The organism is Kitasatospora sp. MMS16-BH015 (assembly GCF_002943525.1).
In the GTDB taxonomy this organism is placed as follows: domain Bacteria; phylum Actinomycetota; class Actinomycetes; order Streptomycetales; family Streptomycetaceae; genus Kitasatospora.
On sequence record NZ_CP025394.1, the window covers coordinates 6,127,533 to 6,185,203 of the forward strand.

Annotated in this window: 43 protein-coding genes and 2 pseudogenes (2 of these 45 cut by a window edge); 35 read left to right on the forward strand and 10 right to left on the reverse strand. The window is 73.2% G+C overall.

Annotation, left to right across the window (positions count from 1 at the left end; translation table 11 throughout):
- On the forward strand, window positions 1–1,130 hold the 3' portion of the coding sequence (locus CFP65_RS26400; protein WP_104818527.1) for an ATP-dependent DNA helicase. Its footprint begins 949 nt before the window's first position; 1,130 of the gene's 2,079 nt are visible here — the last part of the coding sequence; the start codon falls outside the window, past its left edge; it ends in the stop codon at window positions 1,128–1,130.
- Between the two features lie 175 nt (window positions 1,131–1,305).
- On the opposite strand, the gene lexA is transcribed toward CFP65_RS26400, so the two are convergent.
- A complete protein-coding gene (gene lexA, locus CFP65_RS26405) occupies window positions 1,306–2,121 on the reverse strand; it encodes a transcriptional repressor LexA (protein ID WP_104821137.1) in 816 nt (271 codons plus the stop codon).
- A 407-nt stretch (window positions 2,122–2,528) separates the two neighbouring features.
- Between lexA and nrdR the strand changes: the two genes are divergently transcribed.
- From nrdR to CFP65_RS42600, 15 genes and pseudogenes are all read left to right on the forward strand, one after another.
- Window positions 2,529–3,020 (forward strand): transcriptional regulator NrdR, encoded by a 492-nt coding sequence (gene nrdR / locus CFP65_RS26410; RefSeq protein WP_104818528.1) that lies wholly within the window; start codon window positions 2,529–2,531, stop codon window positions 3,018–3,020.
- 222 nt (window positions 3,021–3,242) lie between these two features.
- On the forward strand, window positions 3,243–6,119 hold the full coding sequence (locus CFP65_RS26415) for a vitamin B12-dependent ribonucleotide reductase (RefSeq protein WP_104818529.1): 2,877 nt from the start codon (window positions 3,243–3,245) through the stop codon (window positions 6,117–6,119).
- Window positions 6,120–6,254: 135 nt separating this feature from the next.
- A complete protein-coding gene (locus CFP65_RS26420) occupies window positions 6,255–6,515 on the forward strand; it encodes a helix-turn-helix domain-containing protein (protein ID WP_104818530.1) in 261 nt (86 codons plus the stop codon).
- 2 nt (window positions 6,516–6,517) lie between these two features.
- On the forward strand, window positions 6,518–7,075 hold the full coding sequence (locus tag CFP65_RS26425; RefSeq protein WP_104818531.1) for a Clp protease N-terminal domain-containing protein: 558 nt from the start codon (window positions 6,518–6,520) through the stop codon (window positions 7,073–7,075).
- 375 nt (window positions 7,076–7,450) lie between these two features.
- Window positions 7,451–9,451 (forward strand): ATP-binding protein, encoded by a 2,001-nt coding sequence (locus tag CFP65_RS26430; RefSeq protein ID WP_254552575.1) that lies wholly within the window; start codon window positions 7,451–7,453, stop codon window positions 9,449–9,451.
- Window positions 9,451–9,846: pseudogene (locus tag CFP65_RS26435) on the forward strand (roadblock/LC7 domain-containing protein); the annotation flags it as partial. The gene CFP65_RS26430 and the pseudogene CFP65_RS26435, both read left to right, overlap by 1 nt.
- 110 nt (window positions 9,847–9,956) lie before the next feature.
- A complete protein-coding gene (locus CFP65_RS26440) occupies window positions 9,957–10,325 on the forward strand; it encodes a DUF742 domain-containing protein (RefSeq protein ID WP_217368187.1) in 369 nt (122 codons plus the stop codon).
- Entirely contained in the window at window positions 10,306–11,040 is a 735-nt protein-coding gene (locus CFP65_RS26445) for an ATP/GTP-binding protein (RefSeq protein ID WP_174805573.1), read from the forward strand. The genes CFP65_RS26440 and CFP65_RS26445 overlap by 20 nt, the downstream gene beginning before the upstream one ends.
- Window positions 11,037–12,275, forward strand: coding sequence for a cytochrome P450 (locus tag CFP65_RS26450; RefSeq protein ID WP_104818534.1), 1,239 nt, complete (start codon window positions 11,037–11,039; stop codon window positions 12,273–12,275). The genes CFP65_RS26445 and CFP65_RS26450 overlap by 4 nt, the downstream gene beginning before the upstream one ends.
- Before the next feature lie 76 nt (window positions 12,276–12,351).
- Complete coding sequence (locus tag CFP65_RS26455; RefSeq protein ID WP_104818535.1) at window positions 12,352–13,551, forward strand: cytochrome P450; 1,200 nt, start codon at window positions 12,352–12,354, stop codon at window positions 13,549–13,551.
- 265 nt (window positions 13,552–13,816) lie between these two features.
- Window positions 13,817–15,157, forward strand: a complete 1,341-nt coding sequence (locus tag CFP65_RS26460) for an ABC transporter substrate-binding protein (RefSeq protein ID WP_254552576.1) — start codon at window positions 13,817–13,819, stop codon at window positions 15,155–15,157.
- An 87-nt stretch (window positions 15,158–15,244) separates the two neighbouring features.
- The gene (locus tag CFP65_RS26465; protein ID WP_254552577.1) at window positions 15,245–16,273 is read left to right on the forward strand and encodes a carbohydrate ABC transporter permease; all 1,029 of its coding nucleotides are present in this window, start codon (window positions 15,245–15,247) and stop codon (window positions 16,271–16,273) included.
- Window positions 16,274–16,323: 50 nt separating this feature from the next.
- Window positions 16,324–17,214, forward strand: a complete 891-nt coding sequence (locus CFP65_RS26470; RefSeq protein WP_254552578.1) for a carbohydrate ABC transporter permease — start codon at window positions 16,324–16,326, stop codon at window positions 17,212–17,214.
- Between the two features lie 153 nt (window positions 17,215–17,367).
- Window positions 17,368–18,051 (forward strand): ribonuclease HII, encoded by a 684-nt coding sequence (locus CFP65_RS26475; protein WP_104818537.1) that lies wholly within the window; start codon window positions 17,368–17,370, stop codon window positions 18,049–18,051.
- A gap of 327 nt (window positions 18,052–18,378) precedes the next feature.
- Complete coding sequence (locus CFP65_RS42600) at window positions 18,379–18,780, forward strand: hypothetical protein (RefSeq protein ID WP_104818538.1); 402 nt, start codon at window positions 18,379–18,381, stop codon at window positions 18,778–18,780.
- Window positions 18,781–18,873: 93 nt separating this feature from the next.
- Here CFP65_RS42600 and CFP65_RS26485 read toward each other — a convergent pair whose 3' ends face one another.
- Window positions 18,874–19,506, reverse strand: coding sequence for a hypothetical protein (locus CFP65_RS26485; protein WP_174805574.1), 633 nt, complete (start codon window positions 19,504–19,506; stop codon window positions 18,874–18,876).
- Between the two features lie 273 nt (window positions 19,507–19,779).
- On the reverse strand, window positions 19,780–22,098 hold the full coding sequence (locus tag CFP65_RS26490; RefSeq protein WP_104818539.1) for a RecQ family ATP-dependent DNA helicase: 2,319 nt from the start codon (window positions 22,096–22,098) through the stop codon (window positions 19,780–19,782).
- Window positions 22,099–22,341: 243 nt separating this feature from the next.
- Between CFP65_RS26490 and CFP65_RS26495 the strand changes: the two genes are divergently transcribed.
- The gene (locus CFP65_RS26495; protein ID WP_104818540.1) at window positions 22,342–23,973 is read left to right on the forward strand and encodes a DUF4192 domain-containing protein; all 1,632 of its coding nucleotides are present in this window, start codon (window positions 22,342–22,344) and stop codon (window positions 23,971–23,973) included.
- Window positions 23,974–24,041: 68 nt separating this feature from the next.
- Here the strand turns inward: CFP65_RS26495 and CFP65_RS26500 are convergent, their stop codons facing one another.
- Entirely contained in the window at window positions 24,042–25,355 is a 1,314-nt protein-coding gene (locus CFP65_RS26500; protein ID WP_104818541.1) for an alpha/beta fold hydrolase, read from the reverse strand.
- 1,060 nt (window positions 25,356–26,415) lie between these two features.
- On the opposite strand from CFP65_RS26500, the gene CFP65_RS26505 reads away from it, so the two are divergent.
- The 7 genes from CFP65_RS26505 to CFP65_RS26535 all read left to right on the forward strand — a co-directional run bounded on the left by CFP65_RS26505 (window position 26,416) and on the right by CFP65_RS26535 (window position 36,595).
- A complete protein-coding gene (locus CFP65_RS26505) occupies window positions 26,416–28,557 on the forward strand; it encodes a glycogen debranching N-terminal domain-containing protein (RefSeq protein WP_104821142.1) in 2,142 nt (713 codons plus the stop codon).
- A gap of 208 nt (window positions 28,558–28,765) precedes the next feature.
- On the forward strand, window positions 28,766–29,509 hold the full coding sequence (locus tag CFP65_RS26510) for an NUDIX domain-containing protein (RefSeq protein WP_104818542.1): 744 nt from the start codon (window positions 28,766–28,768) through the stop codon (window positions 29,507–29,509).
- A 272-nt stretch (window positions 29,510–29,781) separates the two neighbouring features.
- Window positions 29,782–31,140, forward strand: a complete 1,359-nt coding sequence (locus CFP65_RS26515) for an ABC transporter ATP-binding protein (protein WP_104818543.1) — start codon at window positions 29,782–29,784, stop codon at window positions 31,138–31,140.
- Between the two features lie 3 nt (window positions 31,141–31,143).
- On the forward strand, window positions 31,144–31,974 hold the full coding sequence (locus tag CFP65_RS26520) for a hypothetical protein (protein WP_104818544.1): 831 nt from the start codon (window positions 31,144–31,146) through the stop codon (window positions 31,972–31,974).
- A 433-nt stretch (window positions 31,975–32,407) separates the two neighbouring features.
- A complete protein-coding gene (locus tag CFP65_RS26525) occupies window positions 32,408–33,280 on the forward strand; it encodes a FadR/GntR family transcriptional regulator (protein ID WP_104818545.1) in 873 nt (290 codons plus the stop codon).
- A 613-nt stretch (window positions 33,281–33,893) separates the two neighbouring features.
- Window positions 33,894–35,516: an RNA polymerase sigma factor gene (locus CFP65_RS26530; RefSeq protein ID WP_104818546.1), complete on the forward strand. Its 1,623-nt coding sequence runs from the start codon at window positions 33,894–33,896 to the stop codon at window positions 35,514–35,516.
- A 227-nt stretch (window positions 35,517–35,743) separates the two neighbouring features.
- The gene (locus CFP65_RS26535; protein ID WP_104818547.1) at window positions 35,744–36,595 is read left to right on the forward strand and encodes a trypsin-like serine protease; all 852 of its coding nucleotides are present in this window, start codon (window positions 35,744–35,746) and stop codon (window positions 36,593–36,595) included.
- A 202-nt stretch (window positions 36,596–36,797) separates the two neighbouring features.
- On the opposite strand, the gene CFP65_RS26540 is transcribed toward CFP65_RS26535, so the two are convergent.
- On the reverse strand, window positions 36,798–37,028 hold the full coding sequence (locus tag CFP65_RS26540) for a hypothetical protein (protein WP_104818548.1): 231 nt from the start codon (window positions 37,026–37,028) through the stop codon (window positions 36,798–36,800).
- Between the two features lie 579 nt (window positions 37,029–37,607).
- Between CFP65_RS26540 and CFP65_RS26545 the strand changes: the two genes are divergently transcribed.
- From CFP65_RS26545 to CFP65_RS26570, 6 genes are all read left to right on the forward strand, one after another.
- Window positions 37,608–39,698, forward strand: coding sequence for a type IIA DNA topoisomerase subunit B (locus CFP65_RS26545; protein WP_104818549.1), 2,091 nt, complete (start codon window positions 37,608–37,610; stop codon window positions 39,696–39,698).
- A 166-nt stretch (window positions 39,699–39,864) separates the two neighbouring features.
- Window positions 39,865–40,353, forward strand: a complete 489-nt coding sequence (locus CFP65_RS26550; RefSeq protein ID WP_104818550.1) for a CcdC protein domain-containing protein — start codon at window positions 39,865–39,867, stop codon at window positions 40,351–40,353.
- Window positions 40,354–40,368: 15 nt separating this feature from the next.
- Window positions 40,369–41,526, forward strand: a complete 1,158-nt coding sequence (locus tag CFP65_RS26555) for a sensor histidine kinase (RefSeq protein WP_104821143.1) — start codon at window positions 40,369–40,371, stop codon at window positions 41,524–41,526.
- Complete coding sequence (locus CFP65_RS26560; protein WP_104818551.1) at window positions 41,523–42,317, forward strand: response regulator transcription factor; 795 nt, start codon at window positions 41,523–41,525, stop codon at window positions 42,315–42,317. Before CFP65_RS26555 ends, CFP65_RS26560 begins: the two co-directional genes overlap by 4 nt.
- A gap of 172 nt (window positions 42,318–42,489) precedes the next feature.
- Window positions 42,490–42,969, forward strand: a complete 480-nt coding sequence (locus CFP65_RS26565; RefSeq protein ID WP_254552579.1) for a DUF485 domain-containing protein — start codon at window positions 42,490–42,492, stop codon at window positions 42,967–42,969.
- Complete coding sequence (locus tag CFP65_RS26570) at window positions 42,966–44,648, forward strand: cation acetate symporter (protein WP_104818552.1); 1,683 nt, start codon at window positions 42,966–42,968, stop codon at window positions 44,646–44,648. The genes CFP65_RS26565 and CFP65_RS26570 overlap by 4 nt, the downstream gene beginning before the upstream one ends.
- Window positions 44,649–44,721: 73 nt before the next feature.
- Here the strand turns inward: CFP65_RS26570 and CFP65_RS26575 are convergent, their stop codons facing one another.
- The 3 genes from CFP65_RS26575 to CFP65_RS26585 are packed head-to-tail and all read right to left on the reverse strand — an operon-like array spanning window position 44,722 to window position 47,496.
- A complete protein-coding gene (locus CFP65_RS26575; RefSeq protein ID WP_104818553.1) occupies window positions 44,722–45,783 on the reverse strand; it encodes an ABC transporter substrate-binding protein in 1,062 nt (353 codons plus the stop codon).
- A gap of 31 nt (window positions 45,784–45,814) precedes the next feature.
- Entirely contained in the window at window positions 45,815–46,675 is an 861-nt protein-coding gene (locus CFP65_RS26580; protein WP_104818554.1) for an ABC transporter permease, read from the reverse strand.
- Complete coding sequence (locus CFP65_RS26585; protein WP_104818555.1) at window positions 46,672–47,496, reverse strand: ABC transporter ATP-binding protein; 825 nt, start codon at window positions 47,494–47,496, stop codon at window positions 46,672–46,674. The genes CFP65_RS26580 and CFP65_RS26585 overlap by 4 nt, the downstream gene beginning before the upstream one ends.
- Window positions 47,497–47,702: 206 nt before the next feature.
- On the opposite strand from CFP65_RS26585, the gene CFP65_RS26590 reads away from it, so the two are divergent.
- Window positions 47,703–49,313: a sensor histidine kinase gene (locus CFP65_RS26590; protein ID WP_104818556.1), complete on the forward strand. Its 1,611-nt coding sequence runs from the start codon at window positions 47,703–47,705 to the stop codon at window positions 49,311–49,313.
- On the forward strand, window positions 49,310–49,993 hold the full coding sequence (locus CFP65_RS26595) for a response regulator (RefSeq protein WP_104821145.1): 684 nt from the start codon (window positions 49,310–49,312) through the stop codon (window positions 49,991–49,993). Before CFP65_RS26590 ends, CFP65_RS26595 begins: the two co-directional genes overlap by 4 nt.
- 105 nt (window positions 49,994–50,098) lie before the next feature.
- Here the strand turns inward: CFP65_RS26595 and CFP65_RS26600 are convergent.
- Window positions 50,099–51,009: pseudogene (locus CFP65_RS26600) on the reverse strand (sucrase ferredoxin).
- 175 nt (window positions 51,010–51,184) lie between these two features.
- Window positions 51,185–53,644, reverse strand: a complete 2,460-nt coding sequence (locus CFP65_RS26605; protein ID WP_104818557.1) for a DNA topoisomerase (ATP-hydrolyzing) subunit A — start codon at window positions 53,642–53,644, stop codon at window positions 51,185–51,187.
- 285 nt (window positions 53,645–53,929) lie between these two features.
- Here CFP65_RS26605 and CFP65_RS26610 point away from each other — a divergent pair, with 285 nt between their 5' ends.
- The 3 genes from CFP65_RS26610 to CFP65_RS26620 all read left to right on the forward strand — a co-directional run.
- Window positions 53,930–55,252 (forward strand): pitrilysin family protein, encoded by a 1,323-nt coding sequence (locus CFP65_RS26610; protein ID WP_104818558.1) that lies wholly within the window; start codon window positions 53,930–53,932, stop codon window positions 55,250–55,252.
- Window positions 55,249–56,634 carry a pitrilysin family protein gene (locus tag CFP65_RS26615; protein WP_104818559.1) on the forward strand — a complete coding sequence of 462 codons (1,386 nt, stop codon included), beginning with the start codon at window positions 55,249–55,251 and terminating at the stop codon, window positions 56,632–56,634. The genes CFP65_RS26610 and CFP65_RS26615 overlap by 4 nt, the downstream gene beginning before the upstream one ends.
- Before the next feature lie 329 nt (window positions 56,635–56,963).
- A protein-coding gene (locus CFP65_RS26620; RefSeq protein ID WP_104818560.1) for an RtcB family protein crosses the window boundary here: on the forward strand, window positions 56,964–57,671 show its 5' portion. It continues 486 nt past the right edge of the window; the window shows 708 of its 1,194 coding nt (coding positions 1–708); it begins with the start codon at window positions 56,964–56,966; its stop codon lies off the right edge, out of view.

A 57,671-nucleotide genomic window follows, 5' to 3' on the forward strand; every position in this document is an offset into this window, starting at 1 on the left:
TCGAGGAGCTCCCCGAGTACCTGGTCTACGCCGTCTCGGCGATCCGGGACGCCGCCCGCCAGGTGATCACCTCGCTCGGCGAGACCCGCGACAAGGGCCTCTCCGACGAGGACGCCGTGCGCAAGCAGGCGATGGCCTCGGCCGAGACCCTGCACGACACCACCGAGCGGCTGCTCTCCGAATCCCCCTACGACGTGGTCTGGATCGAGCGCAGCGACCGCTTCGGCCCCGGCACCGCCTCGCTGCGGGTCGCCCCGCTGAACGTCTCCGGCCTGCTGCGCGAGCAGCTCTACCGCGAGCGCTCGGTCGTGCTGACCTCCGCCACCCTCAAGCTCGGCGGCGACTTCAACGGCGTGGCCGCCTCGGTGGGCCTCCCGGTGGAGGGCCGGTTGCCCGACGCCCGCGGCGCCGCCGAGCCCGAGCGGCAGCAGGGCGAGGAGGCCCCGCCGTACTGGCGCGGCATCGACGTGGGCTCCCCCTTCTCCTACAACAAGCAGGGCATCCTCTACGTCGCCAAGCACCTGCCGCCGCCGGGCCGCGAGCCCGACCGCCCCGAGATGCTCGACGAACTGGCCGACCTGATCGGCGCGGCCGGCGGCCGCACCCTCGGCCTGTTCTCCTCGATGCGGGCCGCCAAGGCCGCCGCCGAGGCCCTGCGGGAGCGCCTGGACAACCGGATCCTGCTCCAGGGGGAGGACACCCTGGGCGAGTTGATCCGCGAGTTCTCGGCCGACGCCGAGACCTGCCTCTTCGGCACCCTCTCCCTCTGGCAGGGCGTCGACGTGCCCGGCGCCGCCTGCCAGCTCGTCGTGATGGACCGGATCCCCTTCCCCCGCCCCGACGACCCCCTGATGAGCGCCCGCCAGAAGGCCGTCGAAGAGGCCGGCGGCAACGGCTTCATGGCCGTCGCCGCCACCCACGCGGCGCTGTTGATGGCCCAGGGAGCAGGGCGCTTGGTCCGCGCCTCCGACGACCGGGGTGTGGTGGCCGTCCTGGACCCGCGCCTGGCCACGGCCCGGTACGGCGGCTTCTTCCGCTCCTCGATGCCGGCCTTCTGGTACACCACGGACCGGAACCAGATCCGCAAGTCGCTGGCCGCGATCGACGCTTCCGCTCCCCCCGTACGGTAACCACCGGGGGCGCGGGGAACTGCGCGCCCAGCCCCGTGGCATGCCGTACTGATGCACAGATGACCACCTGCACCATCAACGGACAGTGCAAGTGGGCATCGCTTTAAGACAGCAGGAGCTGCAGGGCTGGCCGCGCCGTTCCCCGCGCCCCTGGATAGTGCAGCCCCAGGTAGTGCTACAGGCGCCGCATCACTGCTACGACCTTCCCGAGGATGGTCGCGTTGTCGCCCGGGATCGGGTCGTACGCCGGGTTGTGCGGCATCAGCCAGATCCGGCCGTCCTCGCGCTTGAGGCGCTTGACGGTGGCCTCGCCGTCGATCATCGCGGCGACGATGTCGCCGTTCTCGGCGACGGGCTGGCGGCGGACCGCGACGTAGTCGCCGTCGCAGATGGCGGCGTCCACCATCGAGTCGCCCCGGACGGTGAGGGCGAACAGCTCGCCGTCGCCGACCAGCTGACGGGGGAGGGGGAAGACGTCCTCGACCGTCTGCTCGGCCAGGATCGGGCCACCGGCCGCGATCCGGCCGACCAGGGGCACGTAGGAGGTGGAGGGGCGGCCGGCGGCCTCCGCGGTGTTGGGCCGGGAGACCTCGACGCCGCGGACCTCGTAGGCGCGGGGGCGGTGCGGGTCACGCCGGAGGAAGCCCTTGCGCTCCAGGGCCATCAGCTGGTGGGCCACCGAGGAGGTGCTGGAGAGGCCGACGGCCTGGCCGATCTCCCGCATGCTCGGCGGGTAGCCCCGCCGCTGGACGGAATCGCGGATGACCTCGATGACGCGGCGCTGGCGCTCCGTCAGCCCGGCCTCGTCGGTGCGGATGCCGGGCGGGCGGCCGGGGAGGGAACGGGTGGGGACGCTCTGGCCGAGAGCTCCGTCGAGGGCGGCGGCGTGCTCGATCGACTGGTCGGGGAGGCGGCCCGGGTTGAGGGCCCCGCCGGGCACGCGGTGGTCTTCGCTGCGGCTCATGCTGTGGTCCACGCTCTGCTGGTCCATGGTGCGCGCCGAACGCTCCTGCACCGGGATGGAGTTGCTCTTGGCTTCTACGGTGTTCACTGGATGCCCCTCTTAGACAGGCGTTCTCCCTCTTGTCCAGCTCAACTGGTGCACCTCTCGAAAGGTTGCGCCAAACACACGTTCGAGTGAATTATTTCGGAGTCGACTGAACTGATCAAGGCTTTGGGTGTAGCTCGATTAAATGTTCGATCGTGACTGCCGCCGGGAGTCTATTTCACGCGCGGTGAACTTTTCGACCCGTTGCGGCGTGGCGCTTCCCGTTATCCCAGATCTTGTGGCAGTCTCGCCGCTTGGCCCTACAAGTTGTGGTCAGGCGGTCCGAAGCCTGGCCCGAACCGTGTAGGCTGGTGAGGTCCGCTCGAAGCTGCCCCGGAGGGAATCCACCCGTGCACTGCCCCTTCTGCCGGCATCCGGACAGCCGCGTGGTGGACAGCCGCGCCAGTGACGACGGCAGCTCGATCCGCCGCCGCCGCCAGTGTCCTGACTGCAGTCGTCGATTCACCACGGTGGAGACGGCCACGCTGATGGTCATCAAGCGCAGCGGCGTCACCGAGCCCTTCTCCCGCGAGAAGGTGATCTCCGGTGTCCGCAAGGCGTGCCAGGGCCGCCCGGTGACGGAGGACGCGCTCGCGCAGCTCGGCCAGCGGGTCGAGGAGTGCGTGCGGGCCAGCGGTAGCGCCGAGCTCTCGACGCACGACGTCGGCCTCGCCATACTGGGCCCGCTCAAGCAGCTCGACGTGGTCGCCTACCTGCGGTTCGCCTCGGTCTACCGGGCCTACGACGGCCTGGAGGACTTCGAGGCAGCCATCGCCGAGCTCCGCGCGGAGCAGTCGCTCGCCGAGGCGGGCAGCGTGCCCGTCCCCGCCGCCGCGACCTGATCGCACGGCCCCCGCACCACCCCCTTATCTCTTCGGAGCCCGAGTCGAAGCCGTCCCGACGGCAGACGATGGCTCCCGCGCGCCCGGAAATCGGGCACAGAACACCACAAATCGTGCATGGCGTCCACAGTCGGGCCGACCGCGCACACCAGGAGAAGCGAACCAACGGCATCCGGAAGGTCTGGGGTGCCGAGGGCGTTTGCCCAGGAGGAGGAGTACGAAGTGACTGACACGACGAGCGGTTCCGCGCGCGGGTCGAAGTCCGAGAAGACCACCAAGGGCGCCGGCAAGGCCGCGCCGAAGGGTGGCCTGCGGATCGGGCGCATCTACACCACTCCTGGTGTTCACCCCTACGACCAGGTGACCTGGGAGCGCCGCGACGTCGTCATGACCAACTGGCGTGACGGCTCGATCAACTTCGAGCAGCGCGGCGTGGAGTTCCCCGACTTCTGGTCGGTGAACGCGGTCAACATCGTGACCAGCAAGTACTTCCGCGGCGCGGTCGGCACTCCGCAGCGCGAGTGGAGCCTCAAGCAGATCATCGACCGCGTGGTGCTCACCTACCGCGCCGCCGGTGAGAAGAACGGTTACTTCGCCACCGCGGACGACGCCGAGATCTTCGAGCACGAGCTGACCCACGCCCTCCTCCACCAGGTGTTCAGCTTCAACTCGCCGGTCTGGTTCAACGTCGGCACCAAGCAGCCGCAGCAGGTCTCCGCCTGCTTCATCCTGGCCGTCGACGACTCCATGGAGTCGATCCTCGACTGGTACAAGGAAGAGGGCATGATCTTCAAGGGCGGCTCCGGCGCCGGCCTGAACCTCTCCCGGATCCGCTCCTCCAAGGAGCTGCTCTCCTCCGGCGGCAACGCCTCCGGCCCGGTCTCCTTCATGCGCGGCGCCGACGCCTCGGCCGGCACCATCAAGTCGGGCGGCGCCACCCGCCGCGCGGCCAAGATGGTCGTGCTCGACGTGGACCACCCGGACGTCGAGGCCTTCATCGAGACCAAGGTGAAGGAGGAGGAGAAGATCCGCGCGCTGCGCGACGCGGGCTTCGACATGGACCTCGGCGGCGACGACATCGCCTCCGTGCAGTACCAGAACGCCAACAACTCCGTCCGCGTCTCGGACGAGTTCATGACGGCGGTCGAGAACGGCACCGAGTTCGGCCTGCGGGCCCGGATGACCGGCGAGGTCATCGAGACCGTCGACGCCAAGAAGCTCTTCCGCAAGATGGCCGAGGCCGCCTGGGCCTGCGCCGACCCGGGCATCCAGTACGACTCGACCATCAACCACTGGCACACCTGCCCGGAGTCGGGCCGGATCAACGCGTCCAACCCCTGCTCCGAGTACATGCACCTGGACAACTCCAGCTGCAACCTCGCCTCGCTCAACCTCATGAAGTTCCTCCGCGAGGACGACAGCTTCGACGCCACGACCTTCGCCAAGGTCGTCGAGCTGGTCATCACCGCGATGGACATCTCGATCTGCTTCGCCGACTTCCCGACCGAGAAGATCGGCGAGACCACCCGCGCCTACCGCCAGCTGGGCATCGGCTACGCCAACCTCGGCGCCCTGCTGATGGCCACCGGCCACGCGTACGACTCCGAGGGCGGCCGCGCCCTGGCCGGGTCGATCACCTCGCTGATGACCGGCACCGCCTACCGCCGCGGCGCCGAGCTGGCCGGGGTCGTCGGCCCGTACGACGGCTACGCCCGCAACGCCGAGCCGCACCAGCAGGTCATGCGCCAGCACGCCGAGGCCAACGCCGACGCGAAGCCGGCCGACGACCTGGACGCCCCCGTCTGGGCCGCCGCGACCGAGACCTGGGCCGAGGTGCTGCGCCTGGGCGCCGAGCACGGCTTCCGCAACGCGCAGGCCTCGGTGCTCGCCCCGACCGGCACCATCGGCCTGATGATGGACTGCGACACCACCGGCGTCGAGCCCGACCTCGCCCTGGTCAAGTTCAAGAAGCTGGTCGGCGGCGGCTCGATGCAGATCGTGAACGGCACCGTGCCGCGCGCGCTGAAGCGCCTGGGCTACCAGGAGGAGCAGGTCGAGGCGATCGTCGCCTTCATCTCCGAGCACGGCAACGTGGTCGGCGCGCCGGGCCTCAAGCCCGCGCACTACGAGGTGTTCGACTGCGCGATGGGCGAGCGGGTCATCTCCGCGATGGGCCACGTCCGGATGATGGCGGCGATCCAGCCGTGGATCTCCGGCGCCATCTCCAAGACGGTCAACATGCCGGAGAGCGCCACCGTCGAGGAGATCGAGGAGATCTACTTCGAGGCGTGGAAGCTCGGCGTCAAGGCGCTGGCGATCTACCGCGACAACTGCAAGGTCGGCCAGCCGCTCTCGGCGAAGAAGGCCCCCGCCGTTGCCGTCGAGGCCCCGGCCGCCCCGGCCGCCGCGGTCGAGAAGGTGGTCGAGTACCGCCCGGTCCGCAAGCGTCTGCCGAAGGGCCGCCCGGGCATCACCACCTCCTTCACGGTGGGTGGCGCCGAGGGTTACATGACCGCCAACTCCTACCCGGACGACGGCCTGGGCGAGGTCTTCCTGAAGATGTCCAAGCAGGGCTCGACCCTCGCGGGCATGATGGACGCCTTCTCGATCGCCGTCTCGGTCGGCATGCAGTACGGCGTGCCGCTGGAGACCTACGTCGCGAAGTTCACCAACATGCGCTTCGAGCCGGCCGGTCTGACCGACGACCCGGACGTGCGGATGGCCCAGTCGATCGTCGACTACATCTTCCGCCGCCTGGCGCTCGACTTCCTGCCGTTCGAGACCCGCTCGGCGCTCGGCATCCACTCCGTCGAGGAGCGCCAGCGCCACCTCGACACCGGCTCCTACGAGCCGGTCGAGGCGGAGGAGATGGACACCGAGACGCTGGCCCAGTCGGTGTCCGTGCAGCTCCCCGCCACGCCGGTGGTCGAGAAGCCCAAGGCCGCCCCGGCCCAGGCCCACAACTCCACCGAACTGATGGAGATCCAGCTCGGCCTGAACGCGGACGCCCCGCTCTGCTTCTCCTGCGGCACCAAGATGCGCCGCGCGGGCAGCTGCTACCTCTGCGAGGGCTGCGGCTCCACCAGCGGCTGCAGCTGATCGTCCCCCTGCTTCGAGGGCGGTGCCCCGACCACTCCGGTGGTCGGGGCACCGCCCTTTTCGGCCCGAAGACGTCAACTTTGGTTGACAAGCGGGCGATGTCAACCTAGGTTGACATGAAGAGAGGGGTGCGGAATGAGCGAGACCGGAGAACTCGCCGCCGCCGCGGGCAGTCGTGACCCGGCGGTGGGCCTGCGGGCGGTGCGGGCGCTGCGCGACCTGGCGGACCGGCTGGAGGAGCTACAGGTGGGGAACGCGCGGGTCAAGGGCTGGTCCTGGCAGGAGATCGCGGCCTGTCTGGGCGTCAGCCGGCAGGCGGTGCACAAGAAGTACGCCCGGCGGGGCTTCGCTGAGCGGGCCGACGGGGTCGACGGTACGGAACGGGAGAGGGGCTGACCATGTTCGAGCGGTTCACTGACGGCGCCCGGCGGGCGGTGGCGGGCGCGGGCCAGGAGGCCGTCCGGCTGCGGCACGAGCGGATCGGCACCGGGCACCTGCTGCTGGGGGTGCTCGCGCTGCCCGAGGATCCGGCCGCGCGGGTGCTGCGGGCGGCCGGGCTCGACCTGGTGACCGCCCGGGGCGCGCTGGCCCGCCTGCTCGGGGCGCCGCACCCGGCGGTGGACGAGGCCGCGCTGGCCTCGGTCGGAGTCGACCTGGCGGCCGTCCGGGAGGCGGTCGAGGCGGGTTTCGGTGCGGACGGGCTGGCGGCCCTGGCGGCGCCGGCCGGGCCGCCCGCGCGGCGGCGGCGGGGGCCGGTGCGGTTCGGCGAGCGGGAGAAGCGGGTGCTCGCGCTCGCGCTCGGGCAGGTCACCGCCGAGCGGGGCGACCGGATCGAGGCCCGGCACCTGGTGCTCGGGATCCTGGCCGAGGGCGGCGGCCCGGCGGTCCGACTGCTGAGCGAGGCCGGGGTCGACCTCGCGGAGCTGGAGCTCGCGCTGCGGGCCGTCCACGCCTGAGCCGACGGGCCCGGGCTTCCGGATCCGAGCTCTCTGGCCCGCGCTCTCGGGCCCGGGCTTCCGGCAGGTGACGGGACGCCAGGGTGGTGGGCAGTTACCTACCGGTTAGTCAGGTGCTCAGGGCCACGTTGAGCAAAAGTGATAAATGGATATGATCTGGTGACCGCGTGTGCTGAACATCTGTCCGGAGCGTGCTCACCAGCGCCCCGGTTGTCGGCGTGCCGTCGTCCGCCCTGATCTGCCGCCGCCCCCGAGGACAGATTGATGACAGCTCCCACGCCGCCCGTCCGTGGAGCGCACCAGCGCCCGAACGGTAGAACCGTCTCCTGGGCCGCCGCCGGGATCCTGGTCGGAGCGGCGGCCGGAGCCGCCGCCGTGGCCACCGCCGCCGAGACCCACCGGGCCGCCGTCGCGGCGACCGTCTGCGGCGGGTTCGTGCTCTGGTGCGTGCTCGCCCTGCTGGCCGCCGTCCAGGCCGGCCGCGCCGTCCGCAGCCGGGAGGAGGCGGACGGGCTCCGGGAGGAGGCGGTGCTCACCCGGGCCCGCGTCGCCGAGCTGCGCGCCGACCTGAGTGCCACGCACACCGCCGCCGCCGGCCTCCGCGCCGCCCTGGCCACCGCCCAGGCGGCGGCCGACGGGGCTCGGACCGATCTGGTCGCCGTGCAGGAGGCGCTGGCCGCCACCGGGACGGCCGCCGCCGAGGCCCGGGAGCGGGCCGAGGCGGAGCAGGCCGCGCTGCGGGAGACGGCCGAGCGGGCCGAGACCGCGCTGCGCGCGCTCACCGAGGAGTCGGCGGCCGAGCGGGAGCAGCTGGCAGCGCTCTCCGTAGAGGTGCTGCCCCAGGTGGTCGAGCGGCTGCGCGGCGGCGCCTCGGTCGACAGCGTGCTGGTGCCGCACCGGAGTTCGGCGCACGCCGGGCTGCTGCGGTACGTGGCCGAGGAGATCGGTCGGGGCGAGCGGCAGCGCGCCGCCGCACTGGCCGTCTGCGCCACGGCGGCCGGCCGGGTCCAGGCGCTGGCCACCAGCATGCACGCCGAACTCCGGGAGATGCAGCACCGGCACGGCGAGGACGTGCTCGGCGATCTGCTCGTGCTCGACCACTCCACCGCCCAGGCCGGGCGGATGGCCGACAGCATCGCGGTGCTCACCGGAGCCCGGAGCGGCCGCCGTTGGGCCAAGCCGATCGCCGTGGAGAGCATCCTGCGCGGGGCGCTCGGCCGGATCGGGGCGTACCAGCGGGTGCGGCTCCACTCGGCGAGCACGGCGGCCGTGGCCGGCTACGCGGCCGAGGGCGTGATGCACGCGCTGGCCGAACTCCTCGACAACGCCGCCAACTTCTCGGCGCCCCCGGCCGAGGTCCACGTCTACGTGGAGGAGGCCCACGCGGGCCTGGTGATCACCGTCGAGGACGGCGGCCTCGGGCTCAGCGACAGCTGGCTGAAGCGGGCCGAACGCGCCGTCTCGCCCGAGCCCCTGGACCTCACCGCGCTCTCCGCCGGCACCCGGATCGGCCTCGCCGTGGTCGGCGCGCTGGCCCGCAAGCACGGCCTCTCCGTCTCCTTCCGCCCCTCCGCCCGGGGCGGCACGGGCGTGGTGATGCTGATCCCCGCCCAGCTGATCACCCACCCCGCCCCGGAACCGGCCGCCACCGGCGGCACCATGAGCTCGGGCGGCACTGTCGGGAGCGGCCGGGGCGGCACCGCCGTGCCCGCCGTGACCCGGGGGGCCGGCGCCGCCGCGGCCGTGACCAGGGGCGAGGGCCTCCGGGGCCGCGCCGCCGAACTGACCTCTGCCCGGAGCGGCGCGGCCGAACTGCCCGCCGCGCAGGGCTCCGCCGCCCTGCCCACCCGCACTTCGGTGTCGGCCGACGCCGCCGGAGCTGCTCCGGCAGCGGGCGGCGGCGACCCGACCGCCGAGGGCGGCAACGGCCTGCCGCAGCGCCGTCGCGGCCAGACCCTCGCCTCGGCCCGGCAGGGCGGGGCGGCCACCCGGGCCGCCGTACCGCCGCAGCCCGTGCCGCCGCGTCCCGGCGCTCCCCGTCCCGCAACTCCCCGTTCGGCGGCGCTCTTCGCTGCGGGAGCTGCCGGTGCCGCCGCCGGTGCCGCCGCGCCGACCGGCTCGGCCGGTGCGGCCCCGCTCGCGGCGGCGGCCCGCTTCGGTGCGTTCCGCCGGGCGCTCCAGCCCGGGGCGGAGAGCTCCGGTGGCGCCGGCCCGGCCGGTCCCGCCGACTCCGCTGACTCCACCGCTCCCGCCGCCTCCACCGACTCGGCCGACGGGCCTGACGCCACCGGTTCCGGCCCGGCCGGGTCCGCCACCAACGGGTCCGCCCCGACCGGGCCCACCGACACCGACGTACTCGCGAAGGACGACGCCTGATGAGCAGCACCACCGACCGCGATCTCGACTGGCTGCTGGAGAACCTGCTGACGGCCACCCCCGGTGCCCGGCACGCCCTGGTGCTCTCGGCCGACGGGCTGAAGCTCTGTCACACGGCCGGCCTCACGGTGGACCAGGCGGACCAGCTGGCGGCCATCGCCTCCGGCATGCAGAGCCTCGCGCACGGCGCCTCGATCGAGTTCGGGGACCGGACGGGTGGCGTCCGCCAGTCGATGACCGAGTTCCACGGCGGCATCCTGTGCATCGTGGCGGCGGGGGAGGGGGCCCACCTCGCGGTGGTCACCGACGACGACGCCGACGTGGGCGTGGTCGGGCACAACATGCACGGGCTGATCGAGCAGATCGGCGTCCACCTGAGCGCTCCGCCGCGCGACCCGGCCGACTTCGACCTGGCGGAGCTCTCCGGTGCGGCGGCCGAGGCCGCGCGGCTGGAGCAGCGGCAGCTCGGTGCGGAGGCGGACCGGATCGACGCCCCGAGCCCGGCGTGAGCGAGGGACGGAACATCCCGGCCCGGGATGACGACCCGGACCGGCTGTACACCGTCACCCGCGGGCGCAGCCGCCCGCCGGAGCACGCCTTCGACCTCGTGACGCTGATCGTCACGGAGCGGGAGCCGGAGCCGGGCATGCAGTCCGAGCACGTCCGGATCCTGCGGCTGTGTGCCGAGCCGACCTCGGTGGTGGAGATCGCGGCCGAGCTGGCGCTGCCGGTGAGCGTGGTCAAGATCCTGCTCGGCGATCTGCTGGAGGCCGGGCGGGTCACCGCACGCCACCCGAGGTTCGCCCCCACCAAGGCCCGCTTGCCCGATCTCGACACGCTGAAGCAGGTGCTGAATGGCCTCCAACAACTCTGACCGCCCGGTCGGCTCCGGTCGGCCGTCCGCGCTGCGCGGGACGGCCGACAACGGGCTGAAGATCGTGGTGGTCGGCGGCTTCGGCGTCGGCAAGACCACCCTGGTCGGTGCGGTGAGCGAGATCCGTCCGCTCAACACCGAGGAGACGATGACCAAGGCGGGCGAGGGCATCGACGACCCCTCGGCGGCTTTCGGCAAGCGCTCGACCACGGTGGCCTTCGACTTCGGCCGGATCACCCTCGACGACCGGAACGTCCTCTACCTGTTCGGCGCCCCCGGCCAGGAGCGGTTCTGGTTCCTCTGGGACCGGCTGTTCGCGGGTGCGCTGGGTGCCGTGGTGCTGGTCGACACCCGGCGGCTGGAGGAGTCCTGGTACGCGATCGACCGCCTGGAGCACCACGGCACGCCCTTCGTGGTCGCCCGGAACAACTTCGAGCAGCCGCAGCACTCGCTGGCGGAGGTCCGGGCGGCGCTCGACCTGCCGGCGGACGTGCCGCTGGTCGACTGCGACGCCCGCGACCGGGAGTCCAGCAAGCAGGTGCTGATCGAACTGGTCCGCCACCTCCAGCACTTGGCCGAGGCGGAGCTGGCCGAAGCCGAACCGGCCGAGGCAGGTGCCGCCGCCGGTGCTCTGCCGGTGCCCGCACCCCGGTCCGGCACCGCCCCTGCCGCCGCCGTAGCGTCCGTCATGCTCGAACAGGAGATGAGCTCGTGACCGAGCCCGCGCCCACCCCACCGCCGGGCTGCCCCGCGCACCAGGGGGCGACCCCGCTCTACGGCCCGCGCTTCCAGACCGATCCGGGCCAGCTCTACCGCGAACTCCGCGAGACGCACGGGCCGGTGGCCCGGATCGAGCTGGCCGGTGGCGTGCCCGCCTGGCTGGTGATCGGCTACCGCGAGCTCCAGCAGGTGACCGGCCGGCCCGAGCTCTTCGGCCGCGACTCCAGCCGGTGGAACCACTGGCCCCAGATCCCCGCCGACTGGCCGCTCAAGCCGATGATGGCCCCGGTGCCCTCGGTGCTGTACGCCGAGGGCGAGGAGCACCAGCGCCGCAAGGGCGCGATCACCGACGCGCTGGCCGGGGTCGACCCGTACGAGCTGAAGAAGCACTGCGAGGAGATCGCGGACCGGCTGATCGACGAGTTCGCCGGCCGGGGCGAGGCCGAGCTGGTGGCCGAGTACGCGCACCGGATGCCGCTGCTGGTGCTCTGCCGGCTCTTCGGGCTGGGCGAGGACGAGGCCCCGGTGCTGATCCGCGGGCTGCTCGCGATGCTGGACGGCGGCGCCGACGCCCAGGCGGGTGCGCAGCAACTGCTCGACAGCATGCTCGCGTTGGTGCGGGAGAAGCGCGAGCACCCCGGCGCGGACGTCACCTCGCGACTGCTGGAGCACGCGGCGGGGCTGACGGACGAGGAGGTCATGCGCGACATGCGGGTGATCCTGATCGCCGGCCACCAGCCGAGCGCCTACTGGATCGCCAACGCGCTGCGGCTGATGCTCACGGACGAGCGGTTCGCCGCCTCGCTCTCGGGCGGCCGGCGGAGCATCAGCCAGGCGCTGGCCGAGGCGCTCTGGGAGGACACCCCGACGCAGATCTTCGCGGGCCGCTGGGCTACCCGGGACACCCAGCTCGGCGGACAGCGGATCGCGGCGGGCGACATGGTGCTGCTCGGCTTCGCCGGCGCCAACGCCGACCCGTCGGTGCGGCAGCCCGGCGGTGCGCCCGCGGAGGGCAACCGCGCCTACCTGAGCTTCTCCTACGGGCCGCACTCCTGCCCGTTCCCCGCGCAGGAGGCGGCCGAGGTGATCGCCGCGACGGCGATCGAGGTGCTGCTCGACCGGCTGCCCGACCTCCGGCTGGCGGTGGCCGAGCACGCCCTGGTCTGGCGCCCCTCGGCCTGGGTGCGGGCCCTGGTCTCGCTGCCCGTCGCCTTCACCCCGGCCATGTGAGCCGGCCGGCCTTGTGAGCCGGCCGGCTCCCGATCCTGTCCTGCCTGTACCGCCTGCCCCACCCGAGGAGTACGAGATGACCGCCGCCCCGATCGTGATGGACCCGCTGGCCCGGGACAACGCCGCCGAGGGGGCGTTGCTGCGGGCCGCCGGGCCGGTGGTGGCGGTCGAACTGCTCGGCGGGGTGCGGGCCTGGGCCGTCACCCGGCACGGGGCCGCGCGGGAGCTGCTGACGGACGCCCGGCTGGTGAAGAGCGCCACCCACTGGGCGGCGTACCAGCGCGGGGAGGTGCCGAAGAGCTGGCCGCTGATCGGGCTGGCCGTGCCGGGGCCGAGCATGGTGACCACGGACGGGGCGGAGCACCGGCGGCTGCGGGCGATCGTCGCGCAGGCGTTCACCCCGCGCCGGGTCGAGCTGATGCGGCCGCAGATCGAGAAGATCACGGCCGAGCTGCTGGACGGGCTGACGGCGGCCGGGCCGGTGGTCGACCTCAAGTCGGCCTTCGCCTTCCCGCTGCCGATGACGGTGATCGGCACCCTGCTCGGCGTGCCGGAGCGCGACCACGAGCTGGTCCGCTCGCTGTACGAGCGGTTCTTCAGCAGCGTCGCCTCGGACGTGCAGGCCACCATCGCCGCGCTCAACGCCTTCGTGGCCGGGCTGGTCGCCGAGCGGCGGGCGGCCCCCGGGGACGACCTGATCAGCGCGCTGCTGGCCGCCGACGTGGAGGGCGGGGCGCTCACCGACGCGGAGGCGGCGGCCACCCTCCGGGTGATCATCGCGGCCGGCCACGAGACCACGGTCAACCTGATCACCAACGCCGTCCGCGCGCTGCTCACCCACCCCGAGCAGCTCGCCCTGGTCCGTGCGGGCGAGGTCGAGTGGGCCGCGGTGGTCGAGGAGTCGCTGCGCTGGACGCCGCCGACCAGCAACTTCCTCTTCCGCTTCGCGGCCGAGGACCTGCCGTACGGGGACGTGGTGATCCCGCAGGGCGAGGCCGTGCTGATCTCGTACAACGCGATCGGCCGGGACCCGGACCAGCACGGCGGCACGGCGGAGCTCTTCGACCTCACCCGGGACGCGGCCCGGCACCTCTCGTTCGGACACGGCCCGCACGTCTGCCCCGGTGCTCCGCTGGCCCGGCTGGAGGCGGCGGTGGCGCTGCCGGCCCTGTTCGAGCGCTTCCCCGGCCTGGCCCTCGCGGTGCCGGAGCACGAGCTGAGCCCCAACCCGACCATGGTGGTCAACAGCCTCCGGGAGCTGCCCGTCCGTTTGTGACGGTTGGTCAGTTCGAGTCGGGTGCCTTGGCGTGGGGTAGGCGCTGCGTTAGCGTCTTCAACTCCACCCCCATTGGGTACGGATCGCACTCAGGTACAGCGCAGCTCTGGTTCCGTCTCTCTCGACTGTCTGAACAGCTGGCTCCCACGCCTTGGCCCGGAGGTCCGACTTGACGCTCCCTCATCCAGCGATCTTCTCGTCCGACTCTGCACCCGTCCGCCCGGACCTACCCGTCGACCCCGGTCGGCGCCGCCTGGGGCGGTCGTTGCTGGCCGTACCGGCGGTGCTCGCCCTGACCCTGGCCGTGGGCTGCTCCAACAGCTCGGGCGGCGGCTCGGGGGCGAGCGGCTCGGCGGCGGCCCTGACCGGTGACTGCGCCAAGTACCAGCCCTACGCGGGGCACTCGGGCACGAAGGTCACGATGTACGCCTCGATCCTCAGCCCGGAGTCGGACTCCCTGGAGAAGTCCTGGGCCGAGTTCAGCTCCTGCACCGGGATCAAGATCTCCTACGAGGGTGCGAACGACTTCGAGTCGCAGCTCCAGGTGCGGGTCAGCGGAGGCAACGCGCCCGACTTCGCGATCATCCCGCAGCCCGGCCTGCTCGCCCAGATGGTGAAGACCGGCAAGGTGGCCAAGCCGCCGGCCCAGACCGTCACCAACGAGGCCAAGTGGAGCCCGGTCTGGAAGACCTACGGCTCGGTCAACGGCACCTTCTACGCGGCGCCGATGAGCGCCAACATGAAGTCGCTGGTCTGGTACTCGCCCAAGTACTTCAAGCAGGCCGGCTACGAGGTGCCCAAGACCTGGGCCGACCTGATGGCGCTGAGCGACCGGATCGCCAAGGCGGGGGCGAACGGCAGCAAGCCCTGGTGCGGCGGGATCGGTTCGGGCACCGCCACCGGCTGGCCCGCCACCGACTGGCTGGAGGAGGTCGTGCTCGGCTCCTACGGCGGTGACGTCTACGACCAGTGGGTGAGCCACCAGGTGAAGTTCGCCGACCCGAAGATCACCGACGCGATGCAGAAGGTGGCCGGCTGGATGCAGAACCCGGCCTGGGTCAACGGCGGGTACGGCGACGTGAAGTCGATCGCCACCACCACCTTCCAGGACGCCGGGGCGCCGATCCTCACCAACAAGTGCTGGATGCTCCAGCAGGCCTCCTTCTACCAGGCGCAGTGGCCCAAGGGCACCAACATCGGGCCGGACGGCGACATCTTCGCCTTCCACCTCCCGGCGGTGAACCCCGCCGTCGGCAACCCGGTCGAGGGCGGCGGCGAGTTCCTGGCGGCCTTCTCGGACCGGCCCGAGGTGCAGGCCGTGCAGAACTACCTGTCCAGCGCGGAGTGGGCGAGCAGCCGGGTGAAGGTCTCCACCGGCTGGGTCTCCGCCAACCAGGGCGTGGACAAGAGCCTGTACACCGACCCGATCGACCGGCTCTCCGCCGACGCGCTGACCGACCCGGCGGCGACCTTCCGGTTCGACGCCTCCGACCTGATGCCGGCCGCGGTCGGCTCGGGCCAGGAGTGGAAGTCGCTCACGGCCTGGTTCGCCGAGGGCCAGTCGATCTCCAAGGTCGCGGGCGACATCGACAGCGCCTGGCCGTAGCCGAGTCGGGGTGCCGCCCGGCGCGAGGCCGGGCGGCACCCCGACTCCCGGTGGGGTGGGTTGGCTTTCCGGAGGAGGGATGGTCGTATGTCCGGGCATGAACCGGTGGCCCTGCCGGTGAGTTCGATGCTGGCCGATTCGGCGTGGACGGACGCCACGGTCAAGCTGGGCAACAGTTTCGGTGCGATCGCCGGGTTCCTCGGCATCCTGCTGGTGGTGTTCTTCGCGGCGGGCCGGGCGAGGGGCCGGCTCGGGCGGCCGCTGGCCATCCTGGTGTTCCTGGGGCCGGCCGTGCTGCTGCTGATCGTGGGGTTGGTGGCGCCGCTGATCCGCACCGTCTACCTGAGCTTCTACAACGACGACTCCACCCGCTTCCTGGGCGGGCGCAACTACGGCTGGGCGCTGACCACCGGCTCGATCCACCAGGTGCTGCTCAACACCCTGCTCTGGCTGCTGGTGGCCCCGCTCGCCGCCACCGGCCTCGGGCTGGTGCTGGCCCTGCTGGTCGACCGGATGAAGCGCCAGGCCGTGTACAAGTCGCTGATCTTCATGCCGATGGCGGTCTCGCTGGTCGGGGCGAGCATCATCTGGAAGTTCGTCTACGAGGCCCGGGACACCTCGCAGCACCAGATCGGCCTGCTCAGCCAACTCGCCATCAGCCTTGGCTGGTCGCACCCGCCGAACTGGATGCTCTCGCACCCGCTGAACAACTTCCTGCTGATGGCGGTGATGATCTGGGTCCAGACCGGCTTCGCGATGGTGGTGCTCTCGGCCGCGATCAAGGCCATCCCGGACGAGGTGACGGAGGCGGCCCGGCTGGACGGGGCCCGTGGGGTGCAGCTCTTCTGGTACGTCACGGTGCCGATGATCCGCACCACGCTGGTGGTGGTGCTCACCACCGTCATGATCACCACGCTCAAGGCCTTCGACATCGTCCGCACCATGACGGGCGGCAACTTCGGCACCCAGGTGCTGGCCAACGAGATGTACTCGCAGTCCTTCGTGCAGTTCAACGTCGGGCGGGGGAGTGCGCTCGCGGTGATCCTCTTCCTGGCGGTGCTGCCGCTGGTGGCCTACAACATCGTCCAGTTGCGCAAGGAGCGTGAGACCCGGTGAGGCCAGCTGTGAAGGGTTCAGGTTCGGCTGCGGGCACCGGTGCCGGGGCGGTGCGGAAGAGCTTCAGCAGTCCGTTGGCCTCGGTCTTCGTGATCGCGGTGACGGTGCTCTGGACGATCCCGACCTTCGGGCTGCTCGCCACCTCGCTCCGGCCCAAGCAGGACGTCACGGACAGCGGTTGGTGGGAGGTCTTCGCTCACCCGCAGCTGATCCTCTCCAACTACCACACGGTGCTCTTCGAGGGCGGGTTCGGCGTCAGCGGCGGGCTGATGCCGTACCTGGTCAACTCCCTGGCGATCAGCATTCCCGCCACGGTCTTCCCGCTGGTGATCGCCGCGATGGCCGCCTACGCGCTGGCCTGGGTCCGGTTCAAGGGCAGCGACACCGTCTTCTTCGTGATCTTCGCGCTCCAGGTGGTGCCGCTGCAGATGGCACTGATCCCGCTGCTCCAACTGTTCTCCGGCGGCGCCCACCTGGGCGGGGTGACCGTCCTCCCCTCGCTCGACCTGCACGGGACGTACGCGCCGGTCTGGCTGGCGCACACCATGTTCGCCCTGCCGCTGGCGACCTTCCTGCTGCACAACTTCATCTCGCAGCTGCCGCGCGACCTGATGGAGGCAGCGGTGGTGGACGGCGCCTCGCACTTCAAGATCTTCCGGTCGATCGTGCTGCCGCTCTGCACCCCGGCCCTGGCCTCGTTCGCGATCTTCGAGTTCCTCTGGGTCTGGAACGACCTGCTCGTCGCACTGACCTTCGCCGGCGGCACCCCGGAGGTGGCGCCGATGACCGTCCGGCTGGCGCAGCTCTCCGGATCCTTCGGCGGGCGGTGGGAGTTGCTGACCGCCGGTGCCTTCCTCTCGCTGATCGTGCCGCTGATCGTCTTCTTCGGGCTCCAGCGGTACTTCGTCCGGGGGTTGCTGGCCGGGTCGGTGAAGGGCTGACCCGGTGAGCAGCCGACCGCGCGGGGGCGGTCGGCCGCCGGGCCGTTCGGTTGCCGGGCCGTTCGGCGGGCTGGGCCCAGGACGTACGCTGGACTCGGCCAGACCGACCCGAACCCGCCGGCCGCTGCCGGCGGGGCGACCGAAGGACCAGCGATGCCGTACGACCCACCGACCCACTCGGTCGAGCGCTCGCTGCGACGGGCCGGCGCCCAGGTGGTGGTCGGGCTGGACGAGGTCGGCCGCGGCGCCTGGGCCGGGCCGGTGACCGTCGGTGCGGCGGTCACGGGCATGCGCAAGCCGCCGGAGGGGCTGACCGACTCCAAGCTGCTGACCGAGCGCAGGCGCGAGGCGCTCGCCCCGGTGCTGGCCGACTGGGTGCAGGCCTACGCCCTCGGCGAGGCCTCGGCGCAGGAGTGCGACGAGCTCGGCATGACGGCCGCGCTGCGGCTGGCGGCGGTGCGCGCGCTGGAGGCGCTGCCGGTCCGGCCGGACGCGGTGATCCTGGACGGCAAGCACGACTACCTCGGCGGCCCCTGGCGGGTCCGCACGGTGATCAAGGGCGACCAGTCCTGCGTCTGCGTCTCGGCGGCCTCGGTGCTCGCCAAGGTCAACCGCGACGGCCTGATGGCCGAACTCGGTACGGACCACCCCGCGTTCGGCTTCGCCGAGAACGCCGGCTACCCCTCCCCGGTGCACCGGGCCGCGCTGGAGGAGTACGGCCCCACCGAGCACCACCGGCTCTCCTGGTCCTACTTGGACGCACTGCCCCGGTGGAGCCACCTCAAGCGGGTCCGGGAGTCGCCGAGCCAGGACGAGCAACTCACCCTCGGTTTCTGACGGTTTGTCCTCCGGTCCTTGTGTTCAAAGGGTGGGGCGCCCGTGCGCATCCGACCGGCATTTGATAGATATTCGGGCATGCCTGCCTTCCCCGAGGAGCCGGAGATTCACGAGAGCATCCCGGGCCCCGGCGTTCCCTTCCCCCGAGAGTCGGACGCACAAGCCCCCAGCACGCCTGCCGCCGGCAGCGCGTCCCCCGTCCCCAGCACGCCGTCCGCGCCGAGGGCCGTCGTGCCCGGCCCGCGTCCGGCTCCGCCGCGCGCGCCCAAGCCCGGGCCGCCCCGCCCCGCACAGCCGCCCAAGCCCGGCCCGGCACCCCGCCGCGCCGTGCCGGCCGTCCAGTTCGTGCCGGCCACCGCGCAGGACGCGGTGGAGCGCGCGGACGAGGCCGTCGACCAGCTGCTGGAGTCCGGCCGCCGTCCGGAGGACGTCCTGGTCCTGACCGTCGGCGAGCCGCACCCGTGGCAGCAGCACGAACTCTCCTTCGGCGAGGCCGGCTACTGGGCCCAACTGGCCGAGGGGGGCGACGTGTTCTACGCGGACGCCGCCACCCCGCGCCCGCTGCGCCGCGAGGTGGTCGTCCTGGTGGTCAACGAGACCTCCGCCGCCCGGGTGGAGAGCGCCGTGCGCACGGTCCTCGACCACGTCGGCGCGCTGCTGCTGGTCTGCGGCGAGACCGCCCGGGTCGCCCCGCTGCTCCCGGCCGAGTACCGCCCCGTCCCCGCCTGACCACCCACCGACACCGCCGAGCAGTCCGCCCCGGCCCTCCTCTGGGCCGGGGCGGACGTGCTCGTGCCGGTGTTCCCCGTGAGGTCCGGGGCGTCAGCGAGCGGCGGTGCGGCGCAGCGAGTCCAGCGGGGTGACGGCGGACGGACGCCAGACCCGCTCCTCGGCCGCCTCCCGGGCGCCGCGCGGCGGCAGCTCGGTCACGGTGTGCACCGGGCCCTCGGTCCAGGAGCCGGAGTGCGGGGTGCGCCCGCGCCGTCCGTCGCCCAGCGAGTGCCAGCCGGCCGGGGTCAGCGCGATGTACGAGCCGCAGCGCAGCCCGTGCAGCGTCGCGGCGTCCCGCAAGGCCCACATCCACGCGCCGTCCTGCTCCGTCCACTCCGTCGAGCCGTCCCGGCAGCGCATCAGCACGGCCGTCCGGGACGGGGTGCTCAGCCGCAGGTCGTGCGGGATGATCTGGCGCAGGTGGGAGAGGATCGCGTTCCGGTGCTGCCAGCCGTCCCGGGTGTGCGGGCGGGTGGCGAAGGAGGCGGAGGCCGCGACGTGGTGCTCGGCGTCCAGCACCGCGAGCACGGTGGTGCCGGGCTGGGGCAGATGGCGCTGGTGCAGCTCGGTGACGAACTCCTTGGGCGCCCGCAGCAGCGGTACGCCGGACTCGGCCCAGTGCTCGAGGGAGAGCGACCGTCTCTGGGCCGGGGAGAACTGACCTCGGTCGATACCGCTGATCACGATCCTCCTTTCCCGGCCCGCAGAGCACGCGGGCACGTGCGTACGCCGAAAGACGGGTCCAGCGGACCGGCCATGGGGTACGGTCCAATTCTCGGGTCTGGAGACCCCGAGCGGCAACGATGAAATGATGAACGCAGCCCGATTGCCGCTGTTCTGTCAGATATATCCCACTCCTACCGTGCCGCCATTCGGTGGAACCGGGTCTTTTCGGCCATCTCCGCCCCCGGCCTGGCGGCATTTCCGCCCCCTGACCCGCACTGGGTCTCGCCCTGGCTAGGCCTGGACCGCCAGGACCAGCGGCAGCACCGCACTCGCGCCCGCCTGGCGGAGCAGCCGGGCCGCGACCGTGACCGTCCAGCCGGAGTCGACCTGGTCGTCGACCAGGAGGACCGGACCGGGGTTGGCGGCGAGGGCGGCGTGCAGCTCCTCCGGGAGGGTGAGGGTGCCGGCCAGCGAGTGCAGGCGCTGGGCGCTGTTGCTCCGGGGGCCGTGCGGGGGGCGGCCGGTGGTGTAGGCGATCTGCCCGAGCAGCGGCAGGCGGCCGATCTTCGCCAGCTGGGCGCTCAGGCTGCCGACCAGGGCCGGACGGGTGGCGGAGGCCATCGCGACCACGCCCACCGGCCGGGCCAGCCGGGTGCCGTCGGGGCCCTCCGCCCCGGCCCAGCCGCCCGGCCCGCGCGCCCAGTCGGCCAGCACGCTCACCAGGGCGTCGACCAGCTCGGCCGGGACGGGTCCGTCGGGCGCCTGGTCGGCCAGCAGGGTGCGCAGCTTGGTGCCCCAGCCGATGTCGGAGAGCCGGCCCAGTGCCCGGCCGGTCTCGGCCTGCTCCCCGGCCGGGATCCGGCCCTTCAGCGGGACGCCGAGCGCCTCCATGCCGGTCGGCCAGAGCCGGCGCGGCTCGAACGGGACGCCGGGCCGGCCGAGCGCGGCCCGGGCGGCCCCCAGGGCCTCCTCCGAGAACTCCGCCCGGTACCGGGCGCCCGCGCAGTTGTCGCACCGGCCGCAGGGCCGGGCCTCCTCGTCGTCCAGCTGGCGCCGCAGGTACTCCATCCGGCAGCCCGTGGTGGCCACGTACTCGCGCATCGCGCTCTGCTCGGCCTCGCGCGAGGCGGCGACCTTGGCGTAGCGCGCGGTGTCGTACGCCCAGGGCGTGCCGGTGGCCGTCCAGCCGCCCCGCACCCGGCGGACGGCGCCGTCCACGTCGAGCACCTTGAGCATCGTCTCCAGCCGGGCCCGGCGGAGGTCGACCCGGGTCTCCAGCGCCGCCGTGGAGAGCGGCCGGTCGGCCTCGGCGAGGGCGTCGATCGTCCGCCGCACCTGCTCCTCGGGCGGGAAGGCGAGCGAGGCGAAGTACCGCCAGATCGCCTCGTCCTCGCGGCCCGGCAGCAGCAGCACCTCGGCGCGCTCGACGCCGCGGCCCGCGCGGCCGACCTGCTGGTAGTAGGCGATCGGGGAGCTGGGGGAGCCGAGGTGCACCACGAACCCGAGGTCGGGCTTGTCGAAGCCCATCCCGAGCGCCGAGGTGGCGACCAGGGCCTTGACCCGGTTGGCCAGCAGGTCGGCCTCGGCGCTGCGGCGCTCGGCGTCCTCCGTGCGCCCCGAGTACGAGGCGACCGGGTAGCCGCGGTCGCGCAGGAAGGCGGTGACCTCGTCGGCCGCCGCCACGGTCAGCGTGTAGATGATGCCGGAGCCGGGCAGCTCGGGCAGGTGGTCGGCCAGCCAGGCCAGGCGCTGCGCGGGATCGGGCAGGGCGAGCACGCCCAGGCTGAGGCTCTCGCGGTCGAGCGGGCCGCGCAGCACCAGGGCCCGGTCCCGGCCCTCGCCGGCTCCGCGGTCTCCGCCGTCTCCGCCGTCTCCGCCGTCTTCGTGGTCGGGCGCGCCGACGGGTGCGCCGAGACCGCCGAGGGGTGCGCCGCCGGTGCCGAGCTGCTCGGCGACATCGGCGGTGACGCGGGCGTTGGCCGTCGCGGTGGTGGCGAGCACGGGCACGCCCGGGGCCAGGTCGGCGAGCATGGTGCGCAGCCGCCGGTAGTCGGGGCGGAAGTCGTGGCCCCAGTCGGAGATGCAGTGGGCCTCGTCGACCACGAGCAGGCCGGTGGCGGCGGCCAGCTTGGGCAGCACCTGGTCGCGGAAGTCGGGGTTGTTGAGCCGCTCGGGGCTGACCAGGAGGATGTCGACCTGGCCGGCGGCCACCTCGGCCTGGATGGTCTCCCACTCCTCCGGGTTGGCGGAGTTGATGGTGCGGGCGTGGATGCCGGCCTTGGCGGCGGAGTCGACCTGGTTGCGCATCAGGGCGAGCAGGGGGGAGACGATCACCGTCGGCCCGGCGCCCCGGGCCCGCAGCAGGGCGGTGGCGATGAAGTAGACGGCCGACTTGCCCCAGCCGGTGCGCTGGACGACGAGTGCGCGCCGGTGGTCGATCACCAGGGCCTCGATCGCCAGCCACTGGTCCTCGCGCAGCACGGCGGACGGCCCGGCCAGCTCCCGCAGCACCGCCTCGGCCCGCGCGCGGACGGCGGGGCGGTCGGGGGACTGCGGGGCGGCCTGGCCGGGGAGCTGGCCCTCGGCGTGGGCGTCGGTCGGCTTCTGCATGGGTCCATCAATACCGGTTCCGACCGACAGGTGGGGCACGGCGGTGGTGGTCCGGTGGTCCGTGCCGGGGGCATTGTCACTGGTGCGATTGGCCGATGAGTCGCTGACTGTCCGTCATTCAGCCCTATTCATGGCCCAGATGGGCTAGGCCATGTGGGGGATCAATTGCTGGACCCCCCGATTTATCCACAGGAAAAGGATCTGTGCGGACGAAAGTGGATCTCGCGGGTCAATCTTCCGGACATGAACCACGAACACGCCGCACCCCTCCCGGGCCCGACGCCCGGCCCGCTCCCCAGCTCGCTCGGCCTCGGCCTCCCGACCCGGATGCGCGGCCCGGGCGACATGGCCGAGATGCTCCCCTACCTGCTCGGCTTCTTCCCCGACGACAGCATCGTCGTCGTCGGGCTGCACGGCCCCCGGCTCGAGCAGGGCGGGGTGATCCGCCTCGACATCCCCGAGAGCCCCGATACTTGGCCGTCGATCGCCGCCGACACCGCCCGGCTGCTGATCGAGCTCTCCGAGCAGCGGGGCAGCCGCCCCAGCCAGGTCCTGGTCTACCTCTGCCACGATCCGGCCGACGGCGACCGTCCGGGCGTGGTGGCCCGGCTGGCACCCCTGGCGGACGCACTGGTCGATCGCTTCGGCGATCACGACATCCGGGTCCGCGAGTCGCTGGCGATCGTCGAGGGCCGCTGGTGGTCCTTCCTCTGCCGAGGCACCGGTTGCTGCGGGCCGGACGGCACCCCGATCCGCTCCTCCCGGGCGCCCAGCCCGGTCGCGGCGGCCGCCACCTTCGCCGGGCTGGCCTCCCGGGGCAGCCGGAAGGAGATCACCGCCGCCCTGGCCCCGGTCCGGGGCACCGAGGCGGAGCGGCTCGAGGTCGAGCTGCACCGGGCCGGCCCCGCGCTGATCTGCCTGCTCGGCAGCGCCGCCGAGCGGGGCGAGCTGCTCGACCGGGTGAGCCTGCTGATCGACCGCGCCATGACGGCGTTCCGGGCCGGCGCGGCCGAGCTCGATGCCGAGCACACGGCCCAGCTGCTCACCGGCCTGCAGATCCGCGAGTGCCGCGACAGGGGCGCGGAGTACCTGGAGCCCCACGAGCTCGCCACGGCCCAGCGGCTCTGGCGCTACCTCGCCCGCCGGGCCGTCCCGCCCTTCGAATCCTTCGGCGCCGCCCCCCTCACGCTCCTCGCCTGGACCTCCTGGCTGGCGGAGGACGTCGCCACCGCCCGGATCGTCCTGTCCCGGGCGCTCGACCTGGACGAGGAGTACACCCTCGCCAAGCTGCTGTACGAGTCCCTGAACGCGGGGCTGCGGCCCGACGACCTCCTGGACGGCATCCGTCAGGAGCGCGCGGCCCGCCGGAGCCCGGCAGCCCGGGCGGCGGAGCAGCCGGAGCCCCCGTCGCCCGGGCCCGGCCCCGGACCCTCCGACCCGCCAGCCGCACCGGGGCGTTCCCGGACGCGTCGACGCCCGCCGGGCCCCCGGAGCCAGGCCGACCCGGAAGGGCGGGAGCCCCTCGACGCCGCCAAGAACCCTGACGCCGTCAAGACCCCTGACGGCGCTGAGGCCGCCGACGGCCCGGAGGCTGCTGACGGTCAGGAGCCCCCGGGCGCCGCGAAGGCGTCCGAGCCCCCGGTCGTCCCGGAGAGCCCGGAGCCCCCGCCGTCGTCTCCGGTCAAGGGGTGCGGTATCCCGGCAGCGGTCGCCGAGGAGTCGTACGGTCCGCCGCACACCGCCGCCGGCGCCCCGGCGCAGCCGCACACCGCCGCCGGCGCCCTGGCGCAGCCGCGCACCGCGGGCAGCCCGCTGCCTCAGCCGCGCACGGCCGGCGGTCGCTCGCCGCGGCCGGGCACCAGGAGGCCGCAGTGAAGCAGCGTGTGCTCCGCCGCCGGCTCCGCAGGTGCCGGGTCGGCCGCAGCCCGCTCCGGGCCTCGAGGTCAGACCTCGCCGCGCACCAGCTTGATCAGCCGGTCGAGCACCTGCCCCCCACTCACCCGGAGGCCGTCATGCTCCCACTCGTTCGTCACCCACACCTGGAGGCCCCGGACGGCGTTCGCGGTCTCCAGCGAGTCGGCGGTGTCGACGTACATGTCGTCGTGGTAGACCGCCGCCGCGACCGGCACCGTGTTCTCGGCCAGCCGGGCCGGGTCATACAGGTCCGGCCAGTCACCGCGCTCGGCGAGCAGCTCGGCCGTCTCCCGGAGGGGCCGGAGCGAGGGGTCCGTCTCGAACATCGCGGGGTAGATCATCTCGCCGGTGAACAGGACCGGCCGGTCCGAGTCCAGCGCCGCCCGGGCGTCGAACTCGGGGTACTCGGTCCGCACCCGCTCGGCCGCCCACCGGGTGCCGGCCCCGTCCACGGAGCGCTGGCCGTAGATCGACTCGTGCAGCACGGCGTACAGCGGGCCCGAGGCGAAGGACAGCTGGGCGTGCACCCCGTCGAGGAAGGTGTCGGAGAGCTCGGGCCCGTCCACGCCCTCGACCCAGGCCTCTTCGAGCAGGTAGTGCAGCGAGTGCGAGCCGGTGCCGGAGCCGAGCATCAGGCCGAGCGCCTGGAAGGCCTCGACGGTGAGCTCACCGCCGTCCGGCAGCCGGGCCGGGTTCTTGGCCAGGTGCGCCGCGATCCCGCGCACCACTGCCACGTCCTGCGGGTAGCGCGCGTAGTGGGCGGCGTTCTTCCGCGCGACGCGCGGGTACGCGGCGCGGTACACGTCGTCGGCGGAGACCCGGAGGCCCGCAAGGCCGCCCGTCACGAACGCCTCCCGCAGCCCTTCCGGCGCCAGCGAAAGGTAGGTCAGCGTGCAGAAGCCGCCGAAGCTCTGGCCGAGCAGGCTCCAGCGGCCCTCCTCGCCCAGCAGCCGGCGGCGGATCAGCTCGGCGTCACGGACGATCGAGTCGGCCCGGAAGTGCGCCAGGTAGTCGGCCTGCTGCCGGGCGTCGCCACGCCGGGCCAGGGTCTGCCGGGTGGCGGGGGTGGACCGGCCGGTGCCGCGCTGGTCGAGGAGCAGCACCCGGTAGTCGTCGAGCGCCCGCACCAGCCAGCCGTCCCGGCCGAGCGGCCGGTTGGCCTTCCCGCCCGGCCCGCCCTGGAGGAAGAGCAGCCAGGGCAGGTCGTCGCCCTGCCGGCTGGCGGCCACCACCTCGCGGGCGTAGACCTCGATCTGCTCCCCGTCGGGGGCCTGGTGGTCGAGTGGCAGCTGGAACACGTGGTCGGTGGTGACGATTCCGGGCAGCCGGTTGCTGGTGGACATGCGACTCCTCGTTCTTGGCTGGAGAAGAGCGCGGTTCGGCGGCCACCTGCGGTGTTCCGAGCTCCCGCCGGGCAGTCGACGGTGGTGGCCGCTTCGGCGTCGCTCCGGTCCTCCCGGTGCGAACGCCGCCGCGTGCGCACCGTATCCTGGCGGCGGCCGGGAGCCGGTACGGGGAAGCCCGAGCACACGACCGGGCTGATCTGGCAGGCTGGCCCCATGGTCGGCCCGGGCGGGCGCGCGGTGGACTCGGGGGGCGTTGCAGCGTTCCCATCGCGCAGGTGTTCGGTGTCGTCCCGGAGGGGGTGGCAGCTGCCCGACCGGCGTGACCTGGGGGACGGGCGCCGCGTTCATCCCGTGGGGTGGCCACTTGGCCACTCGGGTCCACGGAGCCGGCCGACCGGGCTCGGCTGCTGCTGCCGCTGGTCGACACCCGCGGCCGGTCCGCCTGGCGCCCCGTCACGTGACGAGGTGTTCGGCCGAGGCACGGGCGTCGGCCGGGAGGACGGGCAGTCGCAGGCCCGCCACCCCTGTGGTCGGCGGCTTCGACCGGCAGGCCACTGGGCAGACCATGCTCCGGGCCCCGGGCGGGCCACGGCTCGAGCCGGGGAGCCCGAGGGCCGCCACCGCACCACCGACAGCAGCACCAGATCGCGATCGAGCACGCGCTCGGCCGACCGGCCCACGGGTCGTCGGTCGGCCGAGGGAGGAGAGCCGGATGCCGGCCATGACGCCACCACAGGCGGAGCCAGAGTCTGCGCTCCCGAGCGCCCCCACCGTGCCACCCACCCCAACCCCCACCCCCGCCACCCCGCCCGGCCCGCCGCCCGTCCGGGGCGCGGCGGCCCCGCCGGGCGCCATGCCCCCTCCCGGCACGGTGCCGCCGCCTCCTGGCACGGTGCCTCTGCCTCCCGGCACGGTGCCGCCGCCTCCTGGCACGGTGCCTCTGCCTCCCGGCACGGTGCCGCCGGCCAGCATGGCGTTCGCCCCCGGCACGGCGTTCCCATCCGGGGCGGTGCCGGCCCCGGGCTTCGGCCCCGCCCCCGCCCCCGTACCCGGCACGATGCCCCCGCCCGGTGCCGTCCCGCCGCCCGGGGCCGGGCACCCCGGTGCCGCCGCGCCCGTCCAGCCGCGCCCGACCGGTCCGGTGCGGCCGCAGCCGGTGGCCGGCCACTCCGAGGTGATCTGCGTCAACGCCCCGGCGATGACCGCCTCCGGCCCCGACGGTCAGCTGCGCGGCCACGGCCTGCACGGCTTCTTCCGGGCCGGCGTCAGGGCCCTCGCGCGGATGGAGCTGCGTCTGGGCGGCATCGAGCCGCTGCCGCTGCAGGGCACGCTGACCTCGGCGGCGGAGGCCAGGTTCGTCGGCGCGGTCCGCGTGCCCGGCGATCCGGACCCTGATCCGGCGCTCACCGTCGAGCGGCTCAGGAACGCCGACGGCGTGGAGACCGTCACCGTGCGCAACACCGGCGGCCGCCCGGCTCGGCTGCCGCTGGAGATCACCTTTGGCACGGACCTCGGCCAGCTGTCCGAGATCGCCGCAGGCCACCGCACCCCCGACCTGCCCGCGCAGGTCCAGTCGGCTGGCCTGCGCTGGGCCGGTCCGCACCACAGCGCGACCGTCTCGGCCAAGCCCTCCCCGCACGCCGTCCTGGCCGGGGCCGGCGTCCTGCGCTGGGATCTGGAGGTGCAGCCGGGCGCGCGGTGGTCGGTCGAGCTGCGCAGCGAGCTCCAGTCGCTCACCCCGCCGGCGGTCCGGCCGCCGACCGGGCGCGGCCCCGGCGTGCCGCTGCCGTGGTCCGCACCCGGGGTGCGCTGCGACGACTCACGCGCCGAACTGCTGCTGCCGCGTTCGCTCGACGCACTGGCCGGCCTGCTGCTCGCGGACGCCGACCGGCCCACCGACCTCTACTCGGCCTCCGGCGCCCCCTGGCGCTTCGGCCTCACCTCGGCGGACGCGCTCTGGGCGGCCAGACTCACCCTGCCCCTCGGCACCCGCCTGGCCGCAGGCACCCTGCGCGCCCTCGCGCGCCGTCAGTACCCCGGGGGCGCACGCCCCGAGGGCGTGATCCCCGGTGCGCTTCGCCACGCGGGCCCTGAGCTTCCCCCGTCCTGCACGGCCACCGAGGCCACGCTGCTCTTCGTCACGGTGCTGGCCGAGGCCTGGCGCTGGGGCATGCCCACCCAGGAGGTCGCCGACCTCCTCCCGGCCGCGGAGCGGGCGCTCGCCGCCCTCCGGGCCAACCTCGCGACCGATCCCGTCGGCGCGCGCCCCGCGCTCGGGAGCGAGCCGGATGCCCCGGTGATCGAGGGCCCGGTCGGCTTCGTCACCGACCTGGGCCGCACGGCCGAGGAGCGCAGCGCCCGCCCCGTCCCGGCGCGCTGCGAGGCGCAGGCCCAGGCACATCGGGCCGCACTGCACGGCGCCGATCTGCTGGAGGCGTTCGGCCGCCCCGGCGCCGCCGAGTGGCGGGCCTGGGCCGCCGGCCTGCGGGAGCGCTTCCGCGAGCAGTTCTGGATCGACGACCTGTCAGGCGGCCGCCCGGCCGCCGCACTGATCGCCCCCGGCCGGCCGCTGCCGACGGTGGCCGCCTCCTTCGTCCACCTGCTCGACCTCGGTCTGGCCGCCGAGGGCGCTGATCACGAGGGCCTGTTGGACCGCGAGCAGACCAGGGTGCTGGCCCAGCGGCTGGTCGCCCCGGAGTTCGACTGCGGATGGGGCCTGCGCACCCTGAGCGCGAAGTCCCCCCGGTTCAATCCGATCGGGCACCGCAGCGGAGCGGTCCGCGTCCACGAGACGGCGCTCGCCGTGGCCGGGCTGTCCGGGGCGGGGTTCGAGCGGGAGGCGGGGGAGCTGCTCACCGGTCTGCTCGACGCCTCGGCGCACTTCGAGGGCCGGCTGCCCGAGATGTACGCGGGGGAGCAGCGGGTCCCGGGCTGCCCGCCGGTGCCACACCCGGCGGCCTGCCGCCCGGCGGCCGTGGCCTCGGCCGCCGGTGTCCACCTGGTCACCGCCCTCGCCGGGATCCGCCCGGACGTCCCGGCCGGTCGGGTGGTGGTCCGCCCCGCCAGTACGGCCCCGCTCGGCGAGCTGGAGCTCACCGGCCTGCGGGTCGCGGGGGAGCCGTTCTCGGTCCGGGTCAGCCGGATCGGTGTCGCCGTGGTCGAGGAGGCATCGCCTTCGCTGCTCCTGGGAGCCCGCTGACGCCGGTAGCACGGGGTCGCCACGTGGAGTCGTCGACCGCCGGAGGCGTGGCGAGACCGGGGGAGTGGCGAGACCGGGGGAGTGGAGCGGCTCCGTCCGGGGTAGGACGGGTGCAGAACGAGACGGATGGAGTGCCGAGCGGCGGGGAGCGATCCCCGGGGTTTCCGAGTCTGTGCTTATCGTCAGAGAGACGACTATCATCGTCCCCATGTCCCGTTATGACCCGTCGGCCTTCCCCCCGTTCGCTGTCACGGTCGACCTGGTGGTGCTGACGGTGCGGGAGCACGCGTTGTGCGCGCTGCTGGTCCGGCGTGGCGAGCCGCCGTACCAGGGGTACTGGGCCCTGCCGGGCGGTTTCGTCCGTCCCGACGAGGGGTTGGCGGAGGCCGCCTCCCGAGAGCTCGCGGAGGAGACCGGCCTGCGCGCCCACTCCGCCTCGGGTCAGAACTCCGCCGGGGCCCACCTCGAACAGCTCGCGACCTACGGCCACCCGCAGCGCGACCCCCGGATGCGCGTGGTGAGCGTGGCGCACCTCGCGCTCGCCCCCGACCTGCCGACCCCGCGTCCCGGCGGCGACGCGAGCAGCGCCCGGTGGGCACCCGCCGGGGAGCTGATCGGCCAGAGCCCCGCCGACGGCGTGCCGCTGGCCTTCGACCACGGCCGGATCCTGGCGGACGGCGTCGAGCGAGCCCGGTCGAAGATCGAGTACTCCTCGCTGGCCACGGCCTTCTGCCCGCCGGAGTTCACCGTCGGCGAGCTGCGCCAGGTCTACGAGGCGGTCTGGGGCGTGGCCCTCGATCCCCGAAACTTCCACCGCAAGGTCACCGGTACCCCAGGCTTCCTGGTCCCGACCGGTGGCACCACGACCCGTCAGGGCGGCCGCCCCGCCCAGCTCTTCAAGGCGGGCGGCGCCACCGTCCTCAACCCGCCGATGCTCCGCCCGGAGTCCTGAGCCCGTGGCCGGGCGCCGGCGGCCGCCGGCCGGGAGCGGGGAGCCCTGAGTCCGACGTGCGAACGGCCGCCCCAGGGTTCCGGGGCGGCCGTCCAGTCGGCGGGTGCCGGAGCTGTCGCCTGATCGAGTGAGCTGCGCGGCCAAAGCGCCGACGGGCCACCCGGAATGCCCGAAATCTCCACCTCCCGGGCCTACTGTGCTCGGGCGGGCACGCACGGACACCACCCGTGCCCCGCGGACTCCGTCGGCCGAGGACGTGGGAGCAGGCAGCGATGATCCAGACCACCGGACTGACCAAGGTCTACCGCCGAGGCCGCCCTCCCGCGTTGCTCGACCTGAGCTTCGACACCCGTCCGGGGATGGTCACCGCGCTGCTCGGCGCGGAGGAAGCCGGCAAGACCACGGCCCTGCGACTGATGGTCGAGCTGGAACGCGGCCAGGGCATCACCCTGTTCGGCGGGCGGACCTACCGCCGGCTGCGGCGGCCGGAGCGCGACGTCGGCGTCCTGCTCACCGAGGGCCGGCCGTCCGCCGGGCACCCCGGTCGGCGGGCGCGCGGCCACCTGCGGATGCTGGCCGGAGCGATCGGCGTCCCGGCCCGCAGGGCGGACGAACTCCTGGAGCAGACCCGGCTCGCGGGCGTCGCCGAGCACCGGCTGCGCTCGTTCTCGCCGGGCATGCACCGCCGCCTGGCCCTGGCCGGCGCCCTGCTCGGCGATCCGCACGCCCTGCTGCTTGACTGCCCCACCGAGGAGTTGTCGCCGCGCAACGTCGAGTGGTTCCACTCCTTCCTGCGGTCCTTCGCCGTGTCCGGCGGCACCGTCCTGGTCACCACCCGCACCCCGCAGGAAGCCTCACTCCTCGCCGACCGGGTGATCACCATCGACCACGGACGGCTGGTCGCCGACCAGCCCGTCACCGAGTTCCGCCGCACCCGGCTGCACCCTGAGGTGGCCGTCCGCGGCCCGCAGATGGCCCGGCTGGCCGACCTGCTCACCGAACAGGGCGCCCAGGTCAGGCGGGACGGCGCCGTGGGCATCGCCGTGAGCGGAGTCGGCCGCACCGAGATCGGCGAACTCGCCTACCGGCACGGCATCCTGCTCCACGAACTGGCCGACCGGGTGGTCGAACAGCCCCTGACCCGCCCGAGCCGCCCGGTCCTCCCCACCGCCTCCGGCCGCTCGGGCCACGTCCAGCTCCACCCCCAAGCTCAATCCCACCCCGAGCTCCAGTCCCAACTTCAGCCCCACCCGGTCGACCTCCTGTCCCATCAGCAGGAACAGCCCCACCCCCTCCCCGTGGCCCCGCTCGCCACCCTCCAAGCGGCACCCCCGCACCCGACGCAGGCGGCCAGGACGGCCCCAGCCCCGAGCCCGACTCCAGGCCAGGTGCCCGCCCCGACCCCGGCTGCCCCTCCCGCTCCCACCCCCGCTCCCGCTCCGGCTTCTGGGCAGTTCCCGAGCGCCGCCGAGACTGTGGTTCTCCCCAGAACGGCGCCGTACTCCCCGCTCGCCGGGCCTGCCCCGGCGGCTGCGCCGTCCGCCCAGCTCGCTGCGCCCACCCCGGCGGCTGCGCCGGCCGGGCCGGCCGAGGCTCACCTGCCCACCCCCACCGACCCCCGGAGCGAGTGACCCGTGCGCGTACTGGCCTACGAGGTGCGGCGACTGCGCGGCCTCCGCTCCACCTGGTTCCTGTTCGGTGCCGTGCTGCTCGCCGATGCGGTGGTCACCGCGCTGCTGGCCCGTCAGCTCCCCGCCGGGCAGCTCGGGGTGGGGGCGGCCGTGCGGACGGTCACCGCCGTCGTGCCGCTGCTGCCCCTGCCGATCGCCGCGCTCGGGGCGGGGGCGCTGGGTGCCCTCTCGTACGGGCACGAGGTGCGCCACCCGGGGTTGGCCGCCTCGCGGGTCTCGTACCGGCGGAGGCTCGGCCTGCTGAGCGGGAAGCTGGCGGTCATCGGGGTCGTCGCGGTGGCCCTTGCGGTGGCCACGCTCGCGGTCGACGCCGTGGTGCTCCGGCTCGCGCTCGCGCCGGGGGCGCACGCCGGGCGGCTGTTCACTCTGGCCGCCGTGCACCCCGACCACTTCGGGCACCCGGGCTCGGTGCTCCGCCCGCTGGTGCTGTTCGCGGCCGCGGTGGCGGTGGCCGCCTGGACCGGCCTGCTGGTCACCTCCCTGGTGCGCAGCGCCGCCGCCGGCCTGCTGATCCTCTGCGCCCTCCCGGTGCTGGCCGAGCCCGCGACCACGCTGGCGCTGCGTCAGTTCGGCCCCGGCTGGGCGGAGCGGGTGCGTGAGCTGCTGCCCTTCCAGTACGGCCTCGACCGCCTGCCGGGCGGCTCCGGCGGCCTGGGCCACCAGGTTGGACAGCTCGGCGCGGTGGATCCGTTGGTGCTGGCGGTGCTGGTCGCTCCGCCGGTGCTGCTGCTGGCCTGCAGCCTCCTGCTCCAGGCGCGCCGCCGTGCGATGTGACTCACCCCAGCCAGTCCGGGAGCCGGCGCGGGAGCCGGCCTGGCCGGCCCGGCCCCGGGGGCTCCGGCCGAGGCTTCTCGCCCAGCTGGAGAAGGAGTTCGCCACCCCGGTGGCGCCAGACCGCGCCACTATGCGCGCCACCAGTGCTTCGCCCGTAACGCCAGCCTTGGCCAGCCAGTTTCGCCACCCCTGCAGCTCCTGCTGCGCCACCCCGTCGGCCACCCCGGGCGCGGTGGTCCGCGCCACCCCCGTGGCGCCAACCAACCCGTGCCGATGCGGTGGTGACTGGCTGTCATGAAGATCGCCACAATGCGCCCGAAATATCTGCTTCTTGCTGATAAGAGGTCAATTATCCGGTCACGGGCGATCACCCTTTCGTGTGCTTTTCACGAGAATTCTCAAGCCGGGCCCGCCGATCGCCGACAAAGGACGTGTGAGTACCCTTGCGCACCCCACCATGACCGCCGCCCGCTCGACCGACACCGTCGGCTCCGCGGAGCTGGACCGCTTCTCCTACGCCGACCGGCCCGTCCCCCCCGCCCCCCGCTGGGAGGGCTCCGAGACCGAGCTCTCACGAGTCGGCCGCAAGACCACGAGCAGCCGGGGCCGTGGCCTGCACGGCCAGCTCGTCCAGCAGCTCGGCCAGATGATCGTCTCGGGCGACCTGGGCGCCGACCGCCCGCTCGTCCCCGAGGAGATCGGCCAGCGCTTCGAGGTGTCGCGGACGGTCGTCCGCGAGTCCCTCCGCGTGCTGGAGGCCAAGGGCCTGGTCAGCGCCCGGCCGAATGTCGGCACCCGGGTCCGTCCGGTCACCGACTGGAACCTGCTGGACCCCGACATCATCGAGTGGCGCGCCTTCGGCCCGGCCCGGGACGAGCAGCGCCGCGAGCTCTTCGAGCTCCGCTGGGCGATCGAGCCGCTGGCCGCCCGGCTGGCCGCCGGCCATGGCCGGGAGGACGTCCAGCAGCGGTTGGTCGAGCTGATCGAGATCATGGCCCACGCCGGAGCCCAGGGCGACCTGGTCAGCTACGGCCGGGCCGACACCGAGCTGCACGCCCTCGTGCTCCAGATGGCCGGGAACCGGATGCTGGAGCACCTGTCCGGGATCATCTCCTGCGCCCTGCACGTCTCCGGCGGTCAGTCGGCCTCCTGCGAGCGTCCCTCGGACGCTTCGGTGAGCCTGCACACCCGCCTGGTCGACGCGCTCGGCACGGGTGACGGCACTGCCGCCGAGGCAGCCGTCCGGGCCCTGCTCACCGTCCACCCGGAGGTCGAGCACGGTGTACCGGCCCCCCGTGAGCACTGACTGCCCGCGCTGCCCGCGCTGACCGCACGCGCCGACCGCGAGAGCGACGGCGGTGAGCACGCGGACCGAGCAACCGGTCCGCCCGCTCACGCGGTCGAGCTCACGCAGTCGGGCTCCAGCGGTCGGGCTCGAGCGGTCGAGTTCGAGCGGTCGAGTTCGCGTGGTCGCACCCACGCGAGTGGGATCGCTCACGCCAGTGGGATCGCTCACGCGAGCGGGATCACTCACGTCGGCCGCCCCGCGGCCGCCCGTGCGTACCCGGCCCTTGTGGCCGGTGGGTGCGGTCGGCCCGTGCGACCGGCCCGGACCTCCCGGCAGGGCCTCCCGGACGACTCGTGGCGCCGGTGTGACCGGCGCCACGAAGGCCATGCGTAACACTTGAGGGGTAGCAGCGATGTGTACGGAGCGGAAGCAGCTCCGGGAATACCGTCACAGTGTCACAATGCTGTGTTGGTCTGCGGCGCTGCTGCCGCCCGCAAGCCAGTCCTCAAGCAAACCCAGTCTCAAGCCCGAGCCGGTCGGAATCGACAGCGCGTGCGTGTCTGCGCGTGATCCTTCCCCGCCCTCTCGGGCGGCCCGGTACGGGTTCGAGTCCCACTCTTCGTCCGAGAGGTTGTTCGTGTCGGCCAGCACATCCCGTTCGCTCCCCCCCGAGATCGCCGAGTCCGCAGCTCTGCTCGCGCTCATCGAGCGGGGCAAGGCCCAGGGGCAGATCGCCGGTGACGACGTGCGTCAGGCATTCGAGGCGGACCAGATCCCGGTCACCAAGTGGAAGAACGTCATGCGCAGCCTCAATCAGGTGCTGATTGAGGAGGGGGTGGACCTCATGGTGAGCGCGGCGGAGCCCGCCGGTGCCAAGCGCAAGAGCGTTGCCGCCAAGAGCACCACCAAGCGCACGGCGACCAAGGCCGCGGTCACCCGCACGCCCGCCGCCCCGACCAAGCCGCCGGTGCGGATCGCCCCCGCTGCCAGCGTCGCCGCCTCCACCGTGACGGCTGCCGCCGTCGAGGTGACGGTCGTCGACAGCATCGAGATGGCCGAGGCCCGCACCGCGGCCGCGGCCGCGAAGAAGGCCGCCGCGCCTGCCAAGAAGGCCGTGGCCAAGAAGGCCGCCGCCCCCGCCAAGAAGGCGGTGGCCAAGAAGACGGCCGCCAAGGCCAAGGGCGAGGACGAGATCGGCGAGGAGGAGCTCCTCGAGGACGTGGCGCTGCCCGGCGACAAGGCCGAGGGCGGTGCCGAAACTCCGGAGGAGGAGTCGGACCAGGGCTTCGTGCTCTCCGACGACGACGAGGACGACGCGCCGGCCCAGCAGGTGGCCGTCGCCGGTGCCACCGCCGACCCGGTCAAGGACTACCTCAAGCAGATCGGCAAGGTCCCGCTGCTCAACGCCGAGCAGGAGGTCGAGCTCGCCAAGCGCATCGAGGCCGGCCTGTTCGCCGAGGACAAGCTCAGCGCCGCCGACAAGCTCGCCCCCAAGCTCAAGCGCGAGCTGGAGATCATCGCCGAGGACGGCCGCCGCGCCAAGAACCACCTGCTGGAGGCCAACCTCCGTCTCGTGGTCTCGCTGGCCAAGCGCTACACCGGTCGCGGCATGCTCTTCCTGGACCTGATCCAGGAGGGCAACCTCGGTCTGATCCGCGCGGTCGAGAAGTTCGACTACACCAAGGGCTACAAGTTCTCCACGTACGCCACCTGGTGGATCCGTCAGGCGATCACCCGCGCGATGGCCGACCAGGCCCGCACCATCCGCATCCCGGTGCACATGGTCGAGGTCATCAACAAGCTGGCCCGCGTCCAGCGCCAGATGCTCCAGGACCTGGGCCGCGAGCCCACCCCGGAGGAGCTGGCCAAGGAACTCGACATGACCCCCGAGAAGGTCATCGAGGTCCAGAAGTACGGCCGCGAGCCGATCTCGCTGCACACCCCGCTCGGCGAGGACGGGGACAGCGAGTTCGGTGACCTGATCGAGGACTCCGAGGCGGTCGTCCCGGCCGACGCGGTCTCCTTCACCCTGCTCCAGGAGCAGCTGCACTCGGTGCTCGACACGCTCTCCGAGCGCGAGGCGGGCGTCGTGTCGATGCGCTTCGGCCTGACGGACGGTCAGCCGAAGACGCTGGACGAGATCGGCAAGGTCTACGGCGTGACGCGTGAGCGCATCCGCCAGATCGAGTCGAAGACCATGTCCAAGCTGCGCCACCCGTCCCGTTCCCAGGTGCTGCGCGACTACCTGGACTAAAAGACCGGCTGGACCGAGAGACCGGCGACACCGCGAGGGCCCGGAGTGCTGCACCAGCACTCCGGGCCCTCGCGCGTGCCGGGCCGGCCGAGGCCGCGGTGGGGTCAGGTCGGGGGCGGGGAGGGGTCGCTCGTACGGGTGGAGTCGGGCGCCGCTGACGTCGCCTCAGGTGATCGGCCGACTACGCTGGGTCGGTTCCCTGTCGTCGAACCAGCTTGGAGTGACCGGTGCAGCCCACCCCGGAAGTCAGGTCCCGCCGTCGCCGCCGGACGGTCGCCGTGGCGCTGCTCGCCGCGCTGCCGGGCCCGCTGCTCGCGCTCGGCGCCGCCGCACCGGCCCAGGCGCAGCGCCGGATCGTGGGCGGCCAGGCGGTGCCGCTGTCCGCGCACCCCTGGGTGGTGGCCATCGCCAGCCGGCAGCAGTTCGGCGCGGCCCGGTCGGGCCAGTTCTGCGGCGGCACCCTGGTCACGCCGACCAAGGTGGTCACGGCGGCGCACTGCTTCTACGACGAGAGCGGCCGCCCGACCACCCGGCCCGGCCTGCGGGTGGTGGTCGGCCGGCAGGACCTCACCCGGCAGGACGGCCGCGAGGTGACCGTCCGGTCGATCTGGGTGCACCCGCGGTACTCCTTCGCCAGCAACATGCAGGACGTGGCGGTGCTCACGCTGAGCCAGCCGCAGACCGACGTGCCGACGCTCGACCTGGTCGACCAGGGCGACGCGCAGCCGTACACGGCGGGCACCGAGGCCGAGGTGTACGGCTGGGGCGACACTCGGGGTGACGGGAGTTACGCGCCGAGCCTGCGCGGGGTGGAGGTGCCGATCGTGCCGGACGGGGCCTGTGCCTCGGCCTACCCGGGCGGTGCTGCCAACGGCGGCTTCGACGCGCGGGGCATGGTCTGCGCGGGGGAGCAGCAGGGTGGCCGGGACGCCTGCCAGGGCGACAGCGGGGGCCCGCTGGTGGTGGCCGGGCGCCTGGTGGGCCTGGTCTCCTGGGGCACCGGCTGCGCCGAGGCGGCCCACCCGGGCGTGTACACCCGGCTCTCGGCGGTGGCCGACGCGGTGCGCGGCCAGTTCTGAGGCCCGCGTGCTGCCGGCGGCAGGCCCGTCCACCGCGGGCGGGAAGCTCGTGCGCCGCTGACGGTCGGTCAACCCGGCGTAGTCGGGTGACTCCACTGAGTGGCGCGCGGTGGATATGACAGAGCCGGGTGACAGCCCCTGGTGAGGGCTGCCACCCGGCTCGACGCCTAGCTCGACTCAGCTCGCCGAGCGAGCCGCGAGGTCAGCGTTCGTCGTCGGGGGCGTGGGTGGCGACCGTGGTCAGACGGCCGCTCTCGTCCTGTATCTCGACGGCGATCTTCTTGAGTTCAGGCTCGAACTTCCGCCCGTGGTGGGCGCAGAAGAGCAGCTCTCCGCCGCTCGCGAGTACGACGCGCAGGTAGGCCTGGGCGCCGCAACGGTCGCAGCGGTCTGCCGCGGTCAGCGGGCTCGCAGGTGTCAGAACAGTAGTCACGTCGCCTCTTCTCTAGCTCGACGAGCTGTCGTACCAGGGTCAACATCCAACCAGGCCGAAAACGTTCCCGCTCGTGGCTTTTCTTCTCTGAGGATTCTGCTGTGTTGTTGCTGAGGACGTGCCCACGGCGTCGGTGGTTCATGCCTGCCGATTCCGAGGGCGCCCCCGGGGCCTCGAACGCCCGATCGAGGCGACGGCCGAAGTCCGCGTAGCATAATCCTCCGCTGGGTTGGAGCATAAGCCCCACCACCGGCACCGGTAGCCTGCATATCGGCAGTTCCACCGCCTGTGCCGAGCGCTACGATCCGCCAGGACCCGTGGCGGGAGGTGGAGATGGCGCCCCGCGACCCTCGGAACCGGGGCGGGCCTTGTTCGCGCAGCGCGTACAAGTCGCACGGGGTCGAACCACCGCTGTCTCAGGCATCGGGAACACTTCGGGTGTCGGCGGAGCGTCCGGCACCGGTCGGCACCCCGCTGGGCGCGCCGGCCGTAACACTGATCGGAAGCACTGATCGAAGGGTGGTCCAGGACGATGGGATTGCGCACTGTGCGCGGGGCGGGGAGCGGGGAGGTGGCCCGATGAGCGCGCAGCCCCGGATCGCCGACGACGGGTCCAACTACACCGCCCGGCACCTGCTCGTCCTGGAGGGCCTGGAGGCCGTCCGCAAGCGCCCCGGCATGTACATCGGTTCGACCGACAGCCGCGGCCTGATGCACTGCCTCTGGGAGATCATCGACAACGCGGTGGACGAGGCCCTGGGCGGCTTCTGCGACCGGATCGAGGTCGTGCTGCACGACGACGCCTCGGTGGAGGTCCGCGACAACGGCCGCGGCATCCCGGTCGACGTGGAGCCCAAGACGGGCCTGTCCGGCGTCGAGGTCGTGATGACCAAGCTGCACGCGGGCGGCAAGTTCGGCGGCGGCTCCTACGCGGCCTCCGGCGGTCTGCACGGCGTCGGTGCCTCCGTGGTGAACGCGCTCTCGGCCCGCCTCGACGTCGAGGTCGACCGCGGTGGCTCCACCCACGCGATCAGCTTCCGCCGGGGCACCCCCGGAATCTTCACCGAGCTCAGCCCGGACGCCCCGTTCGAGCCGGCCAACGGCATGACCAAGCGGAAGGGCCCCCGCGGCCGCACCGGTACCCGGATCCGCTACTGGGCCGACCGGCAGATCTTCCTCAAGGAGGCCAAGCTCTCGCTGGACGGGCTGCACGCCCGCGCCCGGCAGACGGCCTTCCTGGTGCCCGGCCTCACCATCATCGTCCGTGACGAGCGGCTGACGGAGAGTGAGAAGGTCGAGGAGGAGACCTTCCGCTTCGACGGCGGCATCAGCGAGTTCTGCGAGTTCCTGTCCCCCGACAAGGGCGTCTCGGACGTGCTCCGGCTCCAGGGCGAGGGCACCTTCAAGGAGACCGTGCCGGTCCTGGACGAGTTCGGCCACATGACCCCCACCGAGGTCTCCCGCGAGCTCGGGGTGGACATCGCGCTGCGCTGGGGCGCCGGCTACGACACCACGCTGCGCTCCTTCGTCAACATCATCGCCACCCCCAAGGGCGGCACCCACGTCACCGGCTTCGAGCGCTCGCTGGCCAAGACCGTCAACGAGGCCCTGCGCGCTACCAAGGTGCTCCGGGTCGCCGAGGACGACGTGACCAAGGACGACGCCACCGAGGGTCTCACCGCGGTGGTCACCGTCCGCCTGGCCGAGCCGCAGTTCGAGGGGCAGACCAAGGAGGTGCTCGGCACCTCGGCGGCCAACCGGATCGTCGCGGCCGTGGTGGCCAAGGAGCTCAAGGCCTTCCTCTCCTCCACCAAGAAGGACGAGAAGCTCCAGGCCCGCGCCGTCCTGGAGAAGATCGCCGCCGCCGCCCGCACCCGGGTCGCCGCCCGCCAGCACAAGGAGGCCCAGCGCCGGAAGACGGCCCTGGAGACCTCCTCGCTGCCGGCCAAGCTGGCCGACTGCCGCAGCGACGACGTGGAGCGCAGCGAGCTCTTCATCGTCGAGGGCGACTCCGCGCTCGGCACCGCCAAGCTGGCCCGCAACTCGGAGTTCCAGGCCCTGCTGCCGATCCGCGGCAAGATCCTGAACGTGCAGAAGGCCTCGGTGGCCGACATGCTCAAGAACGCCGAGTGCGCCTCGATCATCCAGGTCATAGGAGCTGGTTCGGGCCGCACCTTCGACATCGACCAGGCCCGCTACGGCCGGGTCATCTTCATGGCCGACGCCGATGTCGACGGCTCGCACATCCGCACCCTGCTGCTCACGCTCTTCCACCGGTACATGCGCCCGATGGTCGAGCAGGGCCGGGTCTTCGCCGCCGTGCCGCCGCTGCACCGGATCGAGCTGACCAACCCCAAGCGGGGCCAGGAGAAGTACCACTACACCTACTCCGACTCCGAGCTGCGCTCCACCATGCTGGAGTTCCAGCGCAAGGGGCTGCGCTGGAAGGAGCCGGTGCAGCGGTACAAGGGCCTCGGCGAGATGGACGCCGACCAGCTGGCCGAGACCACCATGGACCCGCGCCACCGCACCCTGCGCCGGATCAACCTGGGCGACCTCGACCTGGCGGAGAAGACCTTCGACCTCCTGATGGGCAACGACGTGGCCCCGCGCAAGGAGTTCATCGTCGACTCGGCGGCGACGCTGGACCGCTCGCGCATCGACGCCTGACGGTCACGTTCGGCACAAGGGCCCTCCACCCCCGGGTGGAGGGCCCTTCCCGTTCCGGTTCAACCCTGGCTCCGATCCCCGGTGGAGCCGATCTCCGTAGCTTTGAGGGCGTCGGTACACGTCCCTCCGGCGCCCCCGGGCGCCTCCCACCCGTACGGAGCCCACCATGAGCGGCACGTTCAACATCCTGGTCATCCTGGCGGTGACCGTGCTGGTGATCGCCCGTCAGCTCCGGGCCCGGCAGCTCGATTCGGAGAAGCGGGTCTGGCTGATCCCGCTGATCCTCGCCGTGCTCTCCCTGAGGGATCCGGCCCTCGTGGACCCTCACCACCAGCTGGCCGCCATCTGTCTGATAGCCGTCGGGGTGTTGGTCGAGATAGCCCTCGGCTCGGCCTGGGCCTGGACATCCCGGCTCTGGCAGGAGAGCGACGGAGCCGTCTGGGTCAAGGGCACCCCTGCCGCGCTCGCGGCCTGGCTCGGCATGATGGTGGTGCGCGGTGGTCTCTACGGCGTCGGCACGGCCCTGGGTGTGAAGCAGGGCACCAGTGACCTGCTGCTCGCCCTCGCCGCCCTCCTGCTGGTCCGCGGGCTGGTGCTGCGGTGGCGCGCCGACCGGCTGGTCGCGTCGTACCGTGTCCCTACCCTGATCGACTGAGAGGCCGCCGTGCGGATGCAGACCTCCTGGGCCGACTGGCCGCCGCGGGCCGGGCTCTCCCGGGAGCGGGAGAGCCAGCCGCGTCGGCTGCTCTCGGTGCTGACCAGGCTGGTGCTGCTTGTGGTGGTGGTCTGGGGCACCTACGCACCGGGTCGGTTCACCGACTGGTGGGCGGCCGGGATCGGGGCCGGGATAGTCCTTTTCGGGGCGCTGTTCGCGGCCTACTTCCAGGCGACCCTGGCCCGCCGGCGGTCGGCGGCGGTCGGCCTGGCGGTGCTCCTGCTCGTGTTCGGCTGGGTGGCCAACTCGGTGGAGGCCTTCCTGCTGGCGGATCTGGTCTGGTGCACCCTGGCCGTCACCGCCCTGGTGCGGCTGCCCCTGGTGGTCGGCGCCCCGATCGCGGCGGCCTGCCTCGGCTCCTACGCGCTGGCCAGCTGGGAGAGCTGGATCAGCATCCTCGCCACCGTCGGCGGGCTCGCCCTGCTCGGCTACCTGCTCCGGCTGGACGCCGAGGCCGCCGGCGCCGCGCACCACATGCTCCAGCGGGAGCGGGCGGCCCGGGCCGCCGAGGCCGAGTCGGCGGCGCTGGCCGAGCGGACCCGGATCGCCCGGGAGATACACGACGTGCTGGCGCACAGCCTCTCGGCGCAGCTGGTGCACCTGGAGGCGGCCCGGCTGATGCTGGACACCGGGGCCGAGCGCGAGCGGGTCCGGGAGCGGGTGGTGGCCGCCCGGCGGATGGCCCAGGACGGGCTGGCCGAGACCCGCCAGGCGCTCTCCGCGCTGCGCGGCGAGTTCGCGCCGGTTGGGGAGTTCCTGGTTGAGCTGACGCGCCGTGAGGGCGCCGAGTTCGCCATCGAGGGGGTGGCCCGGCCGCTGCCCGCCGAGACCGGCCTGGCGGTGAGCCGCACCGCCCAGGAGGCGTTCACCAACGTGCGCAAGCACGCCCCCGGCGCGCGGGTCTCGGTGCGGCTCGCGTACCTGGAGGGCGCCGTGGAGCTGGAGGTGCGCAACACCAGGCCGCCGCGTGGCGCCGCTGCCCCGGGCCTCGCCGACGCGGGCAGCGGGTACGGTCTGCTGGGGATGCGCGAGCGGGCCGAGCTGCTCGGCGGTGAGCTGCTGGCGGGTCAGGAGGATGGAGGGTGGCGCGTGCTGCTGAGGGTGCCCGCATGACCGGGGCGGCGACCAGGGTGCTGGTGGTGGACGACCAGACGGTGGTCCGCGAGGGCATCGTGATGCTGCTGGGGCTGCTGCCCGGCATCGAGGTGGTGGCCGCGGCGGCGGACGGCGAGGAGGCGCTGCGCCTGGTCGAGCGCCACGAGCCGGACGTGGTGCTGATGGACTTGCGGATGCCCCGCTGCGACGGGGTCGAGGCCACCCGGCGGATCCGGGCCGAGCACCCCGGGGTGGAGGTGGTGGTGCTCACCACCTACGCCGACGACGACTCGCTCTTCCCCGCCCTCCAGGCCGGCGCCCGGGGTTACCTGACCAAGGACGCCGGCGGTGAGGAGATCGCCCGGGCCATCGCCGACGTGCGCTCGGGCGCGGCCGGTCTCTCCCCACAGGTGCAGCGGCGCCTGCTGGAGCGCCTCTCCGCTGCCCCGACCGCGCCCCCGGCCGCCCCGGCGGCCACGTCCCGCTCGGTTCCGTCGGCCCAGCCCGGCCCCGCCGAGCTCCCGGACGGCCTGACCGCCCGGGAGGCCGAGGTGCTCGCGCTGATCGCCGAGGGCCTCTCCAACACCGAGATCTCCCAGCGGCTCTACGTGAGCCCGGCCACCGTGAAGACGCACATCAACAACCTCTTCGCCAAGACCGCCGTCCGCGACCGGGCCCAGGCCGTGGCCTACGCCTTCCGGCACGGCATCGGCATCGCCCCCGGCCCCACCCCCGCGCGCCGCCCCGGCTCCGGTCCCGCCCCGGGGCCCGCTTCCGGCCTTGGAAACAGCGGCCTCACCGGCAACTAACGCCCCGTCACCTGATTGGCCCTCACCTGTCTGAGTGAAGAGCGGGATGCTGGCTCGCAACGCCAGGGCGCGCGCCACCATCCTGGTCCGGACAGGTGCGTCCGGAAACGACCTCTCCGGCGCCTACACCGACGCCCGCGCCCCCACGGGCCGTCCCGGTACAGGAGCAGCATTGGCACAGCAGGAGAGGTTCGACTGGTGGGTCGCCAAGCCCGTCGGCCGGGCCGTGGTCCGGTCGACGGCGAAGGCCCGCCCGGCCGTCCCCGCGCCGCGCGCGGTGGCGGCCCCGCCGCCCGCCGCGCCCCCACCGCCGCCCCCCGCCCCCGTCTCGACCACCGACGCCGCCGAGGTGTACCGGACGGTCCAGGCCAGTGCGGCGTTCCAGGAGATCCGGCGCAGCTACCGGGGGTTCGTCTTCCCCGCCAGCGCCGCCTTCCTCGGGTGGTACCTGCTCTACCTCGCCGCCCAGACCAGCGCCCCCGAGCTGATGCGCTACCGACTAGCCGGCCCGCTCAACGTGGCGTGGCTGGCCGGGCTGCTCCAGTTCGCCTCGACCTTCCTGCTGACCTGGCTCTACGCCCGGAACGCCCGTACCAAGCGCGACCGCGCCGCCCTCGGGCTGCGCTGGGACACCCAGGACCAACTCCGATGACCCTCACCCTCCTCCTGCCGCCCCCTGCGGCCGGGTCCGCCGCGACCCCGCCGCCGCCCGCCCAGCTGGGCCCGGTCACCTCGGGCGAGCACCACAGTCTCGCCGTGGCGCTGTTCGCCGTGGTGGTGCTGGTCACCCTCGGCATCACCCTCTGGGTCGGCCGCCGGGGCCAGGCCGCCGAAGACTTCTACGCCGGCGGCCGCGACTTCACCCCGCTCCAGAACGGCTTCGCCCTCTCCGGCGACTACCTCTCCGCCGCCTCCTTCCTCGGCGTCACCGGTCTGATCGCGCTCTACGGCTACGACGGCGTGCTCTACAGCATCGGCTTCCTGGTCGCCTGGCTGGTGGTGCTGATGCTGGTCGCCGAGCTGGTCCGCAACTCCGGCCGGTACACCCTGGCCGACGTGCTGGCCCTGCGGATGCGTGAGCGCCCGCTGCGCGCCGCCGCCGGCAGCGCCAGCGTGGTGGTCACCCTGCTCTACCTGATCGCCCAGATGGTCGGCGCCGGCAGCCTGGTCACCCTGCTGCTGGGTACCAGCAGCGGGCAGGCCAAGACCTGGACGATCGTCGGGGTCGGCGCCCTGATGATCATCTACGTCACGGTCGGCGGCATGAAGGCCACCACCTGGATCCAGATCGTCAAGGCCTTCGTGCTGATCGTCGGCGCCGTGCTGCTCACCGTGCTGGTGGTGGTCCGCTTTCAGGGCAACCTCGCCGAGCTGCTGCGCAGCGCCGCCCACGGCAGCGGCAAGGGCCAGGCCTACCTGGAGCCCGGCCTCAAGTACGGGGCCAGCCTGACCAGTCGGCTGGACTTCTTCAGCCTGGGCCTCGGCCTGGTGCTCGGCACCGCCGGCCTCCCGCACATCCTCTCGCGGTTCTACACCGTGCCCACCGCCCGGGCCGCCCGCCGCTCCACGATGTGGGCGATCGGCATGATCGGCGGCTTCTACCTGATGGCCATCGTGCTCGGCCTGGGCGCCACCGCCCTGGTCGGCGCCAAGGCGGTCAAGGCCGCCAACCCGGCCGGCAACACCGCCGTCCCGCTGCTCGCCCTCGACCTCGGCGGCGGAGCCGGCAGCACGGCGGGCGTGGTGCTCTTCGCACTGATCTCCGCGATCGCCTTCGCCACCATCCTCGCCGTGGTCGCCGGTCTCACCCTGGCCGCCTCCGCCGCCTTCGCCCACGACCTCTACGCCCGGGCCTGGCGCCGGGTCGGCCGCCGGGAGCCCACCGAGCGCGAGGAGCTGGTGGTGGCCCGGGCCGCCGCGGTGGTGATCGGCGCGCTGGCGATCGTGCTCAGCCTGTTCGCCCAGCAGCTCAACACGGCCTTCCTGGTCGGTCTGGCCTTCGCCGTGGCCGCCTCGGCCAACCTGCCGACCCTGCTCTACAGCCTGTTCTGGAGCCGCTTCACCACCCGGGGCGCCGTCTGGTCGGTGTACGGCGGCCTGGTGCCCGCCGTGCTGCTGGTGGTCTTCTCCACCGTCGTCTCCGGGGCCAAGACCTCGATCTTCCCGGGCGTGGACTTCCACTGGTTCCCGCTGGAGAACCCCGGTCTGGTCTCCATCCCGCTCGGCTTCCTGGCCGGTTGGGTCGGCACCGTCACCTCCCGGGAGATGGCCGACCCGGACAAGTACGCCGAGTTGGAGGTCCGTTCCCTCACCGGCGCCGGCGCCGCCTGACGGCCGGGCGGCGTGACCGCCGAAGCCCCCGGGCGCGATGGGGGACCACGCCCGGGGGTGTCTCGACGGTCGGTCAGCCGGCCTTCTTCACGAACTCGTCGGTGTAGGTCTTCGACAGGTCCACGGTGTGGCCCTTGACCGTGGGGTCGAAGGCCGAGAGCACGTTGAGCACCGTCTGCGGCCCGTCCGCGGGCATCAGCCCGTCGGGGGAGTACATGGCCTTCTCGTTCTCCAGGGCCTTCACGTAGGTGTCCTTGCCGACCCCCGCGTAGTAGTCGGCGGGCATCTGCTCGGTGATCTCGGCGGGGGAGTGCGCCTGGATCCACTTCAGCGTCTTCACCAAGACGCCGGCCAGCTTCTGGACGGCCTCCGGGTTCTTCTGCACGTAGGCCGTGGTCAGGTAGAGGCAGGAGGACGGGTAGGTGCCGCCGAGCGCGGCCCGGGCGCCCTCGGCGGTGCGCAGGTCGATCAGCGGCCGGGCCAGGCCCTTCTGCTGCAGCATCGAGATGGTGGGCTCGGTGGTCATCCCGGCGTCGATCTGCTTGTTCTGCATCGCCGCGACGAAGGTGGAGCCCGCACCGACGGCGATCGAGGTGGCCTCGCCGGGCTTCAGGCCGCTCTTCTCCTCCAGGTACTGCGTCAGGAAGTTGGTGGAGGAGCCGAGGCCGGTGACACCGAGGTGGCGGCCCTTGAAGTCGGCCGGGGACTTCACCGAGTCGGCCAGGTCGGTGCGGACCATCTCCACCTCGCCCGGCGCCCGCAGCAACTGCACCACGGATTCGGTGGACTTGCCCTTCGACTGGAGGTCGATGGTGTGGTCGTAGAAGCCCACCACCGCGTCCACCTGTCCGGCCAGCATCGCCGTCTCGGCGTCCACCCCGGCCGGTTCGTCGGAGAGTTGGGCGTCGATGCCCGCAGCCTTGAAGTAGCCCAGGTCCTTGGCCAGCATCACGGGCAGGTAGATCTGCTTGTTGAGGCCGCCGACCATGATCTTGACGGTCAGTTCGCCGGAGTCGTTCTTCGCCGCCGGCTTCGCGGCGCCCCCGCCGCAGGCGGTGAGGGAGAGGGCGAGCGCGGTGGCCGCGAGGGCGGCGGTGGCGGCTCTGCGGGTGGTGGTGCGACGGACCAGCGTCATTGCGGGCTCCTTGGGTGGGGGTGGGGGAGGGTCAGATCCGGGCGGCGTGGCTGCCCGCCTGGTTGGGGCGCCAGCGCAGCACGCGCTTCTCGAAGCGCGTCACCAGCCATTCGGCGAGCAGCGCGAGGACGGCGATCACGACCGTCCCGGCGTAGATGCCGTCGGCGTTGAACGAGCCCTGGGCCTGGGCGATCAGCTGTCCGAGGCCGTACTGGGCACCGAGCATCTCGCCGACGATGGCGCCGATCAGCGCGAAGCCGAAGGCCGAGTGCAGGGAGGCGATGATCCAGGTCATCGCCGAGGGCAGCACCACCTGGGTGGTGACGCGCCAGGGGGAGGCGCCCAGGATGCGGGCGTTGGAGATCAGGTTCTGGTCCACCTCCCGGGTGCCCTGGAAGGCGTTGAAGAAGACCGAGAAGAAGACCAGCACCGTGGCCAGCGCGATCTTGCCGCTGGGGCCGAGTCCGAACCAGATGATGAAGACCGAGCCGAGCACGATGCGGGGGATCGAGTTGGCCGCCTTGATGAACGGCGCCGCGATGTCCGCGAGCGCCCGGACCCGGCCCAGCGCGATGCCCAGCAGCACCCCGGCCGCGGTGCCGATCAGGAAGCCGAACACCGTCTCCTGCATCGTCACGCCGATGTTGCGCCAGATCGACCCGGTCGCGGTGCCCTCGGTGAACCAGACCCGCAGCTGCTCGGCCACCCCGCTCGGCGAGCCGTAGGTGAAGGAGTCCAGCCAGCCCTGCGAGGCACCGAGCTGCCAGCCGCCGAGCACCAGCGCCACCAGCGCCAGCTGGGCGGCCAGCACCAGGAGCCGGCGCCGCCGCAGCCGGATCCGGGCGGCCCGGAGCAGGGCGGTCTCGTTCAGGGGGACGGAGAGGACGGTCATCGGGCGGCTCCTGCCGTGCGGGCGTACGCGAGCTGCACCTCGTCGCGCAGGCTGGTCCAGATCTGCTCGTACAGCTCCACGAAGCGCGGGTGGAAGCGGATCTCCTGGACGCGGCGCGGGCGGGGCAGGTCGATGGCGAAGGTGGCTTTGACGGTGGCCGGGCCCACCGTCAGCACCACGACCTTGTCGGCCAGCGCGATGGCCTCCTCCAGGTCGTGGGTGACGAAGACGACGGCCGGGCGGGTCTGCTCCCAGAGGGCGAGGAGCTCGTCCTGCACGATCTGGCGGGTCTGCACGTCCAGGGCGGAGAAGGGCTCGTCCATCAGCAGGATCTCGGGCTCGTTGATCAGCGTCTGGGCCAGCGCCACGCGCTTGCGCATCCCGCCCGAGAGCTGGTGCGGCAGCCGGTCCTCGAACCCGGCCAGCCCCACCCGGCGCAGCCAGTCCCGGGCCTTGGCCAGCGACTCCTTCCGGGGCAGGCCCCGGAAGAGCGGCCCGGCGGCGACGTTGTCCTGCACCGACTTCCACGGGAAGACGGCATCGGTCTGGAACATGAAGCCCACCCGGGGGTCGACCCCCGTCACCGGCTCGCCGTGGATCAGCGTCTGCCCCTCGCTGGCGGGCTCCAGCCCCGAGACCAGCGACAGGGTGGTCGACTTGCCGCAGCCGGTCGGGCCGACCACGGCGCAGAACTCGCCGGGGGCCACCGTCATCCCCAGCTCGGACATCGCGGTGTAGACGCCCCCCGAGGGGGTGCGGAAGCGCTTGGTCGCCTGGCGCAGCTCGATCGCGGGGATCGCACTGCCGGGTGTCTGGTCCACTGGCCGGCACCACCTTCGGGGTCTCGTTGTCGGTGGCCAGACGGTAGGGCGGGCAGCGACGACCCCGGGAGTCTTGCGCGCATTGCGTGGGTTCACCGCGTTGCCCGTGGTTCTGCTCGTTCTGCGCACGGTCGCGGGGGTGGGCAAACCCGCTCCCACCAGGCACAATCGCGAGCCAGGCAGGGGGTCGCAGGAGGTGGCACGGCATGACCCGAAGCGGGCGCGGCAGGCGGCTCTCGGCCCGGATCCTCACCGGCCACCTGGCGATCCTCGCCATCACCGGCCTGATCGGCTTCGTGCTGCTCGCCTACGCCCAGCGCGCCCAGCTGGACCGCGACAACGAGCAGCGGGCCCTGGCCATCGCGCAGACCACCGCCGCCGATCCGCAGATCCAGGCGGCCATGGAGTACGGCGGCGGGGGCGACCTCGTCCAGACCGTCACCGACCGGGTGCGGGTCGCGGCCAAGGCCTCGTACGTGGTGGTGATCGACCTCGCCGGGGTGCGCCACTCGCACCCCTACCCCGAGCTGATCGGCCGCCCGGTGGAGGAGGCCCCGCCGGACGGCCGCAGCTCGGTGCGGATCGACCACGGCGCCACCGGCGCCTCCGCCAACGGCACCGCCCCGCTGCGCGGCCCGACCGGTGCCCTGGTCGGCGCGGTCTCGGTCGGCATCGCCGAGCGGGACGTGCTCGGCCAGCTCCGCCGCGAGCTGGCCACCTTCGGCGTCTACCTCGGCAGCGCGCTCGCCGTCGGCGTGACCGCCTCCTACGTGCTGGCCCGGCGGCTCAAGCGGAGCACCTTCGGCCTCGAACTGGAGGAGATCGCCGGGCTGCTCCAGGACCGCGAGGCGATGCTGCACGGCATCCGCGAGGGCGTGCTCGCCTTCGACCCGCAGGGCCGCGTCACGGTGGTCAACGACGAGGCCCGCCGGCTGCTCGGCCTCGGCACCGCGCTCGGCTCCCGGCTCGACCAGCTGCTGCCGGACGGCAGGCTGCGCCGTGCCCTCGACGGCACGCTGACCGGGGTCGACCTCACCGTGCTCACCGACAGCCACTGCCTGGCCGTCAACCGGATGCCCGTCACCCTGCACGGCCGCACCCTCGGCGCCGTGGTCACCGTCCGGGACCGCACCGAACTGGTCGGCCTGCTGCGCGAGCTGGACGCCGTCCGGGGCCTCACCGACGCCCTGCGGGCCCAGCAGCACGAGTTCGCCAACCGGCTGCACACCCTGGCCGGCCTGCTCGAACTGGGTGACCAGCAGGCCGCCCTGGACTACGCGGTGGAGCTGGGCCGGGCCGAACCCTCGGCCACCGAGGCCGTCCGGGACAGCATCGCCAACCCGCTGATGGCCGGCCTGATCGTGGCCAAGACGGCCGTGGCCGCCGAGCGGGGGGTGCGGCTGCGCCTGGTGGCGGGCTCCCGGCTCGGCGAGGACCCGGGCCATCTGCGGCGGCTGCTCACCATCGTGGGCAATCTGCTCGACAACGCCGTGGACGCGGCGGGAGCGGGCGGTGAGGTGCGGCTGCTGCTGGCCGAGCGGGCGGAGGCCGTGGTGCTGACGGTGACCGACTCCGGGCCCGGCATCCCGGCGGGCGCCCGGGAGGCGATCTTCGAGGACGGCTGGTCCACCAAGCCCGAGCGCGGCACCGCCCGGCGCGGGCTCGGGCTGGCCCTGGTGCACCGGTTGGTGCAGCGGCACGGCGGCACCATCACCGTCAGCGAGGGCCCGGGGGCGGTCTTCACCGTCACCCTGCCGCTGCCGGACGAGGAGTCGGCGTCGGCCCTGACCGGCGCCGGTCTGGAGGTGGCGTGGTGATCAGGGTGCTGGTGGTGGACGACGACTTCCGGGTGAGCGGGATCCACGCCGCGTACGTCGGGCGGGTGCCCGGCTTCGAGGTGTGCGGACAGGCGGGGACGGTGGCGGCGGCCGTCGAGGCCGTCCGGGAGCTGACGCCGGATCTGCTGCTGCTCGACGTCTACCTGCCGGACGGGAGCGGGCTCGACCTGCTGCGGCGGCTGCGGGCGGAGCCCGGGGAGCGGCCGGACGCGCTCATGATCACCGCTGCCCGGGACCTCGCCTCGGTACGGGCCGCCATGCAGCTGGGGGCGACGGGTTACCTGGTGAAGCCCTTCGGCTTCGCCGCACTCCAGGAGCGGTTGGCGGCCTACCGGGAGCTGCGCGAGCGGGTGGCCGCGCTCGACCCCGTGGCCGAGACCGGTCAGGCCGAGGTGGACGCCCTCTTCAACGCCGCCCGCCCCACGGCCGCCCCGCAGCTCCCGGCCAAGGGCCACTCCGCCCCCACCCTCGCCCTCGTCCTGGCCGCCGTCCGCCGCCACGGCGGCGACCTGTCGGCCACCCAGGTCGCCGAACGGACCGGCGTCTCCCGGGCGACCGCCCAGCGGTACCTCTCGTACTCGGTCCGGCAGGGGCTGATCCGCCTGGAGCTCCGCTACGGCGCCACCGGCCGCCCGGAGCACCGCTACCGCCCGGCGTGAGGCGGCGGCCTCTGGGGGCGCGGGGAACTGCGCGGGTGCGAGTGGAGCGGCGCGGGTGCGAGGGGAGCGGCGCGGGTGCGAGGGGAGCGGCGTAGCAGCCCGGTGCTAGGCCTCAGTTGCAGCTGCCAGCGCCGTTACGTCCATCCGCGCCGGAGTACCGGGGGCCTTGCCGCAACTCTCCGGTCGGGCCGGCTCGCTGGGGCGCTGGGCCACCTCGGCCGTCCAGCTGCGGCCGTCCTGGTGGGTGACGGTGACGGTCCAGCACCCTTCGGCGGTGGCCTGCTGAGTGAGGGTCAGAGCGTCCGCCGCCGTCTCGCCGGTGAGTTCGCGGACGGCCTGCTCGGCCGCCTGGGCCGGGCGGTCCCAGTAGGAGCGGCCGCGCGACCAGGCCGGGGCGGTCCGCCCGGCGGCCGTGGCGGCCAGCACCTCCTTGGCCGCGGTCTCGGTCAGGCGGCCGTACGCGTAGCCGTACGGGAGCACCAGCATGGTGGGGGAGAACCGGTGGCCGCCCAGGTGGGTGACCTCCCAGACCTCGCTGTGCCCCGCCGCTGCCAGCTCCGCCGCGAGTGGGCGGCCGAGCAGGGCGCAGCAGCGGTCGCGGCGGCCGTTGGTGCAGACGAGGGCGATCGGGCCGCCCTGGTGCGGGGTGCCCAGGTCGCCGTGGTCGCCGCCGCCGAGGGCCGCGAAGTCCAGCTCCAGCAGGGTCGCCGGGGCGCTGACGGACAGACGGCGCACCCAGGACCGGCCGGGCGCGGTGTGCCCGAGGATCACCGTGTGCGGTGCACCGTCCGCCGCGTCGGCGTGCCGCCCCGGCCGGCGGATCAGCGCGATCCGCACCCCCGTCCCGGCCGCCGCCGCGTCCAGCGCCCGCCCGATCGCCGCGTCCAGGTGGCTCTCGGTCATCGCCTTGGCCCCCAGGGCCCCGTCTGCTCGATCAGCAACCAGGTGGTCGCCGTGGCCGCGGTGGCGGCCAGGGGTTCGGCCAGCTCGGCGGAGATCGTCGTACAAGTACTCACGGTCGAACCTTAGCCATTCAGGGGCGCGGGGAACTGCGCGAGGGCGGAAGAAGCACACCTGTCAGCTCAGGAAGAGACCCAGTTGCACCGTCAACGGATAGTGCAACTGGGTCTCGGAGTAAGACAGCGGCAGAGCAGGGGGGTTGGCCGCGCCGTTCCCCGCACCCCTAGAGGATCACGCCGAAGGTCCGGCCACCGCCGCGATCGGCGAGGGCACCGGAGTGCCCGAGCCGTCGCGGCGCGGGTCGCGCTCGGGAAGCGTGACCGGGTTGCCGTTGGCGGCCGCCGCGCGGGCCGGGGCCGGGCCGGCCCAGGCGAAGAGGAGGGTGTCCTCGCCGCGGAGGAAGCGCTGGCAGCGGACGCCGCCGGTGGCGCGGCCCTTGCGCGGGTACTGCTCGAAGGGGGTGAGCTTCCAGCTGCTCTGCTGGTCGCCCGCGAGGGTGCCGGCCGAGCCCGCGACCGAGACCACCACCGCGTCGGCGGCCGGGTCGACGGCGGTGAAGGAGAGCACCCGGGCGCCGTCGGAGAGCTTGATGCCCGCCATGCCGCCCGCCGGGCGGCCCTGCGGGCGGACGGAGCCGGCCGGGTAGCGGAGCAACTGGGCGTCGGAGGCGATGAAGACCAGGTCCTCCTCGCCGGTGCGCAGCTCGACCGCGCCGACCAGCCGGTCGCCGTCCTTGAGCGCGATCACCTCGAACTCGTCCTTGTTGGCCGGCCACTCGGGCACCACCCGCTTGACCACGCCCTGCTCGGTGCCGAGCGCGAGGCCGGGGGAGGACTCGTCCAGGGTGGTGAGGGCGATGGCCCGCTCGCCGTCCTCCAGGCGGAGGAACTCGGAGACCTGCGCGCCACCCGCCAGCGAGAGCGTGGAGGAGGGCGGCAGCCCGGGCAGGTCGATCACCGGGAGGCGCAGCACCCGCCCGGCCGTGGTGACCACGCCCACGTCGGCCCGGGCGGTGGCCGGGACGGCGGAGACGATCACGTCGTGCTTGGCCCGGGCGGCCGTGGCCTCGGCCTCGACCGGCTCGCCGTCCGCGGTGCGGGCCAGCAGGCCGGTGGAGGAGAGCAGCACCCGGCATGGGTCGTCCGCGACCTCCAGCGGTACCGAGAGCGCCGCGCTCGGCGCCGACCCGGCCTCGAGGAGCACGGTGCGCCGCTCGGTGGCGAACTGCTTGCCCACGGCGGCCAGCTCATTGGAGACCACCGAGCGCAGCCGGGTGTCGGACTCCAGGATCTCGGTCAGCTCGGCGATCTCGGCGAGCAGCTTCTCCTGCTCCGTCTCCAGCTCGACCCGGTCGAAGCGGGTCAGGCGGCGCAGCGGGGTGTCCAGGATGTACGCGGTCTGCGTCTCGGTGAGCCCGAAACGCTCCATCAGGCGCTCCTTGGCCTGGGTCGCGTTGTCGCTGGAACGGATGATCGCGATGACCTCGTCGATGTCGACCAGCGCGACCAGCAGGCCCTCGACCAGGTGCAGCCGCTCCTGCCGCTTGCGGCGGCGGAACTCGCTGCGCCGCCGCACCACGGTGAAGCGGTGGTCGACGTAGACCTCGAGCAGCTCCTTGAGGCCCAGCGTCAGCGGCTGGCCGTCGACCAGGGCGACGTTGTTGATGCCGAAGGTCTCCTCCATCGGCGTCAGCTTGTAGAGCTGCTCGAGCAGGGCCTCGGGCACGAAGCCGTTCTTGACCTCGATGACCAGGCGCAGGCCGTGCTCACGGTCGGTCAGGTCCTTGACGTCGGCGATGCCCTGGAGCTTCTTGGCGCCGACCAGGTCCTTGATCTTGGAGATGACCTTCTCCGGGCCGACGCTGAACGGCAGCTCGGTGACCACGATGCCCTTGCGGCGGGCGGTGACGGCCTCGATCGAGACGGTGGCACGGATCTTGAAGGTGCCGCGCCCGCTCTCGTAGGCGTCCCGGATGCCCGAGAGGCCGACGATCCGGCCGCCGGTGGGCAGGTCCGGGCCGGGCACGAAGCGCATCAGGGCGTCGAGGTCGGCCTGCGGGTGCTTGATCAGGTGCCGGGCGGCGGCCACCACCTCGGCGAGGTTGTGCGGCGGCATGTTGGTGGCCATGCCGACGGCGATCCCGGAGGCGCCGTTGACCAGCAGGTTGGGGAAGGCGGCGGGGAGCACGGTGGGCTCCTGCTCGCTGCCGTCGTAGTTGGGGCCGAAGTCGACGGTGTCCTCGTGGATCGACTCGACCAGCGCCATCGAGGCGTTGGTCAGCCGCGACTCGGTGTACCGCATGGCGGCCGGCGGGTCGTCGTTGCCGAGCGAGCCGAAGTTGCCGTGGCCGTCGATCAGCGGCAGCCGCATCGAGAACGGCTGGGCCATCCGGACCACGGAGTCGTAGATCGAGGCGTCACCGTGCGGGTGCAGACGGCCCATCACCTCGCCGACCACGCGGGCGCACTTCACGTGCGCGCGGTCGGGGCGCAGGCCCATCTCGTTGGCCTGGTAGAGGATGCGGCGGTGCACCGGCTTGAGGCCGTCCCGCGCGTCGGGCAGGGCGCGGGAGTAGATCACCGAGTAGGCGTACTCCAGGAAGGAGCCCTGCATCTCGTCCACGACGTCGACGTCGAGGATGCGCTCCTCGTAGTCTCCGGGCGGCGGGGTGGGCGAACTGCGGCGGGCCATCGCGGCGGGGCTCCCTACGTGTGTCTGGCTACGTCGTTCCTGTAACTGCTGAATCCGTGCATGGGTACGGCGCCCCCCATTGTGGACCCTCCCGCCGACAAGCCCCGCTTCGGGCTGCCGGGGCCGCCGCTTCCGCCCGTGGCGAACGCCCGGTCAGCGCGGGCACATCACGGGCGCTCACGCGTTGCACCACAATGGGGGCCAGCTCCAGACCCTCACGCCGACCACGGCACGGCGCTCCAGCGCCGTCAGCGCCGATCAAGCCCGGAAAGGACCGGTGACCGCATGGCCAACCCGGCCCCCGCCACCACCCGAGGTCTCGCCATCACCGAGCACCGCCTGGCCAACGGCCTGCGCGTGGTGCTCTCCGAGGACCACCTCACACCGGTCACCGCAGTCTGCCTCTGGTACGACGTGGGTTCGCGCCACGAGGTGAAGGGCCGCACCGGGCTGGCCCACCTCTTCGAGCACCTGATGTTCCAGGGCTCGGCCAACGTCTCGGGCAACGGCCACTTCGAGCTGGTGCAGGGCGCGGGCGGCTCGCTCAACGGCACCACCAGCTTCGAGCGCACCAACTACTTCGAGACCATGCCCGCCCACCAGTTGGAGCTCGCGCTCTGGCTGGAGGCCGACCGGATGGGCTCGCTGCTGGCCGCCCTGGACGACACGTCCATGGAGAACCAGCGCGACGTGGTCAAGAACGAGCGCCGCCAGCGCTACGACAACGTGCCCTACGGCACCGCCTTCGAGAAGCTGGTCGCCCTCGCCTTCCCCGAGGACCACCCGTACCACCACACCCCGATCGGCTCGATGGCCGACCTGGACGCGGCCACCCTGGAGGACGCCCGCGCGTTCTTCCGCACCTACTACGCGCCCAACAACGCCGTGCTCTCGATCGTCGGCGACCTCGACCCGGCGCAGACCATCGCCTGGGTGGAGAAGTACTTCGGTTCGATCCCCGGCCACGACGGCAAGCAGCCCCCGCGCGACGGCGCGCTGCCCGGGATCATGGGCGCCGAGGCCCGCGAGCTGGTCCTGGAGGACGTGCCCTCCCGCGCGCTGATGGCCGCCTACCGGCTGCCGCAGGACGGCACCCGCGAGGCCGACGCCGCCGACCTGGCGCTGACCGTCCTCGGCTCCGGCGAGTCCAGCCGGCTGTACAACCGCCTGGTCCGCCACGACCGCACCGCCGTCACCGCCGGCTTCGGCCTGCTCCGCCTGGCCGGGGCGCCCTCGCTGGGCTGGCTGGACGCCAAGACCTCCGGCGAGGCGACGATCGAGCAGATCGAGACCGCCGTCGAGGAGGAGCTGGCCCGCTTCGCCGCCGAGGGCCCCACCGCCGAGGAGCTGGAGCGCGCCCAGGCCCAGATCGAGCGCGAGTGGCTGGACCGGCTCACCACGGTGGCCGGCCGCGCCGACGAACTCTGCCGGTACGCCGTCCTGTTCGGCGACCCCAAGCTGGTCAACACCGCCCTCGACCGCGTCCTCGACGTGACCGCCGAGGAGGTCCGGGCCGTGGCCGAGGCCTGCCTGCGGGCCGACAACCGGGCCGTGCTGGTGTACGAGCCGACCACCGCCGACGACGAGACCGAGGAGGACGCGGCATGACCGACGTGACCCCCGCCATGACCTTCCACCCGCAGCCCACCCCGGGCGCCCCGACCCCGTGGGCCTTCCCGGCCCCCGAGCGCACCACCCTGGCCAACGGCCTCACCGTGCTCTCCTGCCACCGCCCCGGCCAGCAGCTGGTCGCCGTGGACGTGCAGCTGGACGCGCCGCTGGCCGCCGAGCCGGCCGGTCTGGACGGCGTGGCCAACATCCTGGCCCGGGCCCTCAACGAGGGCACCGACAGCCTGGACGCCGAGCAGTTCGCGGCCGAGCTGGAGCGCGCCGGGGCCACCCTGGACACCTCCACCGACCACCCCGGCCTGCGGGTCTCGCTCGAGGTGCCCGCCTCCCGCCTGGAGCGCGGCCTCACCCTGCTGGCCGACGCGCTGCGCGCCCCCGCGCTGCCCGAGGCCGAGATCGAGCGCCTGGTGGCCAACCGCCTGGACGAGATCACCCACGAGCAGGCCAACCCGGCCCGCCGCGCGGCCAAGGCGCTCTACGCCACGCTGTTCGACGGAGCCGACCGCCTCTCCCGCCCGCGCAACGGCACCACCGACACGGTCAAGAACATCACCCGGGCCGCCGTCCAGGAGTTCTACGCCGGGTACGTGCGCCCCTCCACCGCGACCGCCGTGGTGGTCGGCGACCTCACCGGCGTCGACCTGCCGGCCCTGCTGGAGGCCACCCTCGGCCGCTGGACGGCCGGCCCGGCCACCCCCAGCACGCACGCCCCCGTGGTGGCCGACGACGCCGGCCGGGTGGTCATCGTCGACCGGCCCGGCTCGGTGCAGACCCAGCTGCTGATCGGCCGGATCGGCCCGGACCGCCACGACCCGGCCTGGGCCGCCCAGCTGCTCGGCACCTACTGCCTCGGCGGCACCCTCACCTCCCGGCTCGACCGGGTGCTGCGCGAGGAGAAGGGCTACACCTACGGCGTCCGCGCCTTCGCCCAGCCGCTGCGCTCCGGCGCCGACGGCTCCGGCCGGGCCCTTATGGCGATCAGCGGTTCGGTGGACACCGCCTCCACCGCCCCGGCGCTGGAGGACACCTGGAAGATCCTGCGCACCCTGGCCGCCGAGGGCCTGACCGACGCCGAGCGCGAGGAGTCGGTGCAGTACCTGGTCGGGGTCGCCCCGCTCAAGTACGAGACGGCCGGCTCGGTCGCCTCCACCCTGGCCGACCAGGTCGAGCAGAGTCTGCCCGACGACTACCAGGCCCGGATCTACCGCGAGTTGGCCGAGCTGGAGACGGCCGCGGCCACCGCCGCCGTGGTCGCCGCGTACCCGGCCGACCGCCTGGTCACCGTGCTGGTCGGCGACGCCGCCGCGATCGCCGAGCCGGTCCGCGCGCTCGGCATCGGCGAGGTGACGGTCGTCAGCTGACGACGCGTCGCGCTCCGGTGCGGGGCGGCTCTCCGGAGCCGCCCCGCACCGTTTTTTAATGCCTTGCCGGTCCCTCACGGAGTGTGGGTAGATATCCCCGTCGCCCACGGTGGGTGACCGAATCACCGGAGAGGAGGCGGTCCACATGCGGGTCGAGCCAACCACCTATCGCTCCCCAGGGCTGCCGTCCCTCCGACGCACCTGCGCCTTCGCGGCCTGAGCGCCCCTGATCTTCCCGAGCCACGCCGGACGCTTCGCGTGGCAGTCCTCCCTCTCCCGGGCCTTCGCGGCCTAGGCTTGAACCTGCCGACCCTTGGAGGTCGTTCACCATGTCGTACACCGAAGTTCCGGGCATCCGGGTGCCGATCCGGATGTGGACGGATCCCGCCACCGTCGAGGGCGCGGCCATGCAGCAGCTGCGCAACATCAGCTCGCTGCCCTGGCTGCACGGCCTGGCCGTGATGCCGGACGTGCACCTGGGCAAGGGCGCGACCGTCGGCTCGGTGATCGCGATGCGCGGCGCCGTCTGCCCGGCCGCCGTCGGCGTGGACATCGGCTGCGGGATGAGCGCGGTGAAGACCACGCTCACCGCGAAGGACCTGCCCGACGACCTCTCCCGGCTGCGCTCGAAGATCGAGCAGATCATCCCGGTCGGCCAGGGCAAGCACAGCGACCCGGTCGACCCGCGCAAGCTCCACGGTCACCCCACCGCCGGTTGGGACGACTTCTGGGGGCGCTTCGACGAGGTCGCCCCGGAGGTGAAGTGGCGGCGCGAGCGGGCCATGCAGCAGATGGGCACGCTGGGCGGCGGCAACCACTTCATCGAGGTCTGCGTCGACACCACCGGCGCGGTCTGGCTGATGCTGCACTCCGGTTCGCGCAACATCGGCAAGGAGCTGGCCGAGCACCACATGGGCGTGGCCCGCTCGCTCCCGCACAACCAGGGCCTGGTCGACCGCGACCTCGCGGTCTTCATCGCGGACACCCCGCAGATGGGCGCCTACCGGCAGGACCTGTTCTGGGCGCAGGAGTACGCC

Coding starts and splice junctions, on each gene's coding strand:
- CFP65_RS26615 (WP_104818559.1), top strand. CDS start 55,249: ATGACCGACGTGACCCCCGCCATGACCTTCCACCCGCAGCCCACCCCG.
- CFP65_RS26515 (WP_104818543.1), top strand. CDS start 29,782: ATGATCCAGACCACCGGACTGACCAAGGTCTACCGCCGAGGCCGCCCT.
- CFP65_RS26495 (WP_104818540.1), top strand. CDS start 22,342: ATGAACCACGAACACGCCGCACCCCTCCCGGGCCCGACGCCCGGCCCG.
- CFP65_RS26510 (WP_104818542.1), top strand. CDS start 28,766: ATGTCCCGTTATGACCCGTCGGCCTTCCCCCCGTTCGCTGTCACGGTC.
- CFP65_RS26455 (WP_104818535.1), top strand. CDS start 12,352: ATGACCGCCGCCCCGATCGTGATGGACCCGCTGGCCCGGGACAACGCC.
- CFP65_RS26570 (WP_104818552.1), top strand. CDS start 42,966: ATGACCCTCACCCTCCTCCTGCCGCCCCCTGCGGCCGGGTCCGCCGCG.
- CFP65_RS26590 (WP_104818556.1), top strand. CDS start 47,703: ATGACCCGAAGCGGGCGCGGCAGGCGGCTCTCGGCCCGGATCCTCACC.
- CFP65_RS26555 (WP_104821143.1), top strand. CDS start 40,369: ATGCAGACCTCCTGGGCCGACTGGCCGCCGCGGGCCGGGCTCTCCCGG.
- CFP65_RS26465 (WP_254552577.1), top strand. CDS start 15,245: ATGTCCGGGCATGAACCGGTGGCCCTGCCGGTGAGTTCGATGCTGGCC.
- CFP65_RS26425 (WP_104818531.1), top strand. CDS start 6,518: ATGTTCGAGCGGTTCACTGACGGCGCCCGGCGGGCGGTGGCGGGCGCG.
- CFP65_RS26475 (WP_104818537.1), top strand. CDS start 17,368: ATGCCGTACGACCCACCGACCCACTCGGTCGAGCGCTCGCTGCGACGG.
- CFP65_RS26605 (WP_104818557.1), bottom strand. CDS start 53,644: ATGGCCCGCCGCAGTTCGCCCACCCCGCCGCCCGGAGACTACGAGGAG.
- CFP65_RS26610 (WP_104818558.1), top strand. CDS start 53,930: ATGGCCAACCCGGCCCCCGCCACCACCCGAGGTCTCGCCATCACCGAG.
- CFP65_RS26545 (WP_104818549.1), top strand. CDS start 37,608: ATGAGCGCGCAGCCCCGGATCGCCGACGACGGGTCCAACTACACCGCC.
- CFP65_RS26420 (WP_104818530.1), top strand. CDS start 6,255: ATGAGCGAGACCGGAGAACTCGCCGCCGCCGCGGGCAGTCGTGACCCG.
- CFP65_RS26575 (WP_104818553.1), bottom strand. CDS start 45,783: ATGACGCTGGTCCGTCGCACCACCACCCGCAGAGCCGCCACCGCCGCC.
- CFP65_RS26500 (WP_104818541.1), bottom strand. CDS start 25,355: ATGTCCACCAGCAACCGGCTGCCCGGAATCGTCACCACCGACCACGTG.
- CFP65_RS26505 (WP_104821142.1), top strand. CDS start 26,416: ATGCCCCCGCCCGGTGCCGTCCCGCCGCCCGGGGCCGGGCACCCCGGT.
- lexA (WP_104821137.1), bottom strand. CDS start 2,121: ATGGACCAGCAGAGCGTGGACCACAGCATGAGCCGCAGCGAAGACCAC.
- CFP65_RS26560 (WP_104818551.1), top strand. CDS start 41,523: ATGACCGGGGCGGCGACCAGGGTGCTGGTGGTGGACGACCAGACGGTG.
- CFP65_RS26490 (WP_104818539.1), bottom strand. CDS start 22,098: ATGCAGAAGCCGACCGACGCCCACGCCGAGGGCCAGCTCCCCGGCCAG.
- CFP65_RS26580 (WP_104818554.1), bottom strand. CDS start 46,675: ATGACCGTCCTCTCCGTCCCCCTGAACGAGACCGCCCTGCTCCGGGCC.
- CFP65_RS26445 (WP_174805573.1), top strand. CDS start 10,306: ATGGCCTCCAACAACTCTGACCGCCCGGTCGGCTCCGGTCGGCCGTCC.
- CFP65_RS26550 (WP_104818550.1), top strand. CDS start 39,865: ATGAGCGGCACGTTCAACATCCTGGTCATCCTGGCGGTGACCGTGCTG.